Annotated in this window: 51 protein-coding genes and 2 pseudogenes (1 of these 53 cut by a window edge); 24 read left to right on the top strand and 29 right to left on the bottom strand. The window is 72.3% G+C overall.

The genetic code is table 11. The features are described 5' to 3' along the window. A protein-coding gene (locus AQJ64_RS15500; RefSeq protein WP_055632709.1) for a CHAT domain-containing protein crosses the window boundary here: on the top strand, nt 1–168 show its 3' end. 3,078 nt of this gene lie to the left of the window's left edge; only the last 168 of its 3,246 coding nucleotides appear in the window; its start codon lies off the left edge, out of view; it ends in the stop codon at nt 166–168. A gap of 27 nt (nt 169–195) precedes the next feature. Here the strand turns inward: AQJ64_RS15500 and AQJ64_RS15495 are convergent, their stop codons facing one another. Further along, complete coding sequence (locus tag AQJ64_RS15495; protein WP_055632708.1) at nt 196–789, bottom strand: GNAT family N-acetyltransferase; 594 nt, start codon at nt 787–789, stop codon at nt 196–198. 103 nt (nt 790–892) lie between these two features. Further along, complete coding sequence (locus tag AQJ64_RS15490; protein ID WP_055632707.1) at nt 893–1,330, bottom strand: glutaredoxin domain-containing protein; 438 nt, start codon at nt 1,328–1,330, stop codon at nt 893–895. A 170-nt stretch (nt 1,331–1,500) separates the two neighbouring features. On the opposite strand from AQJ64_RS15490, the gene AQJ64_RS15485 reads away from it, so the two are divergent. Further along, nucleotides 1,501–4,143 (top strand): LuxR C-terminal-related transcriptional regulator, encoded by a 2,643-nt coding sequence (locus AQJ64_RS15485; RefSeq protein WP_240512529.1) that lies wholly within the window; start codon nt 1,501–1,503, stop codon nt 4,141–4,143. Between the two features lie 98 nt (nt 4,144–4,241). After that, nucleotides 4,242–4,811: an RICIN domain-containing protein gene (locus tag AQJ64_RS15480; protein WP_055632705.1), complete on the top strand. Its 570-nt coding sequence runs from the start codon at nt 4,242–4,244 to the stop codon at nt 4,809–4,811. Nucleotides 4,812–4,865: 54 nt separating this feature from the next. On the opposite strand, the gene AQJ64_RS15475 is transcribed toward AQJ64_RS15480, so the two are convergent. From AQJ64_RS15475 to AQJ64_RS15465, 3 genes and pseudogenes are all read right to left on the bottom strand, one after another. Next, on the bottom strand, nt 4,866–6,011 hold the full coding sequence (locus tag AQJ64_RS15475) for a hypothetical protein (protein ID WP_055632704.1): 1,146 nt from the start codon (nt 6,009–6,011) through the stop codon (nt 4,866–4,868). Nucleotides 6,012–6,034: 23 nt separating this feature from the next. Beyond that, nucleotides 6,035–6,501: pseudogene (locus tag AQJ64_RS15470) on the bottom strand (IclR family transcriptional regulator). Between the two features lie 143 nt (nt 6,502–6,644). Further along, nucleotides 6,645–10,325, bottom strand: coding sequence for a family 78 glycoside hydrolase catalytic domain (locus AQJ64_RS15465; RefSeq protein WP_240512528.1), 3,681 nt, complete (start codon nt 10,323–10,325; stop codon nt 6,645–6,647). Between the two features lie 236 nt (nt 10,326–10,561). Here AQJ64_RS15465 and AQJ64_RS15460 point away from each other — a divergent pair, with 236 nt between their 5' ends. Beyond that, the gene (locus AQJ64_RS15460; protein ID WP_055632703.1) at nt 10,562–11,164 is read left to right on the top strand and encodes a TetR/AcrR family transcriptional regulator; all 603 of its coding nucleotides are present in this window, start codon (nt 10,562–10,564) and stop codon (nt 11,162–11,164) included. 129 nt (nt 11,165–11,293) lie between these two features. Here AQJ64_RS15460 and AQJ64_RS15455 read toward each other — a convergent pair whose 3' ends face one another. From AQJ64_RS15455 to AQJ64_RS15435, 5 genes are all read right to left on the bottom strand, one after another. After that, nucleotides 11,294–11,965, bottom strand: coding sequence for a formylglycine-generating enzyme family protein (locus tag AQJ64_RS15455; protein WP_055632723.1), 672 nt, complete (start codon nt 11,963–11,965; stop codon nt 11,294–11,296). Nucleotides 11,966–12,064: 99 nt separating this feature from the next. Further along, nucleotides 12,065–12,379, bottom strand: coding sequence for a PadR family transcriptional regulator (locus AQJ64_RS15450; protein ID WP_055632702.1), 315 nt, complete (start codon nt 12,377–12,379; stop codon nt 12,065–12,067). Between the two features lie 271 nt (nt 12,380–12,650). Continuing rightward, nucleotides 12,651–13,484 (bottom strand): acetate and sugar kinases/Hsc70/actin family protein, encoded by an 834-nt coding sequence (locus AQJ64_RS15445; RefSeq protein ID WP_055632701.1) that lies wholly within the window; start codon nt 13,482–13,484, stop codon nt 12,651–12,653. Beyond that, on the bottom strand, nt 13,481–13,849 hold the full coding sequence (locus AQJ64_RS15440) for a TraR/DksA family transcriptional regulator (protein WP_055632700.1): 369 nt from the start codon (nt 13,847–13,849) through the stop codon (nt 13,481–13,483). Before AQJ64_RS15440 ends, AQJ64_RS15445 begins: the two co-directional genes overlap by 4 nt. Nucleotides 13,850–13,917: 68 nt before the next feature. Further along, nucleotides 13,918–14,247 (bottom strand): TraR/DksA family transcriptional regulator, encoded by a 330-nt coding sequence (locus tag AQJ64_RS15435; RefSeq protein WP_055638524.1) that lies wholly within the window; start codon nt 14,245–14,247, stop codon nt 13,918–13,920. A 398-nt stretch (nt 14,248–14,645) separates the two neighbouring features. Here AQJ64_RS15435 and AQJ64_RS15430 point away from each other — a divergent pair, with 398 nt between their 5' ends. The 4 genes from AQJ64_RS15430 (at nt 14,646) to secD (ending at nt 19,228) form a co-directional block, all read left to right on the top strand. Beyond that, nucleotides 14,646–15,722 (top strand): HAMP domain-containing sensor histidine kinase, encoded by a 1,077-nt coding sequence (locus AQJ64_RS15430; RefSeq protein ID WP_055638523.1) that lies wholly within the window; start codon nt 14,646–14,648, stop codon nt 15,720–15,722. 2 nt (nt 15,723–15,724) lie between these two features. After that, nucleotides 15,725–16,420, top strand: a complete 696-nt coding sequence (locus AQJ64_RS15425; protein WP_055638522.1) for a response regulator — start codon at nt 15,725–15,727, stop codon at nt 16,418–16,420. Nucleotides 16,421–16,465: 45 nt separating this feature from the next. After that, the gene (locus AQJ64_RS49045; RefSeq protein WP_059202715.1) at nt 16,466–16,888 is read left to right on the top strand and encodes a hypothetical protein; all 423 of its coding nucleotides are present in this window, start codon (nt 16,466–16,468) and stop codon (nt 16,886–16,888) included. Between the two features lie 69 nt (nt 16,889–16,957). Then, nucleotides 16,958–19,228: a protein translocase subunit SecD gene (gene secD / locus AQJ64_RS15415; protein ID WP_059202714.1), complete on the top strand. Its 2,271-nt coding sequence runs from the start codon at nt 16,958–16,960 to the stop codon at nt 19,226–19,228. A 268-nt stretch (nt 19,229–19,496) separates the two neighbouring features. Here secD and AQJ64_RS15410 read toward each other — a convergent pair whose 3' ends face one another. The 11 genes from AQJ64_RS15410 to AQJ64_RS50750 form a co-directional block, all read right to left on the bottom strand. Then, nucleotides 19,497–19,910, bottom strand: coding sequence for a pyridoxamine 5'-phosphate oxidase family protein (locus AQJ64_RS15410; RefSeq protein WP_055637186.1), 414 nt, complete (start codon nt 19,908–19,910; stop codon nt 19,497–19,499). 299 nt (nt 19,911–20,209) lie between these two features. Further along, the gene (locus AQJ64_RS15405; protein ID WP_055637185.1) at nt 20,210–21,214 is read right to left on the bottom strand and encodes a helix-turn-helix domain-containing protein; all 1,005 of its coding nucleotides are present in this window, start codon (nt 21,212–21,214) and stop codon (nt 20,210–20,212) included. A 165-nt stretch (nt 21,215–21,379) separates the two neighbouring features. Further along, nucleotides 21,380–22,153 (bottom strand): DUF5995 family protein, encoded by a 774-nt coding sequence (locus AQJ64_RS15400; protein ID WP_055637184.1) that lies wholly within the window; start codon nt 22,151–22,153, stop codon nt 21,380–21,382. 58 nt (nt 22,154–22,211) lie between these two features. After that, nucleotides 22,212–23,453, bottom strand: coding sequence for a cytochrome P450 (locus AQJ64_RS15395; protein WP_055637189.1), 1,242 nt, complete (start codon nt 23,451–23,453; stop codon nt 22,212–22,214). Nucleotides 23,454–23,472: 19 nt separating this feature from the next. Beyond that, entirely contained in the window at nt 23,473–24,552 is a 1,080-nt protein-coding gene (locus AQJ64_RS15390) for a fatty acid desaturase (protein WP_055637183.1), read from the bottom strand. A 25-nt stretch (nt 24,553–24,577) separates the two neighbouring features. Further along, nucleotides 24,578–24,874, bottom strand: a complete 297-nt coding sequence (locus tag AQJ64_RS15385; protein ID WP_055637182.1) for an acyl carrier protein — start codon at nt 24,872–24,874, stop codon at nt 24,578–24,580. Further along, nucleotides 24,861–25,805 (bottom strand): acyl-CoA desaturase, encoded by a 945-nt coding sequence (locus AQJ64_RS15380; RefSeq protein ID WP_055637181.1) that lies wholly within the window; start codon nt 25,803–25,805, stop codon nt 24,861–24,863. Before AQJ64_RS15380 ends, AQJ64_RS15385 begins: the two co-directional genes overlap by 14 nt. 17 nt (nt 25,806–25,822) lie before the next feature. Continuing rightward, nucleotides 25,823–26,719: an acyl-CoA desaturase gene (locus tag AQJ64_RS15375; RefSeq protein WP_055637180.1), complete on the bottom strand. Its 897-nt coding sequence runs from the start codon at nt 26,717–26,719 to the stop codon at nt 25,823–25,825. Further along, on the bottom strand, nt 26,709–28,514 hold the full coding sequence (locus AQJ64_RS15370) for a fatty acyl-AMP ligase (protein WP_240512860.1): 1,806 nt from the start codon (nt 28,512–28,514) through the stop codon (nt 26,709–26,711). Before AQJ64_RS15370 ends, AQJ64_RS15375 begins: the two co-directional genes overlap by 11 nt. Before the next feature lie 161 nt (nt 28,515–28,675). Next, nucleotides 28,676–28,837, bottom strand: a complete 162-nt coding sequence (locus tag AQJ64_RS50755; protein ID WP_240512859.1) for a hypothetical protein — start codon at nt 28,835–28,837, stop codon at nt 28,676–28,678. 50 nt (nt 28,838–28,887) lie between these two features. Further along, nucleotides 28,888–29,562, bottom strand: a complete 675-nt coding sequence (locus AQJ64_RS50750) for a bactofilin family protein (protein ID WP_055637179.1) — start codon at nt 29,560–29,562, stop codon at nt 28,888–28,890. Between the two features lie 1,169 nt (nt 29,563–30,731). Between AQJ64_RS50750 and AQJ64_RS15355 the strand changes: the two genes are divergently transcribed. Then, the gene (locus tag AQJ64_RS15355; RefSeq protein WP_338060009.1) at nt 30,732–31,094 is read left to right on the top strand and encodes an SRPBCC family protein; all 363 of its coding nucleotides are present in this window, start codon (nt 30,732–30,734) and stop codon (nt 31,092–31,094) included. A 37-nt stretch (nt 31,095–31,131) separates the two neighbouring features. Here the strand turns inward: AQJ64_RS15355 and AQJ64_RS15350 are convergent, their stop codons facing one another. Next, nucleotides 31,132–31,413 (bottom strand): hypothetical protein, encoded by a 282-nt coding sequence (locus AQJ64_RS15350; RefSeq protein WP_240512858.1) that lies wholly within the window; start codon nt 31,411–31,413, stop codon nt 31,132–31,134. 74 nt (nt 31,414–31,487) lie between these two features. Beyond that, the gene (locus AQJ64_RS15345; protein WP_055637176.1) at nt 31,488–32,771 is read right to left on the bottom strand and encodes an MFS transporter; all 1,284 of its coding nucleotides are present in this window, start codon (nt 32,769–32,771) and stop codon (nt 31,488–31,490) included. A 582-nt stretch (nt 32,772–33,353) separates the two neighbouring features. Here AQJ64_RS15345 and AQJ64_RS15340 point away from each other — a divergent pair. The 6 genes from AQJ64_RS15340 to AQJ64_RS15315 all read left to right on the top strand — a co-directional run bounded on the left by AQJ64_RS15340 (nt 33,354) and on the right by AQJ64_RS15315 (nt 38,051). Continuing rightward, nucleotides 33,354–34,148 (top strand): SDR family oxidoreductase, encoded by a 795-nt coding sequence (locus AQJ64_RS15340; RefSeq protein ID WP_055637175.1) that lies wholly within the window; start codon nt 33,354–33,356, stop codon nt 34,146–34,148. Between the two features lie 111 nt (nt 34,149–34,259). Further along, nucleotides 34,260–35,624, top strand: coding sequence for an MFS transporter (locus AQJ64_RS15335; protein WP_055637174.1), 1,365 nt, complete (start codon nt 34,260–34,262; stop codon nt 35,622–35,624). A gap of 24 nt (nt 35,625–35,648) precedes the next feature. After that, nucleotides 35,649–36,155, top strand: a complete 507-nt coding sequence (locus AQJ64_RS15330) for an HAD domain-containing protein (protein WP_055637173.1) — start codon at nt 35,649–35,651, stop codon at nt 36,153–36,155. A gap of 67 nt (nt 36,156–36,222) precedes the next feature. Next, nucleotides 36,223–36,642, top strand: coding sequence for a VOC family protein (locus AQJ64_RS15325; protein ID WP_063788831.1), 420 nt, complete (start codon nt 36,223–36,225; stop codon nt 36,640–36,642). Nucleotides 36,643–36,655: 13 nt separating this feature from the next. Further along, nucleotides 36,656–37,489: an SDR family oxidoreductase gene (locus AQJ64_RS15320; protein ID WP_055637171.1), complete on the top strand. Its 834-nt coding sequence runs from the start codon at nt 36,656–36,658 to the stop codon at nt 37,487–37,489. 136 nt (nt 37,490–37,625) lie between these two features. Next, a complete protein-coding gene (locus AQJ64_RS15315; protein WP_240512857.1) occupies nt 37,626–38,051 on the top strand; it encodes a hypothetical protein in 426 nt (141 codons plus the stop codon). Here the strand turns inward: AQJ64_RS15315 and AQJ64_RS45710 are convergent. Continuing rightward, nucleotides 38,052–39,050: pseudogene (locus AQJ64_RS45710) on the bottom strand (IS5 family transposase). 296 nt (nt 39,051–39,346) lie between these two features. Between AQJ64_RS45710 and AQJ64_RS15305 the strand changes: the two are divergent. Then, nucleotides 39,347–40,711, top strand: coding sequence for a phosphoinositide-specific phospholipase C-related protein (locus tag AQJ64_RS15305; protein ID WP_478078906.1), 1,365 nt, complete (start codon nt 39,347–39,349; stop codon nt 40,709–40,711). A gap of 30 nt (nt 40,712–40,741) precedes the next feature. Here the strand turns inward: AQJ64_RS15305 and AQJ64_RS52260 are convergent, their stop codons facing one another. Continuing rightward, nucleotides 40,742–40,939: a YceI family protein gene (locus AQJ64_RS52260; protein ID WP_420876570.1), complete on the bottom strand. Its 198-nt coding sequence runs from the start codon at nt 40,937–40,939 to the stop codon at nt 40,742–40,744. Between AQJ64_RS52260 and AQJ64_RS52255 the strand changes: the two genes are divergently transcribed. From AQJ64_RS52255 to AQJ64_RS15265, 8 genes are all read left to right on the top strand, one after another. Further along, complete coding sequence (locus AQJ64_RS52255; protein ID WP_397806273.1) at nt 40,934–41,104, top strand: hypothetical protein; 171 nt, start codon at nt 40,934–40,936, stop codon at nt 41,102–41,104. The two genes, AQJ64_RS52260 and AQJ64_RS52255, sit on opposite strands and share 6 nt — an antisense overlap. A 103-nt stretch (nt 41,105–41,207) precedes the next feature. After that, nucleotides 41,208–41,465: a hypothetical protein gene (locus AQJ64_RS15295; RefSeq protein ID WP_055637168.1), complete on the top strand. Its 258-nt coding sequence runs from the start codon at nt 41,208–41,210 to the stop codon at nt 41,463–41,465. A gap of 517 nt (nt 41,466–41,982) precedes the next feature. Continuing rightward, nucleotides 41,983–43,125 carry a LacI family DNA-binding transcriptional regulator gene (locus tag AQJ64_RS15290; RefSeq protein WP_079061678.1) on the top strand — a complete coding sequence of 381 codons (1,143 nt, stop codon included), beginning with the start codon at nt 41,983–41,985 and terminating at the stop codon, nt 43,123–43,125. A gap of 283 nt (nt 43,126–43,408) precedes the next feature. Beyond that, nucleotides 43,409–44,806 carry an ABC transporter substrate-binding protein gene (locus AQJ64_RS15285; protein ID WP_055633988.1) on the top strand — a complete coding sequence of 466 codons (1,398 nt, stop codon included), beginning with the start codon at nt 43,409–43,411 and terminating at the stop codon, nt 44,804–44,806. Between the two features lies 1 nt (nt 44,807). Next, entirely contained in the window at nt 44,808–45,686 is an 879-nt protein-coding gene (locus AQJ64_RS15280; protein WP_055633989.1) for a carbohydrate ABC transporter permease, read from the top strand. Next, nucleotides 45,683–46,612, top strand: coding sequence for a carbohydrate ABC transporter permease (locus AQJ64_RS15275; RefSeq protein WP_055633990.1), 930 nt, complete (start codon nt 45,683–45,685; stop codon nt 46,610–46,612). The genes AQJ64_RS15280 and AQJ64_RS15275 overlap by 4 nt, the downstream gene beginning before the upstream one ends. A gap of 45 nt (nt 46,613–46,657) precedes the next feature. After that, entirely contained in the window at nt 46,658–48,814 is a 2,157-nt protein-coding gene (locus AQJ64_RS15270; RefSeq protein WP_055633991.1) for a beta-galactosidase, read from the top strand. Between the two features lie 22 nt (nt 48,815–48,836). Next, nucleotides 48,837–50,642: an RICIN domain-containing protein gene (locus AQJ64_RS15265; RefSeq protein ID WP_055633992.1), complete on the top strand. Its 1,806-nt coding sequence runs from the start codon at nt 48,837–48,839 to the stop codon at nt 50,640–50,642. 21 nt (nt 50,643–50,663) lie between these two features. Here the strand turns inward: AQJ64_RS15265 and AQJ64_RS15260 are convergent, their stop codons facing one another. The 4 genes from AQJ64_RS15260 to AQJ64_RS15245 form a co-directional block, all read right to left on the bottom strand. Next, complete coding sequence (locus AQJ64_RS15260; protein ID WP_055633993.1) at nt 50,664–52,274, bottom strand: serine/threonine-protein kinase; 1,611 nt, start codon at nt 52,272–52,274, stop codon at nt 50,664–50,666. Nucleotides 52,275–52,360: 86 nt separating this feature from the next. Continuing rightward, complete coding sequence (locus AQJ64_RS15255; protein WP_055633994.1) at nt 52,361–52,957, bottom strand: sarcosine oxidase subunit gamma; 597 nt, start codon at nt 52,955–52,957, stop codon at nt 52,361–52,363. Then, complete coding sequence (locus AQJ64_RS15250; protein ID WP_055633995.1) at nt 52,950–56,153, bottom strand: sarcosine oxidase subunit delta family protein; 3,204 nt, start codon at nt 56,151–56,153, stop codon at nt 52,950–52,952. The genes AQJ64_RS15255 and AQJ64_RS15250 overlap by 8 nt, the downstream gene beginning before the upstream one ends. 30 nt (nt 56,154–56,183) lie before the next feature. Then, the gene (locus AQJ64_RS15245; RefSeq protein ID WP_055633996.1) at nt 56,184–57,416 is read right to left on the bottom strand and encodes a sarcosine oxidase subunit beta family protein; all 1,233 of its coding nucleotides are present in this window, start codon (nt 57,414–57,416) and stop codon (nt 56,184–56,186) included. Nucleotides 57,417–57,526 lie beyond the last annotated feature (110 nt).

Genomic DNA, 57,526 nt, shown 5'->3' with positions numbered 1-57,526 from the left:
CGCCGGGCCCCCGACCTCGCCGACGCCTTCTACCGACGGGTCACCGATGCCGACGGCCCACACGCCGACCGATCCGCGCGCGCCCTCCACCACGTGGTGACCGCACTCCGCCGCACCCGCCCGGACGCCGCGGCCCTGTGGGCCCCCTACGTGCATGTGGGCCCCTGACGCCCGCGCCCGTGACGCTTCACACGGTCACCTGAGCCGCAAGCCCCCGTGCCGGTGAAGCGGCAGGAGGTCGACATCGCTCGGCGAGACCGTGGGCCGCACGCCGAACCACTGCTCGGCGCCGTACTCCTCGAACCGCTCGACCTCGATGAACCCCAGCTTCGCCGCGAGGCGCATCGCGCGGTCGTTGGCGGTCTGGGTGCAGAGCACCACCGGCTCGCCGGGGAGGGCGTCGGCGCACCAGTCGAGCGCCCCTGCGCACGCCTCGGCGGCGTACCCGCGTCCCCACACCTCCGGCAGGAACAGGTAACCGAGCTCGGCCTCCCCGCCCTCCGGACGGACGTGCCCGGGGCGTTCCGCATCGCGCCGATCGAGCGTGACCATCCCGACCATCGCTCCCTCGAGATCGATCACGAAGCAGCCAGGGCGCCGCCCGGGCACCTCAGGCACCGCGCGCTCGAGTTCATCACGTGGTCGGGGGCCGCCGATGTAGGTGCCCACCTCCGGCGAGGCGAACAGCTCGATGAACGCCGCACGGTCCCGGGCCCCGGACGCACGGAGCACGAGCCGTTCGGTCCTCACCGGGGCAGGTGGCCAGGCGACGGCTCCGAGTCCGGTCATGGCGGGCAACCTACCGCACGCCCGATCGCTCGCCCGCCTGCCCGGCCCTGCCTGCCGGACGGGTCCGCTCCCGAGGACCGAGCCGGTGACGAGCCGCCGCTGATCACCCGGAAGGGGGGAGCTGTGCGCGTACCCACGCGGGATCGGGGTTGGTGTGGGGCCGGCCGGCGACGACGACGGTCGGCACGGTCTCGTTCCCCTCGTTGGCCGCCCTCACCTCCGCCGCTCCGGCCGGGTCGCGCCAGATGTCGACCCAGTGCAACCGGCGGGCGCTGCGCCCCAGTCGGAGGCGCAGTCGCAGGCAGTACGTGCAGCCCGGCCGCCAGTAGACGACGGGCCGGTGGTCGACCGCGCTGCGGTCTCGCGCCTCCGCCGCGCCGATCGATCTCGGGAAGACCAGGGGCGAGTTCAGGCCGGCGAGGAGCGCGAACACCAGCAGGAAGACCGTGGCTGCGCCGGGGTTTCCCCCGAAGAGCAGTCCGGTCGCACCGGCTGAGCCGCAGACCACCAGCAGAATCGGCAGGATCCGAGCGCGCGTCATGACGACGCAGGCTATCGGTGGGTCGGCCGGGACTGCGTGGGCAGGTCGCCCGGAGCGCCGGTTGGGCGTGCGGGCGGTGGCTTCCTACGCTGGCCGGACGGGGTGTTCGCGCGTGTCATGTCGTTCCGGGGGGAGCCGTGGTGCGGTATCGGGTCGGACGGTGGCCGTTGGTGGGACGCGAGGGGGAACTGGAGGAGTTCACCGCGGCGTCGCAGGACCGCACGTGCCGGGGCTTCCTCGTGTACGGGGCGGCGGGGGTCGGCAAGTCGCGGCTGGCCGAGGAGTGTCTGGAGCGGGCCGCGGCCGACGGGTCCCGGGTGGGCCGGGCCACCGCGACCGCCGCGGCCGGTGCCGTGCCGCTGGGGGCGATCGCGCATCTGCTGCCCGCCGGGGTGGACCTGGGCGACCCGGTCGCGGGGTTCGCCGCGGTCGCCGCACAGCTCGCCACGGGCCGGGGGGAGCCTCAGCGGGTGCTGCTCGTCGACGACCTGCATCTGCTGGACCCGGCCTCGGCGGTGCTGCTGCGGCAGCTGATGGACGCCGGCGCGGTACGGCTGATCGGCACGGTCCGCACCGGCGAGCCGTACGGCGAGGCCGTCGCGGCCCTCACCGGCGGGGACGCGGTGCGCCGCGTCGACCTGGCCGTGCTGGACCCCGGGCGGACCGGAGAGCTGCTCGCGGCCGCGCTCGGCAGGCCCGTCGCCCGGCACACGGTGCACGAGCTGTCGGCCGCCAGCGGCGGCAATGTGCTGTATCTGCGCGAGCTGGTCCTCGGCGCGCTGGCCGCCGGGGACCTCACCGAGGACGGGGAGATCTGGCAGCTGCGCGAGGGCCGGCTGCCCGGCACCGCGCGGCTGGCCGAGGTGGTCGGCGCGCGGCTGGCGGGCGCCGACCCCGCCGGACGGCCCGTCCTGGAGCTGCTGGCGCTGTGCGAGCCGCTGCCGCTCGCCGACGCCGAGAGCGTCGCCGCGCCGCACGCGGTGGCGGCCCTGGAGCGGGCCGGGCTGATCCGCGTCGCTCAGGAGCGCAGACGCACCACCGTGTCCCTGGCCCACCCGCTGTACGGCGAGGTCCTGCGCGCGGGACTGCCGGTGCTGCGCCGTCGCGCCCTGCTGCTGGAGCAGGTGGCCCGCACCGAGGCCCGGGGCGCCCGCCGCCGTGGTGACCCGCTGCGGATCGCCACCTGGCGGCTGGCCGCCACCGGCACCGCCGACCCCGCCCTGCTCACCCAGGCCGCGGTGCTCGCCCGGCACGCCCACGACTACGCCCGGGCCGTGGCGCTCCTTCAGGCCGTGCCCGAGGACCGCCACACCACCGCCACCCGCTCGCTGCTCGGCGACGCGTTCTTCGAGATGGGCCGCTGGGCGGAGGCCGAGACCGTGCTCGCCCGCGCGGACCGGCTCGCCGACGGCGAGCGCGAGACGCTGGCGGTCGCCCTGGTCCGTACGACGAACCTGCTGTGGAGCAACGCCCCCGTCGCCGAGGCGCTCGCGGCCAACGACGCCGCCCTGGCGAGGATCACGCGTCCCGTGGACCGCCGCAAACTCAAGATCAACGAGGGCTTCATCCGGATCGCCGCCGGTCTGCCCGCGCAGGGGCTGGCCCTGCTGGAGGACCTGGAGACGGACGTGGGCGACGCCTCCGACGTGGACGCCTGGCTGCGCGGCGCCTGGATGAAGCCCGCCGGGCTGGCCCTGGTGGGCCGCACCCATGAGGCCGTGGTCTGGGCGGAGCGCGCCCATGCCGGGCACCGCCGGGTCGACGAGCGGGCCCTGGCCTCCCATCCCGCCTTCCAGCGCATCCCGCTCGTCCTCGCGCTCACCGAGGCGGGCCGCCCGGCCGAGGCGCGCCGGGCGGGCGAATCGGCGTACGCCGAACTCGTCGCCGCCGACTCGGTGGTGCGGGTGTGGCTGGCGGTCCTGCTCGGCCGTACGGAGTGGCTGGCGGGCCGGCCGGCGACCGCGCGCCGCTGGTGGGCCGAGGCGGCGGCGCTGGCCCGCACCTTCGACCACGCCATGGCCCTGCGTCTGGTCCTGGCCGGTCTCGCCGCCTGCGCGGCCGTACAGGGCGAGCCCGAGGCGGCCGAGACGGCGCTGGCGGAGCACCGGGAGCTGGCCACGCCCGAGCCGGGCCTGCTGTCGGCCGGCGAGGAGCGCCTCGGGGAGGCATGGCTGCTGGCGGCCGCGGGACGGCTGGGCGAGGCCCGTTCGGTGCTCCTCGCCGCCGCCCGCACCGCCCGGGCCACCGGGCATGTCACCGGGGAGGCACTGCTGCTGACGGATGTGGCCCGGCTCGGCGGGGCCCGCCAGGTCGCGGACCGGCTCACCGGGCTGGCACGCGTCTGCGACGGGGAGCTCGTCCCCGCCCGTGCACAACTGGCTCACGCACTTGCCGCGGACCGTCCCGAGCGGCTGCTGCGGGCCGCCGACGCGTGCGAGGCCGTCGGCGCGGACCTGCTCGCCGCCGAGGCGGCCACCGCCGCCGCTGCCGCCTGGCACCGGGCCCGTGAACCCCGCCGGGCCGCGGCGGCCGCGCGCCGGGCCGCCACGGCGGTGGCGCGCTGCGAAGGCGCGCGCACCCCCCTGCTGACGACCGCCGGCGCCGCCGCGCCGCTGACCGCCCGCGAGCGCGAGGTCGCCCTGCTCGCGGCCGTCGGCAACGCCAGCGTCGACATCGCCCGCGCCCTCACCCTGTCGGTGCGCACGGTCGACAACCACCTCCACCGCGCCTACGCCAAGCTCGGCGTCACGACCCGCCGCGAACTGGCCCGGACGCTGGGGGCGGAACCGCTCACCGCCCGTCCGCAGGGCTGAGTAGCGGTTACTCAAGCCGTGCGCCGACGCGACCGGCACGCTCGTTCGTGACCACGACGACCACGACTTCGGGAGACACGGGGATGGAAGAGTCAAGGATGGAAGAGACGGGGACGAAGGGGCCGGGACGGGGGGACCGCGGGCGCGGACTCCTGCGGGGTGCCGCCCTGACGTCGGCGCTGGCCGCCACCGCGCTGCTGGCTCCGGCCGGCCTCGCCCAGGCCGCGCCCGCCGCCGCGCCGACGATCGTGTCCCAGCGCGTCGTCACCATCACCCAGGCGGACACGAACCGGTTCCTGGACGCGCACGAGATCGAGAGCCTCGACTTCCGGGTCGTCACCCGGCCGTTCCAGAACAACAGCACCCAGCACTGGATACTGACCGACCTGAGCAACGGCCTCTCGACGATCCAGCAGCAGAGCAACGGCCGCTATCTCGACGCCTACCAGGGGTCCGGCGACGACTTCCGGGTCGTCACCCGCACCGCCGAGAACGACGCGACCCAGGCCTGGATCATCCTGCCGTCCACCAACGGCACCTACACGATCCAGGAGGCCAGCAACAGCCGGTTCCTCGACGCCTACGAGCTGCCTTCCCAGGACTACCAGGTCGTCACCCGGCAGTGGAAGAACGCGGACGAGGAGCGGTGGCGGATCGTCGACGTCTGACACCTGACGTGGGCCCGGGGGCGGGCGTGATGAGCCCGCCCCCGTGGTGCGCGTCTACCGCTTCAGCGCCACCGGGATGCGGTCCAGCACCGGGTACGGGACCAGCCCGTAGTGGTAGAAGTCCACCGCGTCGGCCCGGCCGGGGCCGGTGGCCGCCGCGGTCCGTTCTCTCAGGTGCTCCGCGGTGACGGTGTCGGGCGCGCCCGGGCGCAGCACCGCGCGCAGGGTGCACGGCTGCGGCAGTACGGCCCGGTAGGCGGCGGCGTCGGCGGCGACCCGCTCGGCGTCCCGGGCGTGGGCGAGGAGCGCGTAGCCGGGGACCACCGCGCCGACGGCCGCCGGGTCGACTCCGATGCGCCAGGCCTCGTCGGCGGCGAGCGGTCCCGTCGGCAGACCGTCCGCGTAGCCCTTCACCGCGCCGGTCAGATCGAGGAACACGAGGTGCGAGCCCTCGTCGGCCACCGCGGCGGCGACCTCTGCGGCCAACGAGGTGGCGGATCCGGCCCGGGTACGGACGTAGGCGGCGACGGCGTCCGGCAGCTCCCCGGCACCTGCACCGGCACCGGGGGGCGCGCCGTCCAGCACCCGGCCGACCAGTTGCCCGGCCCGGGCGCGGGCCGCGCCGGCGTCCGCGCCGGCGTCCGCGGCGCGCCGCACGCAGTGCTCGCAGAAGCACAGCCCCAGCAGGAACTCCTCCAGCGGGCCCAGCTGCACGAAGCTGCGCTCGTGGTGGTAGCCGTGGCCGAAGGTGCCGTAGTGCAGGGACTCGGCGACCACCGCGTCCACCCCCGGCCGGGCCACCGAGCGGGCCAGGGCCACGGCGTACGCCCGTACGTCGGGGTGGGCGAGACCCAGGGTGGTGTTGTGCAGGAAGACCGTCCAGCCGTGCAGCGCGGCGCCGCGCTCGGCCGTCAGCCGCCGGGCCTCGCGCAGCGGCTCGTGCTCGGCGCCCGTCTGCACGGGCGGGGTCAGCCGCAGCCCGTCGAACAGGTCGGCGGGCGGGACGAAGTGGACGCCGTCACGGCGCAGGGTGACCCGGGCCGGACCGTGCGGGGTGACGTCGCGGGCGCGGTGGTAGGCGGCGGCGACGGTGAGGGTGTCGCAGCCGTAGGTGCCGAGGACCCGGTCGAGGACGGCGGCGGTGCCTTCCGCACGCAGGTCCTCCACAAAGGCGTACGTCGACGCCGTGGACGTTTCCATGCTCGCGCTCCTGGATGTCGGTGTCAGTGGCCGTTGGCGTCCCGCACCCGGGGCGAGCCGAGGACGTGGGAGATCTCCAGGCCGGTCCGTACGACCATCGGGCCGACCTCGCGGACCCGCGCCGGAGTCATCCGGGTGGTGAGGCCGGAGACGCTGACGGCGCCGACCGCCGCGTCGGTGTGGTCGAAGACGGGCGCGGCGACGCACCGCGCCTCCGGCTCGTTCTCGCGGTCGTCGATGGCGTAGCCTGCCGCCGGACCCGGTCCAGTTCGGCGCGCAGCCGCTGCGGGTCGGTGGTGGTGTGCTGGGTGACCGGCGGCATCCCGGCGGCGACCACGGCCTGGACCTCCTCCTCGCCCAGCCAGGCGAGGATGGCCTTGCCGACGGCGGTGCGGTAGGCGGGGACCCGGCTGCCGACCCGGGAGGCCATCCGGACGTTGGTCTCGTTCTCCACCTTGTCGATGTAGACGACGTCCGGCGTGTCGTACACCACGAGGTGGCAGGTCTCCCCGACCGCGTGCTGGAGCAGCCGGCGGCGCGCCCCGGGGTATCGCGGACCAGCGCCGGAACAGCCCGCCGCCCCGTGCCGGCGGTGGGTCGTCGGCACGGGGCGGCGGGCTGTGGTCGGGCGGGTCAGCCGGCGTTGAAGCGGTACGAGCCCGCGTGAGCCCGGTAGACCTTGTAGGCGGCACCGCCCGAGGTGTCGTCGCGGAGGTGGGTGACCCCCCGGGGTGCGGTGACGGGCTGGTTCCGGGTGGGGACCCAGATCTCGGCCTCGGTGTTGCCGGGGACGGTGACCGTGAGGTCGATCCTGCCGTCCGCGCGGCGCCGCCACCGCGACGACACCTCGCCGCGCACGGTGTCGATCGAGGCGCTGACCTGGTCGAGGGTCGCGGGTGAGAGGTCGAGGTCCGACGTGTCCTTCGGGACGCGGCTGTTGACCGCGACCGTGGGGATGTACGGGCGGATCCGCAGCGTCGCGTAGGCCGTCGAGGTCGGCATGATGCCGGCCAGGCTCTGGTAGAACCAGGTGGCCACGTTGGAGCGGTAGTGGTGGTCGACCGAGAGCCGGTCGGTCCACTGCTCCCACAGTGAGGTCGCGCCCTTGGCGATCTGGTACACGTACCCGGGCGTGCCGGTCTGGGTGACCGCCTGCAACGCGAGGTCCGTGTAGCCGTACCGGCTGAGGATGTTGAACTCGTAGCGCGAGCCGTACATGTCGTTCTGGAGGTGCCGGTCGGCGGCCGTGATGCGGTCCGCGAGCAGCTTCGCGAGGGCCTTCTCGTTCTCGGCGAGCGGCTTGGTGCCGGGCAGGTGGCGGGGGTCGTCGGGGGCCAGATCCGAGCCGGGCACCAGGTCGAAGGCGAGGGCCAGGGTGTTCTCGCTGGAGATGCTGCCCTGGGTGAAGTGGCCCTGGGAGGCGTCCCAGTAGTTGGCGATGAACGCCTTGCGCAGGGTGCGTGCCAACCGGGCGTAGTGGGCGGCCCGTCCGGTGCGGCCCAGGAGGCGGCCCACCTCGTCCATGTAGTCGCAGAAGTGGATGTAGAAGGCGAGGCTGATGACGGCGTTGCTGCCGGGGGCCTCGGCGCCGGAGTAGGCGCCGAGCGAGGCCTCGAACTTGTAGTCGTTCGCGGCGGTGAACAGCGTCTCGTAGGACCTGAGCAGCGTGTCCTGGTGGTCGTACAGCTCCTCGAACAGGCTGCTGTTGCCGTAGTAGGCGTACAGCTCCCTCGGGATGACGAAGTAGGCCGAGTCCCAGGCCGGTACGGCCTTCCACGCGGCGTTCCAGCCGGGGGTGTGGTCGTAGCCGTAGCCGCCCTTGGCGATGGGGACGAACATGGGCAGCTGGCCGGTGGAGATCTGGGTGTCGGGGAAGTGGCGCAGGTAGGTGGTGAGCAGCGCGTTGACGTCCCAGGTGAGGGACTCCGACTCGGAGCTGGCCATGGCGTCCCCGGTCCAGCCGTTCTTCTCGCGGGAGGGGGTGTCGGTGGGCTTCTGGACGAGGTTGTTCTGCTCGGCCCACTCCAGGTTGCGCTGAAGGCGGTTGAGCAGGGCGTTGTCGGTGGTGAAGGTGCCGGTGCGGGCGAAGCCGGAGCGGGCGACGCCGACGGTCAGGACGGACGCGTCCCGCTCCAGGTCGGGGGCCCGTCCGAGGACGGCCTCGAGGTTCATGACCTCCAGGTAGCGGAAGCCGAAGTGGCTGAACTGCTGTTCCCAGGTCTGCGTCGGCCGTCTGCCCAGGGTGTAGTAGTGCGTCTGGAGGTTGGCGTCGTGCTGGAAGTTCTCCTCCTCGACGGAGAGCGGGGAGGCGCTGGTGCCGTCACCGCCGGTGACGCGGTTGCCGCCACGGATGCGCAGGGTGAGCCCCTCCCTGTCGGGGCGTACGCCGGTGAGGGAGAGGTGGACGAGGCCGGTCACGATCTGGCCGTAGTCCAGGACCCAGATGCCGGATCCGGGCGCCGTCTCGGTGAGGGCCACCGGGCGGAGAACCTGGTTGACCAGCACCGGCTCGGCCTCGTGCGCGCGTACGGCGGCGGGCTTGAACCCGTCGGGAATCGTCGTGGCGGGGAGCGCTCCGTGGTACTTCGGGGAGGGGCCGGAGCAACTGCCCGGCGGGATCAGCACGGTGGCCGGACGCCAGTCGCGGCCGGTGCGGTGGTCGGCCGAGCGCCACTCCCCCAGTTCCTCGGCCCGGCGGGCGTCGTACTTCTCACCGGAGTACACCGAGTCGAAGGTCGTCGGTCCGTCCGCGGTGAGCCAGTCCTTGTCGGTGACGAGGGTGGTGGCGGAGCCGTCGGTGTACGTCACGACGAGCTTCGCGCGCAGACGGGGTGCGCCGTTGTAGGGGGCCAGCTGCCAGTACCACTCCTGTGGGGTCGTCACTCCGTACCAGCCCCGGCCGAGTTCGGCGGCGACGACGTTCTCGCGGCCGGCCCGCAGCAGTGCGGTGACGTCGAAGGTGTCGTAGAGGACCGTACGGTCGTAGGTGCTCTGGTCGGTCAGGAGGCGGGGCACGTTGGTGCGGTCACGGGCCGCCGGCCCGCCGTCGACGGTGAGCGGGTCGCCGTTGACGGTGAAGGTCACGTTTCCGGCGGCGCTCAGGTACAGCCGGGCCCCGGCGATGCGGCGGCCCCGGGGCAGGGTGAAGGCGCGACGGAGCACGGGGGCGGGGTTGGCGATGGGGAGGATCGCGTTCTTGGACGGGATGTAGGGGTTCTTGGGCGGGAAGGTCAGGCCGGAGAGGGTGCCGATGCCGGCCTCGAAGGGGTTGGCGCCGCTGGTGAGGTCGGCGGAGAAGTCGGGGGCGCCGGTGCCGGTCACCCTGACGGTGCGGATGGTGGCGTCGGTGCCGCCGGCGAAGCCGAAGCTGCCGTGGCGGCGGATCTGGTCGCCGGTGAGGGTGCGGCTGTCGACCTCGACCCCGTTGACGGTGGTGGTGACGGTCAGCCCCTGGGCCTTGACCTGGACCGTGTGGTCGCGGGTGGCCCAGGTGTCCTTGGTCAGACCGGCCGAGGCGGGGAGCGCGACCGTGGCGACGGGGACGCTGCGGGTGCCCGCGGTGGTGGGGTTGGTCTCGCTCTGGGGGTCGTAGTGGTTCACGCCCCAGTCGGGCTCGGAGGTGCCGTCGTCGACCCAGGTGTTGCCGGCGTAGTGGCTGGTGCTCATGACCAGGTGCAGGTCGTCGCCGGTCTGCCGGATGGCCCAGTTCAGGCCCTCGCCCCAGGTCTTGCCGATGGGTTCGGCGCGCAGCAGCAGGCACAGACCTCTCGTGGGGTCCGCGCCGCCCCGGAAGACGACGGTCGCGGTCAGGTCCTTCCAGTCGTGGTCCTGCGGCTGTCGGCCACCGATCCACCGCGCGCCCGACCAGTCCTTCTCGCCCTTCAGCAGACCGGTCTCCCAGGTGGCGGACTCGCTCCAGGGGCCGCGGACGCCCTTCTCGTCCCAGGTCCGTACCCGCCAGTGGTACGCCCGCTCCGATCGCAGCGCCCCGCCCCCGTACGGGACTTCGGTGCTGCGGGAGCCTGCCACCCGGCCGCTGCGCCAGACGTCCGCCCGGCCGGGGCCGGTGCCGACCTGGATCTCGTAGGCGGACTGCCTGGCGACCGGAGGCACCCAGGTGAAGGCCGGTGCGGTCTCGGTGCCCAGCGGTGCGGTACGGAGGTTGACCCGCAGCCGCGCCGGTGCGGCGGAGCGTGCGCCCGACGCCCAGGCGTCCGTCGCGGCGGTGAGCGGGAGGGCGGCTCCCGCTGCCGCCGCCGTCATGATGCCGAGCAGGTGCCGACGGCTCGGCCCGCTTCTGTTGTCCTCGTCCACGGGATCGTTCCTTTCGTGAGCGGAAGGAGAAGCTGAAACGCGCTGAAACGCATTGAAACGTTTCAATCCCTTCCAAGTGGTCAGCTTACGAATGAGCCGGGCGGAGCACAATGGTTCGGTTCGTTCCAGCCGGGCCCGCCGTCGACGAACGGGGGCACCGGGTGGGCGGTGGAGGCATCGGAATCCACCCGTCGGGTAGATTTCCAAGCCACCGAGTCGAGGAGGGTGAGCGCACCGTGGGCCAGGGCAGAACGCGGGGACCGTACGCCAGGACACCGGCCCGCAGGGCGGAGATCGTACGGGCGGCGCGCGACAGCTTCGCCGAGCACGGTTACGCCAAGGCCTCGCTGCGCGACATCGCGGAACGCGCCGGCATCACCCACGCGGGGCTCCTGCACCACTTCCGCAACAAGGACGAACTCCTCGCCGAAGTACTGGCCGACCGGGACTCCGAGGAGTGGCGGCAGGGCCTGGAGGAGGTCGGGGATCCCGAACAGCTCGGGCCCTATCTCGGCAAGCTCATCCGCCACCACCAGCGGGCCCCCGAGCTGATACGCCTGTGGATCGAGCTCGCGGCCGCGGCCTCACGGCCGGACCATCCGGCGCACACCTACTTCGTGGAGCGCTACGAGCGCAGCCGCGCCCAGTTCACCGACGGCTTTCCCGACGAGGAGTCCCGCGGCAGACTCCGTGAGGGTGTCAGTCCGCAGAGCGCGGCGCTCCTGTTCCACGCCGTGCTCAGCGGACTCCAACTGCAGTGGATCCTCGACCAGGACCTGGACATCGTGGAGCCGCTCGGCGATTTCACGCGGCTGCTGTTCGAGGGGCGGGAGGCCTGAGCGCCGGGTGAGCGGGGGGCCGGTACCGACGGTGCCGCGTGCCGGACCCCGCGTCTGCGGCGTGATCCAAACGACAGCCCCAGGTCAACTCCCGTCCCGGGAGGGCCGGCGGCGCGCGGGAACCGGTCGTCACACGAGGGAGCGTGCGATGCGGAACCCCACGTCGTCGACCTGGAAGCTCGGGTGGCTGCGGCGCCGCGCAGAGGCCCGGCAACTCCAGTGCTCATCGAACCAGCCACCGCCGCGGAGTACCCGGTAGGTGCCGTAGACCTCGGCATCGTAGACGTCCCAGCACCAGTCCCAGACGTTGCCGAGCATGTCGTGAAGACCCCAGGGGTTGGGGCGTTTGCCGCCCACGGCGTGGATGCGCTCGTGCGCATTGCCGCGGTACCAGGCGATCTCGTCGAGCGGCGCGTAGTGCGGCCCGGTCGTACCGGCACGGCAGGCGTGCTCCCACTCGGCTTCGGTCGGCAGTCGGTACCCGTCGGCGGACTCGTCCCACTCGACACCTTCGCCGTCGGCACGGAAGTGGTACGCGGGCGTGAACCCGTCGCACCGGGACAGGGTGTTGCAGAACCGCGCCGCGTCCCACCAGGAGACGCACTCGACGGGCAGCCTGTCCCCCTGGGCGGCACTCGGCCGCCGGCCGGTGATCTGTGCGTACAACGCCTGGGTGACCGGGAATGCCGCGAGCCGGTAGGGCGCGAGCTCGACCGACCAACTGCGCCGCGTCCGCCGGTCCGACAGCGTCACCCGCCCCGGCGGGATGGAGATCATCTCGTTGCCCGCAGTCACGTCCATGATCATGACATCCTGGCGAGACCCGTGGGTCTGCCTTCGTTCGCGCGGTGGAATGCGATCCGGGGCGCGAGGGGTGCCGCGTCACGCTCGGGCAGCAGGTCACCGACCGGGGCGAGCGGCCCACCCGGGCAGGGGCTGTCTGCGGGACCGGTAGGCGCGGGCGACGGCCTCCCGGGCCTGCTCGGCACCGTCTTCGGTGATCCGGTAGAAGCGGCGGCGCGGACGGCCGGCCCCCTCGTGAACGGCGGGGTCCTCCCAGGCGCCGTCCACCCAGCCGACTTGTTCCAGGCGGGCGAGGATCGGATAGACCGTGCCCGACGGCAGCCCCGCCAGCTCGCACAGCTCGAGGCCGTAGCGCTCTGTGGCGGGGTCCTCCAGGAATGCCCGCAGCACCAGTTGGGTCTGCAGGGTCATGCGCGGACCGTCCCTACCCATACTCGTAGTCTACATAGGTCGTGGAGAGGTCGCCGAGAGATCGCGGAGAGATCGCGGAGAGATCGTCGAGAGGTCGTGGAGAGACTGTCCCATGAGCGGTGGTGCCGGTCGGCGGCGTCGCCGGCGGTGAACGGGACGGCCAGGCCCAGCGGCGGTACGACGAGAAGACGCAGGGCGAGGGTGGTTCTGGGTTCTGGGTTCTGGGTTCTGGGTTCTGGGTTCTGGGTTCGGGGATTGGCTGGTTCGGGGTTCAGCGGGGTCGGAGGGCGGGACCGGGTGGTGGCGTGCCTCGGGTCGACGGGTGGGTGTGTGCGGCTCGGAGGATCTTGGCGGCGCCGCGGAGCGCGGCGGTGTGCGGGGCGGGGACGGTCCGCAGGGGTGCGTGCAGGCCGGCGCCGAGGCGGCCGACGAGGTCGGGGCGCAGGGCACCGCCGCCTGCCAGGAGGGGCCCCCGGCCGAGGGCCTCGGCCGTGCGGGCGGTGCGGTCCTGGCGGAGCATCGAGGTGATCATGGAGGTGACGGCCTCGCCGATGTCCGCCGGAGCGCCGGCACAGGTGAGGTCGGTGGTGCCCAACGCGGCGCGACGGGCGTCGAAGACCGCGCCGTCGACGAGGAGGACCACTTCGGTGAGGTGGGCGCCGATGTCCACGACGAGCAGCGGGCGGGTGAGGTCGGCGTCCGCGGCCAGGGCGACGGCGCGGGCGGTGGACACGGAAAGCACCGCGCGCGGCCACAACACCTGTACGGCCCTACGGGCCCGGTCCCGGTAGGCGGGGCCGTCCAGTACCGGCGTGGTGACCACCACCAGCGGGCGCGGGTGCCGGGGCAGGCGGTGGCCGAGCAGCCGGTCGAGCGTACGGGCCGTTCCGGGGACGTCGATGACGGCGCCGCGCTGGATCGGGTGCGCCGCCCCGGCACCCGGGAAGGTGACCGCGGGTATGTCGAGGATCGTGGGGCGGCCGGCGATCCAGACCCGGGTCCGGTCGCTGCCCAGGTCGAGAGCGAGACCGCAGCACTGCCGGCACGGGGGCCAGGGGCGGTGCCCGGCGCGGGAGCCGGTGCGGAGGCGACGGACGGCGGTCATCCTCCGGCCTCCCGCACCTGCTGGCAGCGTGCGCAGTAGCGGGCCTGCGGCACGATCATCAGGCGTTCACGGCCGACGGGCCGCCGGCACAGATGGCAGGTGCCGTAACGGCCCTCGGCGATGCGCCGCAGCGCCGCCTCGACGTCGTTGAGGACCATGCGCGCGGAGGCGGCGAGTTTGACCTGTATCTCGGTCTGTGCGGCGGAACGGTGCCGGGGCGGGCTCCCGGTACGGGGCGCTGCCGCGATCTGCCGCAGCTGTTCCCGGCGGAACAGGCGCTGTTCGTGCAGGTTCTCCTGCAACGCGGCGAGGTCCTCGGGCGACAGGTGTGCGGCACGGTCGCCGACGGTCTGGTGGTTCACCACTTCACCCCTTGTATGCAGGACGGGAGACGTGTGGACAGGGCGGGGGGGGTCGGGGGCAGAGGGGCGGTTCAGGCGGTGGCGCGGCGCTGGCAGGCGACGCAGTACCGGGTGTACGGGAGGATCTCCAGGCGTTCGGCGGGGACGGGCCTGCTGCATCCTTGGCAGGTGCCGTAGGAGCTGTCGTCGATACGGGCGAACGCCGCGTCGATCTCCTTGAGGACCTGCTGGATCGCCTCCGCCTGGGCGGACATCACGTGGTCCTTCGCGATCCGGCCGGCCTCGTCGAGGGCCCGCAGCTGGGCCATCCGGCTGCTGCGGGCGTGTTCGAGGCGCCGACGGGCGTCGAGTGCGGCGGGCGGTAGCGGGCGGGGATCGGTCTGGGAGGTGTCGAGCGGCACGACGGGTCCTCTCTCCGGGCGCGGCGGGCGCGGCTGTGGCCGACCGGTTGGCCGGGCCCCGCCGTACGGACGGCGTGGAGCACCGGCCGTACCGAACGGCTCGGGTCGGCTCGGGTCGGGTTCGACTCTGCTCGGTGCCGCGGGGGAATCCCATCGGGCGCGGACCCCATTCGCCCCGGTACGGCGGTAACCACACGGTGACCGCGCGGGGCGGTGGATGGGGGGTGCGCGACGCGGGAAATGGGTGTCGGGCCCCATCGACCGCGTCCCCCGGGGCGGAGGAGGCTGGGGAAGGGTCGGTCACGTCCGTGTCCGGCGGTTCGCGCCCGGATGAGAGGTGCGCGAAGAGGTGCGCGAAGGGCCGATCGAGGTCGGGTCCCTGAAGGAGGAGCTTTCCCGTGTCGCTGTTCTGGCGGATCTTCGGGCTCAACGCCCTGGTGCTGGGCGCCGCCACGGCGCTGCTGCTGTGGGCGCCGGTGACCGTCTCGGTGCCGGTGCTGCTCACCGAGGCGGTCATCCTCGTCGGCGGTCTGGCCGTCATGCTGGTCGCCACCGGCACCCTGCTGCGCTGGGGCCTGGCCCCGCTGGGCCGGCTGACCCGGCTGATGACCACCGTCGACCTGCTGCGGCCGGGGCAGCGGCTGCCCGTTCCCGGCGCCGGCGGTGGCGGTGGCGGTGGCGGCGAGGTGTCCGAACTGATCCGGACCTTCAACGCCATGCTCGACCGGCTGGAGCACGAACGCGCCACCTCCAGCGCCCGGGCGCTGCTGGCCCAGGAGGCGGAGCGGCGTCGTATCGCCCAGGAACTGCACGACGAGGTCGGGCAGAGCATGACCGCGATCCTGCTGGTGCTCAAGCGGGCCGCGGACGACGCGCCGGGGCCGCTGCGCGAGGACCTTCGGCAGGCCCAGGAGATCACCCGGGAGAGCCTGGACGAGGTCCGGCGCCTGGTACGCCGTCTCCGGCCGGGCGTCCTGGAGGACCTGGGCCTGGTGAGCGCCCTGACCTCGCTCACGCAGGACTTCGCGACCCACACCGGACTGCATGTCGTACGCCGCTTCGACGCCGATCTGCCCGCGCTGGGCGAGGAGAGCGAGCTCGTGCTGTACCGGGTGGCTCAGGAGAGTCTGACCAACGCGGCCCGCCACGCGGACGCGCGCCGGGTGGAGGTGAGCCTGCGTCGGGCCGACGAGGCGGTGGTGCTGGAGATCGCCGACGACGGGCGGGGCATCGAGGCCGCCTGCGAGGGCGCCGGGATCCGCGGCATGCGGGAGCGGGCCCTGCTCGCCGGGGCCACCCTGGACATCGCCTCGACACCCGCCAGCCCCACCGCCGACGCCCCTGGCATCGGCATCGGCGTCGGCATCGGCATCGGCATCGGCATCGGCACAGCCACCGTCACCGCCACAACCACCGGCACAGCCACCGGCACCCGGATCCGTCTGATCACCCCCGTCCCCAGGAAGCGGCTCTGACCATGTCCGACGACATCCCTCCCGAACGCACTGCGGCTTCGGCAGCGTCGAAGCCGATCCGGATCCTGCTCGCCGACGACCACGCCCTCGTACGCCGCGGTGTACGCCTGATCCTCGACCGCGAGCCCGACCTGCGGGTCGTCGCGGAGGCCGGGGACGGTGCCGAGGCCGTCGAACAGGCCCGGAAGGGGGACGTCGACCTGGCCGTCCTCGACATCGCGATGCCGCGGCTGACCGGCCTGCAGGCCACCCGCGAACTGGTGGCGCTCAAGCCGGGCCTGCGGATCCTGATGCTGACCATGCACGACAACGAGCAGTACCTGTTCCAGGCGCTCAAGGCAGGAGCCTGCGGCTACGTACTGAAGTCGGTGGCCGACCGAGACCTGGTCGCCGCCTGCCGGGCGGCGATGCGCAACGAGCCGTTCCTCCACCCCGGCGCGGTCACCGCCCTGATCCGCACCTATCTGGACCGCGTCCGGCACGGCGAGGAGAACCCCGATCACCTGCTCACGCCACGCGAGGAGGAGGTCCTCAAGCTCGTCGCCGAGGGGCATTCCTCCAAGCAGATCGCCGAACTCCTGTTCATCAGCGTCAAGACCGTGCACCGCCACCGGGCCAACCTGCTGCACAAACTCGGCCTGCACGACCGGCTGGAGCTGACCCGCTACGCCATCCGCGCCGGTCTCATCGAGGCCTGACGCCCACCCGCCATCATCTCCGCATCATCGAGAAAGGGACGGTGCATGCGCCCGGCATCCCGCACCGTCCCGACCGCCGCCGGTCCCCGGCTCACCACCACGCTCACCACGCTCACCACGCTCCTCGCGTTCCTCGCCGTCCTGCTGGCGACGGTTCCGGCCGCCACCACACCCGCACCCGCACCCCGTCCGACCTCCGTAGCCGCGGGCATCGGGTGGCAGCCGGGCACCGGTCCCCGCGTGGACGACCCGTGCGCCGGCCCGTACGCGGCTCACGTCAGGTCCCCGTACGACCATCTCGGCGAGCGCCCGCACCCACCGGACCACCGCGCCACCCACCCCCGCCGTATCACCGCCGCCCCGGCTGCCGGGGCGGGCACGTCCCCGCCGCCCGCGTGCACTCCCGTCCTCCACGACCGGTCCGCGTACGACCGCGGCCGGGCCCCTCCCCCACCTCCTGGCACCTGAGACAGCCCATCCCCCTTCTCCTGTCGCGGCCGCCTGTGCCCGCCGCCGCGGCATGCCTGCCGGAGGCTCGTGTTGAAACGCCGGAAGAACTCCTCGCGCACCCGTGCGCTGCTCGCCCTCGCCGTGATCGTCGGATCGCTGGCCATCGCCCTCACCATGCCGGTCCGCCTCGGGCTCGATCTGCGCGGCGGCACCCAGATCCTGCTGGAGACCCGTTCCACCGACACCGCCGACGCCGGCCCGGACGCCACCGACCGCACCGTCGAGGTACTGCGGGGCCGCATCGACGCGCTGGGCGTCACCGAACCGACCCTGGTCCGCTCCGGCGACCACCGCATCCTCGTCGAACTGCCCGGCCTCCAGGATCCGGAAAAGGCCGCCGCCGTCCTGGGCCGCACCGCGCAGCTCACCGTCCACACCGTCCTCGGCACCGCCGACATCCCGACACCGCCGGCAGACGATGCCGATCCGGCCGATCCGGCCGATCCGGCCGATCCGGCCGAGGAGCGCGTCCTGCCGGACGGAGCCGGACAACTCCTGAGGCTGGAGGCCGCCGCCCTGACGGGGCGGCACGTCGAAGGCGCGGACGCCCGCTTCGACCAGCAGAGCGGGACCGGATGGCACGTCACCGTCGACTTCACCGACACCGGCCGCACCCGGTGGACGCAGGTCACGGCGGAGGCCGCCTGCCACCCGCCCGGCGACCCGCAGCGCCGGGTGGCCATCGTCCTCGACGACAAGATCGTCTCCTCGCCGCAGGTCGACCCGTCCGTGGCCTGCGGTGGGGGCATCCCGGGCGGCACCACGCAGATCACCGGCTCCTTCGACGACGCCGGGGCCCGCGAGCTGGCCCTGCTCATCTCCGGCGGCGCCCTGCCCGTGCCGGTCGAGACGGTGGAGCAGCGCACCGTCGGTGCCACCCTCGGCGACGCGGCCATCGCGGCGGCGGCCCGGGCCGCGATGGCCGGCACCGTGCTGACCGCCCTGTTCATCATCGCCGTCTACCGGCTCATGGGCCTGCTCGCGACCGTGGCCCTGGCCTGCTACGGCCTCATCTCGTACGCCGCCCTGGCCGCCGTCGGCGCCACCCTGACCCTGCCCGGCCTCGCCGGGTTCGTCCTGGCCATCGGTATGGCCGTGGACGCCAACGTCCTCGTCTTCGAACGGGCCCGCGAGGAGCACGCCGCCCGGACCCGGCCCAGCCCCCGCTCGGCGCTGACGGCCGGGTTCCGCGGCGCGCTGGGCGCGATCGCCGACTCCAACATCACCACGCTGATCGCCGCCGGGCTCCTGTTCGTCCTCGCCTCCGGACCGGTCCGCGGCTTCGGCATCACCCTCGGCATCGGCGTCCTCGCCTCCATGATCAGCGCCCTGGTCGTCACCCGGGTGCTCGCCGAGTACGCACTCGACCGCCCCGCGGCCCTCCGCCGACCGCACCTCACCGGCATCACCGACACCGGACGCGTCCGGGACGGGCTGCTGCGCCGCGACCCGTTCCTGATGCGCCGTCCGCGCCGCTGGCTGGTCGCCTCCGCCGTGCTCCTCGCCCTCGCCGCCTCGGGCATCCTGGCGCGCGGTCTCGACTTCGGCATCGATTTCACCGGAGGCCGGCTCATCGAGTACTCCACGACCGCTCCCGTCGACCCCGACCGGGCACGTGAGGCCCTCGGCCGGGCCGGCTTCCCGCACGCCATCGTCCAGTCCTCCGGCGACAACTCCCTCACGGTGCGCGCGGAGGAGCTGACCGATGCCCAGGAAGCCACGGTGACCGGCACGGTGAGCGGTCTCGGCGGCGGGACGGAGAAGGTCCGGGACGAGCTGATCGGTCCGAGCCTGGGCGAGGAGCTGCGCCGCAACGCCCTCGTCGCGCTCGGTCTCGCCCTGGGCGCCCAGTTGCTCTATCTGGCGGTGCGCTTCCGGTGGAGGTTCGCCACCGCGGCGGTCGGTGCGCTCGTCCACGACGTGGTGATCCTCGTCGGTGTCTTCGCCTGGCTGGGCAAGCCGATCGACGGCCTCTTCCTGGCGGCTCTGCTGACCGTCATCGGCTACTCGGTCAACGACTCCGTCGTCCTGTTCGACCGCATCCGCGAACTCCTCGCCCGCGACCGCACGGTGCCGCTGCCGCGGCTGACGAACCAGGCGATCCTGCAGACCCTCCCCCGCACCGTCAGCACCGGCACGGGCGCGGCCCTCATCCTCACCGCCCTGGCCGTCCTGGCGGACGGTACCCTCACCGACTTCGCCCTCGCCCTGCTCATCGGCCTGGCGGTCGGCACCTACTCCTCCGTCTTCACCGCGGCCCCTCTCACCCTCGGCTGCCCCGCGAAGAGGACACCGTGACCGTCACCCACCCCCCGGCCCCGTCGCGCGACACGCCCCGCCAGTCCGAGTGCGGCCGGCGCGTCGCCCCGTTGGTCAGGAGACTCGCGCGACCTGGGCGTCGTCCGGCAGACCAGCGACGATCTCGTCGTCATGCGCCACGGCCGGACCGTCGGGTCCGGCCCCGCCGCACAGGTCTTCCTCGACGACCCCCGGCACTACCGCACCCGCCGTCTGCTTCAGGCCGTCCCTCGCGGGAGTTCCGTCGTCCGGCCGGGGGCCGCGCCCGTCACCAGCCGGGCGGCCGCACGGTGCCCATCACCCGGGTCACGGTGATCTCGATGACCACACGCTCGGGGTTGGGGCGGGGCTGCCGGTAGCGCTCGGCGTAACGCCGTTCGGCCTCGGCGACGGATTCCGGGTCGTCCTTGACCAGCGCGGTGCCTTCGAGGGTGCACCAGCGGCGCCCCTCGACCTGGCTGACCGCGACCGTCGTGCCGGGGCCGGCCGCCCGGACGTTGCGGACCTTCCTGCTGCCGGCGCTGCTGATGACGCGTGCGACGCCGGCCTCCGGATCGAAGGTGACACCCACGGGGACGAGATGCGGACTGCCGTCCGGCCGGTGGGTGGTCAGGAAACAGATCCGTCGTTCCTGCCAGAAACGGTCATCCTCCGCCTCGGGCGGAGATACGTCGCTTGTCATGATGGTCCTTCGTAGAGCCGATGGCGCGCCCATTTTCACCCAGCCGGCGATGAGTCCGCCGCAAGGCACCCGGGGGGACGGTGGTGTGGCGGCCGAAGAACCCACCGGCCGGTTCGTCGGTGTGGGCGAGCAGCCGCCGAGCCTCCGGGGCGGGCGCGGCGCGTGGAGGCAGGGGAGCGTTCCAGCTCGGTGCGGCAACGGGCGTACACCTCGGCGCCGGCGGCCTGCGGATCGTCGCCTCCGTCCGCGTGGGGCAGCCGGTCGCCCTTGCGGGCTGCTCCCCCCGGAAGCAGCCCGCTCTACTGTCCACTCATCAGCGCCTGGTGCCGGTACTCCTTGGGCGAGAGCCCGTACGCGGCGCGGAAGGCGCGGGTGAAGTCGGAAGCGCGGGAGATGCCCCAGCGGGCGGCGACGGCGTGGATCGGCATGGTGCGCGCCAAGGGGTTCGCCAAGTCGCGGGCGGCGCCCTCCAGTCTCCGCTCGCGGATCCAGGCCGCGACGGTCTCGCCCTGTGTCTGCTGGGGGAAGATCCGGTGCAAGTAGCTGAGGGAGATGTGGTGGGCGGCGGCGATCACCGGTGGCGTGAGGTCCGGATCGTGCAGGTTCTGCCGGATGAACACCTGGATGTGTCGCGCCAGGACCTGCTGGCGGGACTCCGGCGCCAAGTCGGCCTCGGTGTCGAGTACTTGGGCACACCACGCCGACACCAGGTCCATGACGACCCCGCCCAGGCGGGGCGCGTCCGACGGCGGGAGGGTGTCGGCCTGCCGCTCCAGGCTGATGAGGAAATCCGCCAGCAGGGCGCCGAAGCCCTCCCGCCCCGGCAGTGCTCGGCCCAGCAACTCCCGTACCCGGTGCGGCGGCAGAGGAAGCCGCGCCTTGGGAAAGTCGACCCCCACCCCCTTCACGACACCCGGCTCGGGGCCGTCCGCCGACCCGATGCCGTACGGGCGGAGGTCGTAGGGCAGCGAGCTGTCGGTCAGGTGCAGATCACGTGGGCCGAACGAGTCGGTCCGCCCCGCGTGTTCGAGGGCCAGGCCGCCGTCGATCAGCAGCGTGAGGTGGTACAGCTCGGGGTCGGACTGGCGCACCAGTTTCGGGCTCCGCCAGTAGCGCGTCGGCAGGAACGACGTCGGCCACACGGTCACGGACCCCAGTTCCATCACCCGGCTGCGCGCCCAGAAGTCGGCGGCGTGCGTACTGGTGATGTGACTGGGCGACCGCATCCGGCCGACCATGTCCCGCCAATGGTCGAATCTGTCTTCGGTAGGTACGTCCTCACTCCGGAACACCGTCCCGATCATCCCGCCCCAACTCCGCTTTCCCGCCCGGCGCCCCCTTCTACATCCTTGCACGCGGAGATCGTCGACATCATCAGCGACCTCGGGGAACGGGCCGCTCGGCCGTCGGACCCCGGGGGCGAGGAGGGTGACCTCGTGCCGTCTCGCAATCCCTGCCCGCCCCGTCCCCTACCGGGCGGAGGGCCGCTGCATGGCGTGGTCGAGATGCCTGATGACGGCCGGCACGTCATCATTCTCCGTCCGCCGGATCAGCTCCAGGGCCGGGCGGACGACGCCGCCCGGGCGCGCTATCAACCGTGCGAGCACGGCCGCCCTGACGTCGAGCCGCTCGATGGTGGCCGCCTGCTCCGCTTCGTTCAGGCCGGCCAGCACAACGGCGTTGTGCCACGCCTCCTCGCGGGACTGGCGGACACTGAAGTCGAGGATCCGCTCGTCGGTGCGGGCCCCGACCTGGTCCAGCAGCGACAGGAACGGTGACAGGTCGCCGACCGAGTCCTGCACCGCGAGCACCACCCGCCCCAGGATGTCGTTGATCAGCAGAAAGTCGTGCCGCAGCGCGTGGATGTCCTCGCCCGGGGCGGTCCGCGCGGCCGCGAGGGCGAGGTCGAGGTTGATGTGCGCGTTCACGCCGAGCAGCAGGTGCTGGACGATGACGGTGTCGGCGTCGGCGAGCAGACCGAACGTCTGGCGCCAGCACCGCGGCCCGCTGCGGTCGCGGCGCCAGGCGTCGTACGCGTCGAAGTAGCGGTTGCCGAAGAGCGTGTCGAAGCGGTCCATCCGGGCGCCGTCCTCGAACAACCCGGCGTGAATGCCCGTACGGACCTCGACGGTCACCTGCCGGTACAGCGCCGCGAAGTACCCGATGCGGTCACCCGCGCGACGGGCCTCCCGCACGATCCCGGCCAGCCCGTCCACGACCTCGTCGATGTTCTCCGCTGTCACAGCCAACTCCCCCTCGTGGTCGATTCGTTCGGTTCCTGCTCCGGTGATCCGCCAGGCCCTAGGAGCCGAGGTCCACCTCCATGCGGGCGAAGCCGCGTGTCACGAGCTGGTCCCGGTAGGTGGGCGGGGCCGCGAGGGTCATACGGGGGAAACGGCGCAGGAGGACGGGTACGGCGGCCTCGACCTGCATCCTGGCGAACGCGGCGCCCAGGCAGTAGTGCGGGCCCAGACCGAAGGAGAGCGGCCGGTTGTCCCTCCGGGCGAGGTCGAAGGTCGCCGGGTCGGTGAACTGGCGGGGGTCGCGGTTGGCGGCGGCGAGGACCAGCAGTGCCCTGGTGCCGGCGGCGACGCGGTGGCCGTGGAAGTCGATGTCCGTCGCGGCGGCGCGGGTCAGGACGTGGTTCGGCGGGTCGATCCGCAGGGTCTCGGTGATGAAGGCCGCGGCGTGGTCGTGATCGGTGGTCATCCTCCGGCCCTCGGCGGGGCGGTTCAGTGCGAGGCGTACCGTGTTGCCGATCAGGTCGCTGGGGCTCTGCACGCCGGCGATGAGGAACATCACCAGGCTGGCGACGAGTTCCTCCTCGCTCAACGCTCCGCCGGCATCCCGGTCTCGTACCATCGCGCTGATCAGATCGTCCCCCGGGCGGCGCCGGCGTTCCCGCACCAGGTCGGCGAGACAGTCGACCAGTACGTCCATCCCCGCGTCGGCGGGCAGCAGTTCGTCACGGTCGAAGACGGGCTCGAAGGCCGTCGTGGTCGCGGTGATGGCGGTGCGCAGCGGCATACGGTCGGCCTCGGGGATGCCGAGCAGTTCTCCGGTGACGGTGATCGGGACACGGGTGGCGAACGCCTCGACCAGATCGACCGGGCCGCCGCCGTCGAGGGTGGCGAGGTGGGACGTCCAGCGCTCCGCCGCCTCGACCGCCGACCGGCGGCGCTCGGCGACCTGGCGCGGCGCGTAGGCCCAGCCCGCGAAGCGTCGCATGCGTTCGTGGTCGGGTGAGTTGCTGAACATCATGATCTTTGTGAGGCACTGCCACGAGGAGTGGTCGTTCATGCCGGTCGCCTCGTGCACGGCGGCGTCGGTGACCAGGAAACGGGAGTCGCGCAGGGCGGTGCAGATCTCGTCGTAGCCGAGTACGAGCGTGCCGGCCGGGCCCAGGGGGATCACCGGGCCGAGTTCCCACAGGGCGTCGTACAGGGGGTAGGGGTGGTGCTTTCCGGCCGGGGTGAACAGCTCGGAGAGGGCCTCGGCCGGGCCCATGACCGGCCCGGTCAGCTGGTGATCGGTCGCTGGCATGACCATGCCTCCATTGAAGTCACTGCGTCCTTCCCGGTGCTTCCTTCGCCGCCTCGAAGCCGGTGTAGAAGCCCGCTTCCGTGTCGTACAGGTGCAGGCTGCGCAGGATGCGCCACAGCCGGCCGAGCCTCAGCCGCTCCTCGCGGACCATTCCCGGGTGGGCGCTCTTCAGGGCGAGCTGTGCCTTCGGGAGGTTGTAGAACGGGATCGCCGGGGCCACGTGGTGCGCGGTGTGGACGGAGATGTTGTGGGTCAGGAACGACAGCACCCTCGGGTACGCGTAGTCCGTGGTGAGGAGCAGCCGCGCGGCGTTGCGGGTCCAGTGCTGCGAGGTCAGGAAGGGGACGTCGGCGGCGCTGTGGTGCATGAGGGTCGTGGCGCTGAACCACAGATGGGTCATCAGCCAGGGCAGCACGAAGTAGTACAGGAGGCCTCGTACGCCGGTGAACACCACGAGCGAGGACAGGCCGACGACGGCGACGGGCGCGGTGAAGGCGATGGACCGCCACACCTCGCGGCGCATCGACCGCTTGGGGAAGTAGCCGGGCCGGAAGCCCGACACGAACCAGTACCGGACCGTCCCGCCCCAGAAGGCCCAGGTGCGGGTGCCCGCGTAGACCGCTTTGGCGAAGGGGGAAAGGCGCCGGTAGGCGGCCGGGGGCAACGGCCGCCAGTCGGTGTCGAGTTCGAGGTTGTTGGTGTACGAGTGATGCAGATTGTGCACATGACGCCAGGAGTGGTACGGGTAGAGCAGCGGGAGCAGCGCGACGCTTCCCACGGCGGTGTTGAGGCGTCGTGACCGGGAGAAGGAGCCGTGGCCGCAGTCGTGCGCGATGCAGTGCATGCCCCAGCCGCCGAGGCCGGCCACGAACCACAGCGGGATGTCGAGCAGCCAGGAGGGGGAGAACACGACTCCGGTCATCGCCCCCGCGTAGAGGGCGAGGCTCACGGCGAGGCCGAGCAGTCCGCGGGCCGTGCGCGGGGTGAATAACTCGCGCGGGATCGACTCCGTCAGGTGCCGTCCTTCCAACGCCCGTGACTTGTCCAGGAACTCCTCGAACCGCCGGTCCGGGCTGGTCGGAATGCCGCTCAACGCCATGACGTCCTCGCTCTCGCTGTCGCCCTCAGTGGCTGTGCTCCTCGACGAGCCGCCGGCCGAGGTGGGCGGCGACGGCGTCGATGGAGGAGTGCTCGTACAACAGGGCGGGCGACAGCCGGAGTTCGACGAACTTCTCCAGCTTTCCGCACATCTGGATTCCGGCGCGGGAGTCGAGTCCGTAGTCCTCGAAGGCCCGGCTCGTGTCGACGGTGGAGGGCTCCACGGACAGCTTGTCCACCAGGTAGTCGACCATCCACGCGCGGATGGCCTCCTCGGTGACCGGGCCGTCGGAGGTGCGTGCGTTCTTGTCACGGCGAAACACGGTGGGGCTCCTGTCGTTTCTGGGCTATCCGTGCGGCTGAGGGCTCGTGCAGATTCCATACGATGTGCAGCCGGCCGAGGGCGGTCAGCACCCAGCCGCTGAGGTCGGGCTCCCACCACCGGGTGGCGTGGCGGTAGGACCCGGGAAAGGCGTGGTGGTTGTTCTGGAGGCCCTCGCCGAAGGTGAGGACGGCGACCCACCAGTTGTTGGTGCTCTTGTCCCCGTTGTCGAACGGCCTGCTGCCGAAGGCGTGGCAGAGCGACCCGACGCACCACGCGGCCTGGTTGGCGACGAAGATCCGGGCGAGGCCGCCGAAGACGAGCCCGGAGAAGGCGGACAGGGCCGTGTGCCCGACGGCGAGGCCGATCGCGGCCGGGAGGACGAGCCCCGCCGTCACCCAGGTCGGATAGAGCCGGTGGTGCAGGACCAGACGTCGCTCACGCAGGACGTCCGGCGCGTAGACGGACCACTTCGACGACTCGTCGCTGAGCATCCACGGCATGTGCGCGTACCACAGGCCGCGCAGCCGGGCCTTGAGGCCGGTGCCGTGCAGGTTGGGCGAGTGCGGGTCGCCCTCGCGGTCGGCGTACTTGTGGTGCCGCCGGTGGGTCGCCACCCAGAACAGCAGCGGGCCCTGCGCGGCCATGGATCCGGCGGCCATCAGGACGTCCTGGAACCAGGGCGAGGTCCTGAACGCCTTGTGGGCGAGGTACCGGTGCAGCCCGATGGTGACTCCGCCGAGGTGCACGCAGTAGAACACGCCGAACAGGACCAGATCGGTCACCGTGAACTGCCCGGTGACCAGCAGGTATCCGGCGGCGACGGTACCGAGGAGCGGAAGGACCATGGTGGTCAGCGCGGAGAATCTCTTGATCCGCAGGCTTCTCGGGTCGAGCCGGACGATGCCCGCCGGGGCGCTGACAGCCGACATGGTTCCCTCTCCCTCTTCTACCGGGCTTCCCGGGCCGCGCTCGTGCGCGCGGGGTAGCGGACGTCCGACACCAGTCCCGCTCGGTCCAGGAGGCTGATGACCCCGCCGGTGATGTCGAGCTGCCAGAAGCGGTGCCGGTTATGTGCCAGCGACGGCTGGGAGTGGTGGTTGTTGTGCCAGGACCCGCCCACCGAGACAGGCGCGAGGACGGCGAGGTTCTGGCTGGAGTCCCGGGTGTCGTACGGGCGGCGGCCCCGGGTGTGTCCCAGTGAGTTGACGGTCCACGTCACATGGTCGAGGACGAACATGCGGGCGAATCCGCCCCACAGGAGTCCGCCGAGCGCGTCCACGGGGCGGCCGGTCGCCGCCCAGCCCACTCCGGCCGGCAGGGCCAGCCCCAGGGCGATCCACCCGGCGTAGTAGCGGTCGACCGTGTGGACATGGCGATTGCGCAGCAGGTCGGGGACGAACTTGGCCCAGCCCTCCCGCCTAACGGTGAACAGCCATCCGACATGGCCGTGCCACAGGCCGCGCAGCACCGCCAGCCGTCCCTCCCCCCGCGGGCGCGGCGAGTGCGGATCGCCGTCCCGGTCGGCGAAGGCGTGGTGCTTGCGGTGCACCGACACCCAGAACAGGATCGGCCCCTGAGCCGCCATGCTGCCGGCGATGCCCCACAGGAAGGTCAGCACCGGGCCGGCGGAGAACGAGCGGTGCGAGAAGAACCGGTGCAGCCCGCCCTCGACCCCCAGCGAGGTGACGAGGTACATGCCGGTGAACAGCCCGAAGTGCAGCCACGACCAGCCGTGGTGGACGGTGAAGAGGATCGCGGCCACGAAACCGGCCGTGGATCCGCCGACCGTGGCGCAGGCGAGGGCGAGCGCGCGGTGATCCCTCGGCGGGGCTTCAGTGTCCATGGCGCGGCTCCCCGTCTGCGCAGGTGTCGGACGGTACGAGGACGCTGCCCAGGGTGCGCTCCGGATACGCCGACCGTGCCGCTCCCCGGCGGATCTTCCCGCTCGTGGTCAGGGGGATGGTGCCGATCCGCACGAGGTGCACCCCGGCCGGCCGAACGCCGTGCTCCGCGGCCACCGCCGCCAGCAACCTGCCGTGCAGGGAGTCGAGTTCGGCCCGGGTCCGGCGGCTGTCGCGTACCTCGGCGACCACGACGACGTGTTCCTCGGACGTGCCGCGCACCGCGAAGACGACCGAACGGTGGACGGACGGGTCGGCGCGGTCGACCGTGCGCTCGATGTCCTGGGGGTAGAGGTTGCGGCCGGCCACCACGAGCAGTCCGCTGATCCGGCCGGTGACGAAGAGTTCGCCGTCGCGCAGATAGCCGAGGTCACCGGTCCGCAGATACGTCTTGTCCGGACCGCTGTGCCGGCCCGCGCGGTCGGCGGGTGTCGCGCCGAACACCGTGGCGGTCGGCCCGGGTCTGCCGTGGTAGCCGACGGCGACATGGGGCCCGTGGACCCAGATCTCCCCGACCGTGCCGTCGGCCAGCACCCGGCCGGATTCGGGATCGACGACCAGGAGGTCGTGGCCCTCCGCCGGGACTCCGCAACCGACGATGGGCACCGCGTCGCCGCTCGGGTTCCCCTCCCGCTCGCGCGGGAGCTCGTCCCGGGTGACCGCCCGGCCACGTGACAGCGCCTCGCGGTCCACCCACTCGACGCCGAGGGCCGTCCCGGGCGCCTTGGCCGTCACGAGGAGCGTGGCCTCGGCGAGCCCGTAGCACGGGATCAGCGTCTCCTCCTGGTAGCCCAGGGGCGCGAACCGCTTCCGGAAGGCGTCGAGCGTGTCGAGGGCGACCGGCTCGGAGCCGCAGAAGACCTGCCGGAGCGACGACAGGTCCACACCGGCCAGGTCCTCGTCGTCCACGGTGTCCGCGCAGAGCTGGAAGGCGAAGTTCGGCGCCACGGTGATGGTCACCCGGTGGTCGGTGATCGCCCGGAGCCAGCGGGCCGGCTGCTGGACGAAGTGCTCCGGCGTCATCATCAGCAGCGGCCAGCCGCCGTGAAGCGCCAGCATGATCGTTCCGATGAGCCCCATGTCGTGGTACGGCGGCAACCAGGTCAACCCGACGCGATCGTCCTCCGCGCCGATGTGCCGGCCGATGGAGTGGCAGTTGCTCATCAGGTTGGCGTGTGTCAGCTCGACGCCCTTCGGGTCGCCGGTCGAGCCGGAGGAGTACTGGATGAGCGCCGTGTCCGTCGGCCGCACCGGATCGTGGGGCGCCGTCGGGCCGGGCGGGTCGGCCCCCTGCGAAGAAGGCGCGTCGTCCAGCGGGATCAAGGGGGGCAGCGCTTCCCCGGCGTCCGTCACCCCGGCGAATCGCCGCTCGTGCCGGGAGTCGGCCAGAATCGCGCCCGGCACACAGTCGGCCAGGATCGAACGGAGCCGGGTCACGGCCCGCCGGTTGGTCGGTGGAAAGGCCGGGACGGCCGTCGCACCGGCCTGGAGTACGCCCAACAGCCCCGCCACGAAGGGCAGTCCGGGCCGACCGGCCAGCACCACCCGGCCGCCGCGGTGCCCTCCGGCCCGCAGCCGCGCGGTCACGGCGTCGGCGTGCCGCTTCAGCTCCGCGTAGGTCCACGTCTCGACCCGGTCACTGGTCCCGTCGGCCAGAAAGCGGAACGCCGGGCGGTGGGGCGTTAATCGGGCCCGGACACCGAGGACGCCGGTGAGTGTCGCATCCGGCCGGGACAAGTACGGCGAGATCCGTGAGCGCGTTCGCTCCCGCTGCCGGGGCGCGGTCCCCTGTTCCACCGAACCCCTTCCCAGAGCCGCCGGGTTGAGGCGCTCCCACTTCAGAAGACAGCGGTCGATCAAGTGAGGCCGACACTGTAACTTCTTCAACTTCCGCTTGACTACACGTAGTCCCTCCACTGAGGAGGGGTCAGAACGGCCGGTTCCGTGCCGTACGCGACGGCCAGTCGCCCGTCCGGTGTCACCTCGACCGCGTTCACCTTGGCGGGGAACACCAGACTCTCCCCGATCCGCTCCCCCGTCACCGCGTCCCACGCCCGCACCGTTGCGTCCCAGCTCCCGGCGACGGCGTCCGGGCGTCCGGGCGTCGTGCCTAGACCGGGGCGGCACCCGCCGACGTCGCGCGCACACCGGGGCGCAGCACGGGGCGTCCCGCGCGCAGTGCCTCGCCGATCTTGTGTTCGTCCGCTCGGTCGTCGCGGTCGAGCAGTTCGGGCAGCACGATGTCATCCAGTTCGTCAGGGGTGAGGTCGACCGGGCAGGTGGTCCGGTACGTGTCGGCTATGAGCAGGGCGTCCGGCCGCCGGGCGAAGTCCAGGTTGAAGTACAGGGTGCTGATCACGACCTGGGCCCGGACCAGGCCCTTGACCGTCAGAAATCCACCGTCGTCGCCGTGGTGTCCCTGGACGCCTCCGGTGACGGTGAGGTCGCCCCGGACCACCACGTCCGGGCATCCCGACAGCAGCACATTGCGCGCCCGTACGTTCCCCGTGACCAGCAGGAAGGTGCCGCCGGCGGAGTCCCACCACTCCAGATCCCCGTCGACGGTCAGATCACCGTCCACGATCACATTGCACGGTGACCAGTCGCCGTCGCCCTCCCGCTCCAGGTTCCCCACCACGTGCAGCGGACCCTCGTACAGCCGGATCTCCTGCTCATCGGCGAAATCCTCGTAGGGATAGACGAGGTCGGCACCGGCGTCGAAGCGCGCCTCGGCCTCATCGGCGGTGATGACGCGGTAGCCCGAGGGGGAAGTTGCCCTGTTCATGGGACGGGACGCTACAACCCGCCACTGACACCCACCCCTGCTGCCCACGGGCATCGCCCGTCGACGGCGCGGCTCACGGCGTCGCGCGGCACGCCGGCCGATCGTCTCCCGTGCCCCCCCGGCCACCCCGTGGACACATGTCGTGACCGGGCCTCCCGTCCGTCGCCCAGCGGCCGGTCACTCGATGCGGAACCCTCCTGAGGTGCGCGGGAAGGCGGCGAAGTCCGTGACGTTCTGGGTGTCGAACGCATACTGCTCGCGTGGTTCGACGGTCCCGGGACTTGTCGAGTCCGCAGTGGACGCCGAGTCTGTCGGTGCGGTACCCGCGCCCCTCGCACAGGTCGCAGTCCGGCTGCGGCAGCGCGGAAGGCGTTCCTCGCGCTGAGCCTCGGACCTCGCGAGCGGACGCCGCTCGTGATGATCACCGACGACGACTGCGGTGTCACGGAGGAGTGGACGCGGACCTGGAACGAGGCCGAGCCTTCCGCACCCCCATCCTCGAGATCACCGCCATCCGCACCGAACCCGGCGCCGCCCCGACCACGATGGCGGTCACCGCCGCGCCGAAACTCAGCCCGAACCGGACCGCACTGAAACCGAGCAGGACGATCGGGTCCGCGCGGCGTCACCGGACGCGGTGATCCACCAGCTCACCGACCTCTCCGACCTCTCCGCCCCGGACGGGACCGCCAACGGCCGGCTGCGCCGTGAGGGCACCCGGAACCTGGGGAGACGGCGGTCGTACTGCGCTACGGCCTGCTACGCACGGGGCGGCGCGCTCGCGGCGGCACTGGCCGGGCGGACCGGTCAACGTCGTGGACGACGAGCCCGCCCCCCGCGCACGCGTGGCTTCCGGTCCTGGCCCGAGCGCTCGCCGTGCCCGCGCCCGAGCCGCTGGCGGGCCGACAGGAACGGGAACGCGGCGCGCTCAACGCGCTTGCGCGCGGCCGGGGTTGGCTGCCCGAGCGGCCGGCCTGGCGGACCGGCTTCGCCGATCGGCTCGGCCGGCGGTGATCCGGCGCCGCAGCGGGAGACCGGGCTCCCGGGTGGAGCGTACCGTGTGGCGCGTGAAGTCTGTCACCGTGTCGATCGACGTACCGCAGACGCCCGAGCAGGCCTACGACTTCCTCGATGTCATGTCGCACCACGAGCGATTCACCGACCACTAGCTGACCGGCTGGCGCTACGACGGCCCGGGCCGCGGCGTCGGGTCGCGCGCCACCGTCACCGTCGCGCTGGGCGGTGTGCGGTCCGACGTCGACATCGAGGTCGTCGAGGCCGACCCGCCGCGGCGCCTCGTCGAACGCAACGTCAGCGCGGCCGGCCGGCGTCTGGCCCACGGCACGTACACGATCGAAGCACTGCCCGGCGGCGGCAGCCGTGTCGCGTTCACGTACGCCTGGGTGCGCGCCCCGCTGGCCGACCGGCTGCTGGCCCCGGTCGTACGGTCCACGATGCGGCGCGCCAACCGCACCGTGATGCGGCGCCTGGCCACCGAGCTGGCGCGTCACGGGTCCACCGGTGGCGCCTGACGGCGGTGTCCGTGTGCGGTGACCGAGGCGCTCCGGGTCAGGCCTCCTCGGCGGGCTCCTCGGTCTTCGCGGTCTCCTCCTGAGCCATGCGCAGGAAGCGCCGGATCGCCTCGGGCGCCATGTCGAGTCCCTCGGACGCGGACTTCTCGTCGCCGAACACCTGCACCGCCTCGGCGACCGCCACGGCCAGTTCGGACTCCGCCTTGCGGACCTTGGCCTCGGCCTTGTCCACCGTGTCGACCACCGAGAGCTGGCGGCGCTGCTTCTCCTGGAGCCTCTGCTTGCGGGAGAGCGTCTTGTCAGAATTCTGCACAGTCACGACCAAGATCATAAACGGGTGGGGCGCACCCGGGGAAATCAGCAACTCGCCTGTCGTGAAGGGGTGTTGCTGGGTCAGTCGAGGCCGCCCTCGGCCGACGCGTGGCGGGGTGTCAAGTCCACTGCCGATGTGCCGAGTTCATCGGCGGCCCGGGCCCGGCGGGTGGGAGAGACGGCCAACACGAGTGCCTGGGCGACCGCTCCGGACAGTCCGACCGCCAGGGCGAAGCGATGGCCGACCTGGTCGGCGAGGATGCCGCCGAGGGGTGCGCCGACCGCGACCATGCCCCAGTTCATCGAGCGGATCGTCGCGTTCATCCGCCCGCGCAGCCGGTCGGGCGTCACCGACTGCCGGTAGCTCATCTCCACCGGGCTCTCGACACCGATCGCCAGGGAGACGACGAAGTGGGCGAGCGCGACGGAGACGAGGGCCCACGGTCCGCGCTGGGCCAGGACCAGGGGCAGCCAGCCGACCGCGGCGAGCACCCGGAAGACGATCAGCGTGGCGCCGACCTCCAGCCTCCGCACGACCCGGCCGGAGAGCGCGCCGCCCAGTACCGCGCCGACGCCGGCGCAGGCGTAGGTGACCCCCAGACCGAAGCTCCCGACCTTCAGCTCGTGCAGGGCGAAGACCACGAAGACCGTGCTCACCATGCTGTTGAACAGGAGCATCGCGTGCGAGGTCAGGGCGATGGACGCCAGCGTGCGATGCCGGTAGACCCAGGCGAGTCCCTCCCGCAGCTCGCTGCCCACACTGCGGCGCGCGCCCCGGTCGGGAACCGGATCGGGTGCCTTCACCGAGGCGAGGAACAGCCCGGACATCAGATAGGTGAGGGCGTCCACCAGCACGGCGAGCGGCGCCCCCATGATCTTGATCAGTACCCCGGCGACGAGGGGACCGGTCGAACCCGCCACCGCGCCGGCCTGCTCCACCCGGGCGTAGGCGGCGTTGAGCAGGTCCTTGGGGACCAGCCGTGGCACGTACGACTGGTTGGCCGCCTCGAACAGCAGGGACAGCACTCCGACGGCGAAGACGCACGCGCACACCGCCGGGACGCTCAGCCGGTCCAGCGCGTACAGCACGGGTATCGCACCGAGCAGGACCGCCCGTCCGAGATCCGTGCCGACCATCAACGGCTTGCGCCGGCAGCGGTCCACCAGCACCCCGGCCACCAGTCCGAAGAGCAGGTACGGCAGCCAGCGGGCGGCGTTGACCATGCCCACCTCCGTGGCGGACGCGCCCAGCGCCACGGCGGTGAGGATCTGCAGGGCCAGGCCCGTGATCTGGGAGCCGAAGGCGGATACGGCCGAGGCGGTCCAGAAGCGTACGTACCCGGGGACTTCCACGAGGCGCGGCATGATCGGACCGTATCAGTGCGGCTGTTCCAGGACGGCTGTCGCCAACCCCCTTGGCTCTGGGGCGAGTTCAGTTGGCGCGGATCGCCTCCGCCGGTGCGGTGCGCAGGGCTCGGCGGGTCGGGAGCTCGAGGGTGCGGAAGGCCGTGGCCAGAACCGTGGCCGCGAGGACCGGGAGGAGCCAGGCGGGGCCGGTCGGCCAGGGCTGCGGGCCCGTGGTGAGGGCGGCGGTGGCGATCTCGGTCCGGCGCCGGGCGGTCGCGGCGACCAGCTTGTTGGCGGGGTGTCCTGACCGGTGCCGGAGTCGTCGGCCGTCCGCTCCAGGGTCAGGCCCCGGGTGGGCGGCGGTCGGGGCGGCCGGGCGGTCCCTCGTCGCCTCGGTGCCGTCCGTGCGGATCAGGAGGCCCGGGGCGAGGGGGGACGGCCGAAGCCGACTCCCTTGTCATGGACGGCCACGACGCGTGCCTCGGTCCTCGTGCGGGACGTTCCGTACGGCCCTCGCGGTGTCCGTCGGGAGGCCGCCGAGGGCAGGTGCCCGGGAAAAGCGATTGACCTTGCGGTGCCGGTCATGGACGATCCCGGTCCGTGACGACGAACAGCGATCGGGACCGGCCCTCCCACGGGGCCGACCGCCCGCTCGCCCTGGTCACCGGGGTGGGACGGACCGTCGGGATCGGTGCGGGCATCGCGCGCAGGCTGGCCGCGTCGGGCTGGGACATCGCCTTCACCTACTGGGCCCCCTACGACGATCGTATGAGCTGGGGCAGGGAAACCGGTGCGGCCGAGACCATCGGCCGGACGCTGGCCGAAGCCGGTGCACACACCGCGGCGATCGAGGCGGATCTCGCCGATCCGAAGGCTCCGGCACGGGTCTTCGACGCGGTCGAGGAACGACTAGGCCGTCCTGTCACCGCGCTGGTGATGTGTCACTGCGAGTCGGTCGACTCCGGACTGCTCGACACCACCGTCGAGAGTTTCGACCGGCACTTCGCGGTCAACGCGCGTGCCACCTGGCTGCTGATCCGCGAGTTCGGACACCGCTTCGCCGCGGCCCCGGGGACCGGGCGGATCATCAGCCTCACCAGTGATCACACCGTCGGCAACCTTCCCTACGGAGCGAGCAAGGGCGCCCTGGACCGGATCACCCTGGCCGCCGCCCGCGAACTCGCGCACCTCGGTGTGACCGCCAACGCGATCAACCCCGGGCCGGTCGACACCGGCTGGATGTCGGAGGAGATGCGGGAGCACTGCGTCCGCGGCACACCGCTCGGCCGTCTCGGGACCCCGCGGGACACCGCGCACCTCGTGGACTTCCTGTGCTCGGGCGAGGGCGGGTGGATCAACGGCCAGCTCCTGATGAGCAACGGCGGCTTCGCGTAGGCCGCCGAAACCGCTGGGCACCCTGCGCTCGGCTGCCGTGACGCGGGAGATGTCTCCCGTAATGTGACCACTTGGTTGATGCTGCGCGGACGGGATGGAGCTGAGGCCGTGATGTGCGCGGAGTCCGCCGGACGGCGGTCGTGGGCACCGCTGCTGGCGGTGTGCGCCGGGTACTTCATGGTCATCCTGGACGTGACCGTCATCAACGTGGCGGTCCCGGTGATCGGCCGCGAACTGTCGGCCTCGCTCACCGGCATCCAGTGGACCACCGACGGATACACCCTGGTCTTCGCCGGGTTCCTGCTGACGGGTGGCGCGCTGGGCGACCGGCTGGGGAACCGGCTGGTCTTCTGCCTGGGCGTAGGGGTGTTCACCGCCTCCTCGGCCGCCTGCGCCCTCGCTCCGAACGCTCCCTTCCTCGTCGTCGCACGGCTGGTCGAGGGGCTCGGCGCGGCGTTGATCGTGCCCGGTTCACTGGCCCTGCTCCAGCAGGCCTACCCGGCGCCCGCCGCCCGTGCGCGGGCCTTCGGGCTGTGGGGGTCGATGGCGGGCATCGCGGCGTCGGCCGGGCCGCTGCTCGGCGGGCTGCTCGTGTCCACGGTGGGCTGGCGCTGGGTGTTCCTCGTCAACCTGCCCGTCGGCGCGGCCTGTCTGGCGCTGACGCTGCGGCACGTGGCCCGCTCGCCCCGGCACCCCGCCCGGGTGATGGACTGGCCGGCGCAGTGCGCCGTCGTGGCGGCCGTGGCCCTGCTGACCGGCGCGCTCAACGAGGCCGGACGGCGCGGCTGGTCCGATCCGGCCGTGCTCGCCGGGATCGGCCTCGCGGTGCTCGCCGCGGCGGCCTTCGCGGTGCGCGAGCGGCTCGCCCGCATCCCCGTCCTGCCTCCGGACCTGCTGCGCTCCCGCGCGATCAGCGGCGGTGCCGTCATCGGCCTGCTGTTCAACTTCGCCTTCTACGGCATGGTGTTCACCGCCAGCCTCGGGTTCCAGCAGCAGCGCGGCTACAGCGCCCTCGCCACCGGGCTGGCCCTGTTCCCGGCGGTGGCGATGACCACGTTCGCCTCCGTCCTGTCCGGACGGCTCACCCGCCGTACCGGCGACCGCCCGCTGGTGGTCGCCGGCATGCTCACCGCCGCCCTCGGGCTGGCCGGCTGGGCGGCCGCCGGAGCCGACCCCGCCTACGCGCTCCTCGTCGCCCCCATGATGGCCGCCGGCTTCGGCACGTCCTTCGCCCTCACCGGGGCGACCACCACCGTCATGTCCGCCGCTCCCCCGGGCTACTCGGGAACCGCCTCCGCGCTGTTCAACACCACGCGTCAGCTCGGCAGCGCCACCGCGGTGGCCCTCGGCGGCAGCCTCCTGGCCACAGCGGCGGACCCCGGCACCGGGCTGCGCATCAGCATGGCCGTCGGCGCCCTCGCGTACCTCGTGGCCGCGGGCCTCGCGTGGCTGTGCGTACCTCCGAAACACGAGTGACACGGGGGCCGATACCTTGCGGGCATGCCTGGTCACGCGGAGCTTCCGCTGCTCTTTCTGGATGTCGACGGAACGGTCCTGCCGTACGGCGGCGCGCAGGTGCCCTCGACCCCTCAGGGGTGGGACGCCTGGGAGGATGTGTCGAATCCTCAGCTGGCGAGGATCGACCTGGGGCACGGTCCTCGGCTGCTGGCGCTTCCCTGCGTCCTGATGTGGGCCACCGCCTGGATGGCCAAGGCCAACGAGGTGATAGCGCCGCTGCTCGGCCTGCCCGCGCTGCCGGTGGCGGGGCTCCCGCAGGCGCCCATGGCGGACGAGGCGGGCGTGCTGCACTGGAAGACGCGCGCCCTGGTCCGGCTGGCGGCCGGGCGCCCGTTCGTCTGGGTCGACGACGAGATCACCGATCTCGACCACGCCTGGGTGTCGACGCACCATCAAGGGCGAGCCCTGCTCCACCGCGTCGACTCCGGGACCGGCCTCACGGCCGCCGACCTCGCCGCGCTGGAGGCGTGGTTGCGCGAGGACCGCTGACGGCAGCCGATTCTCGGATGCACCACCCTTGTCCGCCCCCGCACCCCGGTGTCAGAATCTCGTTCTCGTGAAGGAGAACAGTGTTTTCGGCGTGCGGGCGGCGGCACTGTGGGGATACACCTGGTGCGAGGAACTCGCCGGCCGGTCGCACGTGGTCCTGCCGGAAGGCGGGACGGAACTCGACCTCCGGTCCGTGTACTCGGCGACGACGCCCCGCGTCGAGCTGGTCCCGAGCATCCCCGGCACCCTGTGGCAGCCCGCCGACTCGGGTGTCCACCACCTCGGTTACTGGTCCGACGACGTGGCCGCCGACTCCGCGGCCCTCGTACGGCGCGGCCATCCGTGCGAGGCCCTGGGGGTACGCCCCGACGGCACCGCGCACTGGGCGTTCCACCGCGGTCCGCAGGGGCCGCGCATCGAACTGGTCACCCGCGCGCTTCAGCCGGTCCTGGAGCGCGTCTGGGCCGCGGGCGGACAACCGTCGTGAAGGAGGAGGACCGATGACGACCGTGGGCGTGGTGACCGGTGGCGGCCGGGGCATGGGGCTGGAGTGCGCGCGCCGGCTGACCGGCCGTGTCGACCGGCTGCTGGTGGTCGACCGTGACGGGGCGGGCGCGACCGCCGCCGCGGAGGAACTGTCGGGACACGGGGCGGTCGTGGAACCGGTCGAGCTCGACATCACCGACGGCGCGGGGCTCACCGGACTGGCCCGGCGCGCCTCCCGACTCGGCAGGCTCCGGGCCGTGGCCCATGCCGCGGGGATCTCACCGACCATGGGCGACTGGCGCCGCATCCTCATCGTCGACCTCGTCGGCACGGCCCTGCTGCACGAGGCGCTCCGCCCGCTGGTCACCCGGGGGACGGCGATGGTGTGCTTCGCCTCGATGTCGGCGGACCTCGTGCTGGCCGAGCCCCCCGAGGCGGCGGAGGACGCGCTGGGCGAGCCGCTGGATCCACGGTTCCTCGACCGCCTGCGCGCCGCGCTGGGGCCGTCCGTGGAGGAGCCCGGCACGGCGTACACGTGGGCCAAGCACGGCGTACGGCGTCTCGTGCGGCGCGAGGCGGTCCGGATCGGGGCTCTCGGCGGCCGGGTGTGCTCGGTGTCCCCCGGCATCATCGGCACACCGCAGGGACGGCAGGAGGCCGCCCACCACCCGTCCATGAAGGCCATGGTCGAGCGCACCCCGCTGGGCCGCGAGGGCCGTCCGGAGGAGGTCGCCGCCGTGGTCGCGTTCCTCCTCTCCGACGAGGCCTCCTTCCTGACGGGCGTGGACGTCCGGGTCGACGGCGGGGTGATCTCCGCGCTGGGCGGGGGTGCGGTACCCGGCCCGTGAACCGCCGTACGGCCGCCGACGCCATCGCCGCACAGGACGGACTCGCCGCCCGCGCCGCCCCGACGGCTCCCCCGTCCACGCCATCGATATCCTCCGCGTCATCAACTCCTCTCCAGGGGGCGGGATGGACCAACCGGTGGCACAGTCCGTCAAGTACTGCGACATCTGCCCGGACTGCGGCGCGGAGCTGGCGTGCCGGGGTACGCAGGCGCTGACCGGTGGGCAGCTGCGGTGGGACGTCGAGTCGTCGTGCTCCGGCTGCGTCTTCGCGGTGGCGGTGTGCGGGGGCCGGATTCCGGATGAGCGGCGGGATCAGATCCTCGCCGAACACGGACCCGCACGGTTGCGGGTGGGGTGCGGGTCGGTGACGACGATCGCCGTCCTGCGCGTGGCGCGGGCCGAGTTCGGGGTTGACCTGGCGGACGCCAAGGTCGTGGCGGAGCGTGTGTTGAGCGGCGTACATGCGGGGACTCTGCCCGAGGTGGAGAGCCTCGCCCGCAAGTTGAGGGCCTCCGGCGTCGCCGCCGCGGCCGTCCGGGACTGGGAGCGTATTGAGTCGTGATCAAGGAGTGGTTCGAGTGAGGTCCTTGATCCAGATCATTGAGGCTCGAAGGTGGAGGTCGGCGAGGTAGCTGGCAGCGGTCTTGTCGTCGCGAGTGGCGATGCCTCGCCATGCTTTCAGCTTGTTGATCAGTCGCTCGACGGTGTTCCGCTCCTTGTAGAGGTCTGCGTCGTGGCCGACGGGCCGGCCGCCTCTGGAGCCCTTCTTCTTCCGGTTGGCGGCCTGGTCCTCCTTCTCCGGGATGACTGCCTTGATGCGGCGTTTCCGCAGGTGGGACCGGTTACCGCGGGACGAGTAGGCCTTGTCCCCGGCGACCGCGTCCGGCCGGGTGCGGGGGCGGCCGACAGGCCCGCGGACCCGTATCTTCTTGAGTACGGGGATGAACTGCGGGCTGTCTGCGGCCTGTCCCGGGGTCAGGACAAACGCCAGCGGGCCGTGCGGTCCGCGGCCAGGTGGACCTTGCCGGTCTGCCCGCCCCTCGACCGGCCGAGCAGGGCGGCCTTCAGCCGGAGTTTCCGCCGACGCCGGATGCGTCGCCGCTCTTCCCGCTTGGGATCGGTCGCGGTGCCCTGTCCGTCTTGTTCTTCGAGGCTGCCCCTTTTGACCTGGCCTTTTCCGCTTCGGCGGCAGCCTTCTCCAGGCCGGTGAGGACGTCCTCGCCCAGGTGCACCCCGGCTGCGTCGTGGTGAGCGCGCGCGGTGGTGGAGTCGATGCCGACCAGGGACAGGTCCACCTCACCCCGCCTCGCGGCTTCCGCGATCAGGCCCTCCATCAAGGCCTCGAAGACGCCGGCGTCACGCCACTGCCGAAAGCGGTTGTGGACGGTCGACCAGGCACCGACCTCCTTCGGCATCTCCCGCCACCGCCCACCCGTCTTGAATCGCCAGATCACACCCTCGAACTGCTGCCACAGCCGCTCGGGGTACGGGCCGTACTCGCCGACCGGCAGGTACGGCCGATGAACTCCCACTCCTCATCCGTCAGTTGCACTCGCGTCACACAAGACGGTCTACCGGTCCAGACCGGGTCAACTCGGCTTCGAGAGCCGAGCGAGGCCTTCCCGTCGGCGCCGGGGATCGCCCGCGGGTCGTAGCCGACGACAAGCACCGAAGTCATGGGGCGAATCTGTCGGTAGCCGGGCCGAGTGGGACGCATGGGGGCAAGCAAGCGGTGACTATGCGTCAGATATCCAATCCTTACTGTGAGTTCAGGTGAGAAGCCTGGCGCGGGACGGCGGTGGCGGTATGTCATGCCTCTGCCATCACATGGAGTGCTGGAGTGGAAAGGAAACTCCTGTGCGTCTGCGCCCCCTGCGCTTTCTCTGCGGCTCCGCCGCGCTCGCCCTGGCCCTGCCGGTCCTGTCCCCCGCCGGGCAGGCCGCGGCGGCCGTCCCCGTCTCCTCGGTCTATCTGCAGAACTACGCCACCGGCCTGAACGTCGCCGACAGCGGTGGCACGGTCGCCGCGCACAACCCCAAGGGGAACGAGGACCATCAGCAGTGGACCCCGGTCGCGGTCGACGGCGGCTACCAGTTGCGGAACTCCGACGAGTCCGGGACCTGTCTCAGCCGCAGCGGCACCTCCGCGGTGACCGCCTCGTGCGGGGCGGCGGGCACCGTGTGGACGATCACCGCCGGCGCGGACAGCACGTACACCGTGAGCGCCCCCGGCACCTCGCAGTACCTCACCGGATCGTCCTCCGACTCCAGTGCCGTAGCGCTCGGCCCGGCCGGTGATCCGGCCCGCTGGTACCTCACCCCGGTGTCGTACGCGACCGCCTCGATGCCCTCCGCCGACACCCGCACCCTGGACCAGGTCACCTTCCTGACCTCGCACAACGCCTTCGCCAACGGTGTCGACGGCAACTTCGCCTCGTTCCCGGTGAATCTGTTCCCCAACCAGAACTACGGCATCAGCCGCCAGCTCGCCGACGGCGTGCGCGGCTTCATGCTGGACGACTACACCGTCTCCGGGCAGGCCGTGCTCTGCCACAACAGCTGTGACGGTGTGAGCAGTCCCGTCCCGCTCGCCACCGACCTGAAGCGCATGGTCGACTTCCTCAAGGCCAACCCGGGTCAGTTCGTCACCGTGTTCCTGGAGGACTACGCCTCCTCCGATGTGCTGAAGGCCTCGCTGGCCTCCGTGAGCGGGCTGTCCGACGTGCTGTACCGGCCCGACCAGGAGGGTGTGGCGACCAAGGGCTGGCCGACCATGGCGGACCTCTCGGCGCGCGGCAAGCAGCTGCTGATCTTCAGCGACCGGACCCGGGCGAGCGACACCGCGAACGGCTGGGCCACCCGTGACACCTTCGGTGTGATGTACCAGCGGGAGTGGACCGTCGAGAACTACTGGTCCATGGGCGGCGGGCTCGGCGACTCCGACTGGTCCTGCTACAGCCGCTGGGGCACCGGCCGCCCGCTGACCGTGGACTCGGCCGCCTTCCACCCGCTGTTCGTGATGAACCACTTCCGGGACTACACGATCAGCGGCACCGCCTCGACGGACAACGGCAAGCTCCTCAACCGCGCGCAGAACTTCTGCACTCCCGCCGCGCGCAAGAAGCCCACCTACCTCGCCGTGGACCGCTACGACCTGGGCTCCCCCACCCCGCTCAGCACGGTCGGCACCCTCAACACGTACATCCTCGCTCCGGGGCAGTGAGCGACGCCCGCCGGGCCCCGGCCGTCGCGGTCAGGGCCTGCGGATCGCCGCGACGTCGAAGTACCGGGTCACCCTCTCGCCGACGAGGCCGTCGGCCCCGTTCACGGTCCAGTCCTTGCGGTTGGTGGTCGCCCTCCCCGTGAAGTCGACCCGGAGGGCGCCCCGCGGGTCGTTCGCCGTGCCGGTCCGTTCGAAGTCCACGGTGACCGGCCTGGTCACACCGTGCAGACCGAGGTCAGCGGCGACCTGGAAGGTGGCGCCGCCGGTCTGCCGCAGGACTTCGACGGGGTGTCGCCGTCCAAGTGCGCGCTGCCCTCGAACGCGTGGAACCGCCCGCGCACCTCGGCGACCAGCGCGGCCCGCGCGGCGAAGCCGATCCGGCAACACCCCTGACCAGGAGGCGTTCACCACCATCGGGGACCTGCTCGGCGAGAGCCATCCCCCGGCGGCGCTCTACTCGGCACTCTTCAAGGCCGCCGCGAAGATCCCCGGTGTCGTGGTGGTCGAGGACGCGCTGGACGCCGTGGGCCGGCGCGGGGTGGCGGTGGCCCGGCTCGACGAGACCAGCGGACAGCGCGAGGAGTGGATCTTCGACAGGAGGACCCATGTCTTCCTCGGCGAGCGCACCGTCCAGGTGAAGAAGGGCGAGGGGGACGACGGACTGCTCACGCCCGGCACGCTGATCTACACCAGCGCCATCCTGAAGCGGGCCGTCGTCGACGCCATGAAGCAGCCGCCGTCGCAGGCCGGCTGACCGGCGGCGCCGTCCGGCCGGAGCGGCTCGTGCGTGGCGGGGGCTGACGCCGTTGGCGTCGGGGCCGGGACCCCAGCGGGTGTGCGGGGAGGGGCACCCCCGGTCGCCCCCGGCAGCGCCCGGCCCCGCCGGGCCGGGCCGCTTTCATGCCGGAGCCGTCACCCCGTCCCGGCCGTCGCCGCGACGCGGAAGCCGACCGTCGGGTAGCGGCCGGACGGGTCGCGGCCCTCGCCCCGGTAGAGGCGGTGCAGCGTGGCGCAATCTGTCGACACTTGGACCGTAAAAGCCCCTTAGGCGTGCGACGCGAGGCCGGGTGTGTCGATAGTACGGCCGGAAGGGTGTATTCAGGCAGGCAACCCGTCCCCCACTCCGTTACGGTCCGACCCCTTGACGCCCCGCTTATGACTGCGTAGACATGACAGCGCAGACATGACTACGCAGTCAGGCACGCTTCGCCGCGTGACGTCTGACATCATCAGTGCACGCGTACGACCGTTCGGCCACACCGGGAGACACCATGACGCGAGCGACAGGGCGGGGCACGAGTTCCGCGGCACCGCGCAGCGTGGACGTCGCCCGGCTGGCCGGGGTCTCGCAGAAGACGGTGTCGCGGGTCTTCAACGACGAGCCGTACGTCTCGGCGGACGTCCGCCGACGGGTCCTGGAAGCGGTCGAGCAGCTCGGCTACCGGCGCAACAACGCCGCCCGGGCGCTGGCCTCCGGCCGGAGCCGCTCCATCGGCGTGGTGACCCTCGGCACGGCCCTGTACGGCCCCGCCTCGCTCCTGATGGGCGTCGAGCGGGTCGTCCGGGACACGGGCTACGCGCTCCGGGTCGTCAACACCATGGAGGGCGATCCCTCCGGGGTGGCCGGGGCCGTGGACTCACTGCTCGACCAGGGCGTGGACGGCATCGTCATCTCCGAGCCGATCGACGAGACCGGGCCCGAAGGAGAGACGGCCCTGCGGGTCGACGTGCCGGTCCTGGTCCTCGGCGCACCCCCCGGACTCACCGCGCCCACGGTGCTGACGGCCGGCGACGGCGCCGACGTCATGGCCCGTACGGCGACCGAGCACCTGCTGAACCTGGGGCACCCGACGGTCCATCACCTCGCCGGTCCGCAGCGGTGGTACGCCGCCCGGGACCGGCTGGAGGGATGGCGGGCCACGCTGACCGCGCACGGCAGAGAGCTGCCGCCGGTCGTCGAGGGCGACTGGTCGGCCGCCTCCGGTTACCGGGCGGGGCTCGAACTCGCCGCGGACGGCGCTCCCACCGCCGTGTTCGCCGCCAACGACGACATGGCGATCGGGCTGATCCGCGCGCTGACGGAGGCCGGCCTGCGGGTGCCGCAGGACGTGAGCGTCGTCGGCTTCGACGACATCCCGGTCGCCGCCTACATCACTCCCCCGCTGACCACGGTGCGCCAGCCCTTCGACACCGTGGCCCAGGAGGGGCTCAAGCGTCTCGTGCACGCCATCGAGAACCCCGACGCCGACCCCCTGCCGCCGAGCGACCCACCGGTCGACCTCGTCGTACGCGCCTCGACCGCGCCCCCCGCCGACCGGACGACCCCGGCCCGCGCGCGGCGCACCGCCTCCCGTCCCGACGGAGGCACCCCGGCACCCCGCCCGAGGAACGGAGGTCCGTCCAGTCGTCCCTGACCGGCCCACCGGCCCCTGAGCCCACGGCACCGCGCGTGACCGACGGTCGAGCCGCCGTACCCGTCACCCCGTGCCCTCCCCCTTCACCTCGTCGCCCGCGCGCCCCATGGGCCGCCCCTGAACGCAGCGGGCCCGCGCCCCACCCTCCACCCCGTCGGCGTCCCCGACCCTGTCGGCGTACCCGCCCGGTCGGCGCGTCGCTCTCTCCTTCCTGACTCTTCTCCCTCACCCCCGCACGCCCTTGCCCCGCGTGCCCCCTTCTTCGCCTCGGCGGGAGTCCACCATGCCCAGAAACACCCCCCTGCCCTTCTCCGGCTCCGCCCCGATGAGCCGCCGACTCTTCCTCGCCACCACCGGAGCCCTGTCGCTCGGCGCCGCCCTGACCGCCTGCGGCGGCAGCGGCTCCGGTGGTTCCTCCGCCTCCTCGAAGCCGGTCAGCCAGGCCGACATCGACAAGGCGATGAAGACGCCGACCGAGCTGACGTTCTGGACGTGGGTCCCGAACATCGCCAAGGAGGTCGCCCTCTTCGAGAAGAAGTACCCGGCGATCAAGGTCAAGGTCGTCAACGCCGGTCAGGGCACCCCGCAGTACACCAAGCTGCGCACGGCCCTGAAGGCCGGCAGCGGCGCCCCGGACATGGTGCAGATCGAGTTCCAGGCGATCCCCACCTTCACCATCACCGGCAGCCTGCTGGACCTGCGGCCGTACGGCGCCTCCGCCCTGAAGTCCACGTTCGTGGACTGGACCTGGAGCCAGGTCAGCGGCAGCGACGGCGAGGTGTGGGCGATCCCGCAGGACACCGGCCCGATGGGCATGCTGTACCGGCAGGACATCTTCGACAAGCACGGCATCGACGTACCGGGCACCTGGGACGAGTTCGCCGAGGCGGCCCGCAAGCTGCACAGGGCCGACCCGGACGTCTACCTCACCAACCTCGCGGCCAACCAGGTCGCCGCCTGGCACGGACTGCTCTGGCAGGCGGGTGCCAAGCCGTACGTCACCTCCGGCAAGAGCGACATCACCATCAGCGTCGACGACGCGGTGTCGAAGAAGCTCGGCGCGTACTGGGGCGGGCTGGCGAAGGAAGGCGTCATCGGGGTCGAGCCGGACTTCACCGACTCCTGGTACGCGGCCCTCAACAAGGGCAAGTACGCCACCTGGCTGACCGCGGCCTGGGGCCCGGTGTTCCTCTCCGGCTCCGCCAAGGCGACCGCCGGCAAGTGGCGGGCCGCCCCGCTGCCGCAGTGGGACGCCGCCAAGCCCAGCTCGGGCAACTGGGGCGGTTCGACCACCGCGGTCATCCGCTCCACCAAGAACCCCATCGCCGCGGCGATGTTCGCGCAGTTCCTCAACAGCGACCCGGCCAGCGCCCGGATGTTCGCCACCGAGCAGTTCTTCTTCCCCGCGACCAAGGCCCTGCTGACGGACGCCGAGTTCACCGGCGACGCGCCCGCCTTCTACGGCGGCCAGAAGGTCAACCAGGTCTTCGCCGACATCAGCTCCACCGTCAACGCCTCCTTCCAGTGGCCGCCGTTCCTCGACCAGGCGGCCACCGACTGGACGGAGACCGTCGGCAAGTCGCTCGCCGACAAGTCCGACACGGTCGCGGCCCTCGGCACCTGGGAGTCCCGGCTCACCACGTACGCCAAGGGCCAGGGCTTCACCGTCAAGGGGAGCTGACATGGCTGCCGCACGCCGTCACCGCTCGGCCGGCCCCCTGTTCGTCGCGCCGTTCCTGACGCTGTTCCTGCTGCTCTTCCTCGCCCCGCTCGGCTACGCCGCCTACCTCAGTCTGTTCCAGGAGCGGCTGATCGGCGGAACGGTGTTCGTCGGGCTCGACAACTACGTGCAGGCGCTGGGCGACCCCCAGCTCCTGCACGGCGTCGGCCGGGTCGCGCTGTTCTTCGTGATCCAGGTCCCGGTGATGCTGCTGCTGGCGCTGGTGTTCGCGCTCGCGCTGGACAGCGGTCTGCTGCGGCTCGCCCGGGTGATCCGGCTGGGAATCTTCGTGCCGTACGCGGTGCCGAGCGTGGTGGCCGCGCTCATGTGGGGCTATCTGTACGGGCCGGACTTCGGCCCGTTCGCCCAGCTCAGCCGGAAACTCGGTCTCCCCGCCCCGGACTTCCTCAGCAGCGGCTGGATGCTCGGCAGTCTGGCGAACATCGTGACCTGGGAGTTCGTCGGCTACAACATGATCATCCTGTACGCCGCCCTGCGGACCATCCCGCAGGAGCTGTACGAGGCGGCCGCGATGGACGGGGCGGGCGCCTGGCGCATCGCCTGGTCGGTCAAGCTGCCGGCCCTCAGGCCCGCCCTGCTGCTCACCCTGCTGTTCTCGGTCATCGGCAGCTTCCAGCTGTTCAACGAGCCCAACCTGCTGATGAAGATCGCCCCGGACGTGATCAGCAGCTCCTACACCGCCAATCTGTACGCCTACTCCCTCGCGTTCACCGGCCAGCAGGTCAACTACGCGGCGACGGTCTCCTTCCTCCTGGGCCTCGTCATCGTGGTCGCCTCCTACGGCGTCCTGCTCACCGCGAACCGCAGGAGGACCCCATGACGACCACCTCTCCCCCGGCGACGGTCGCGCCGAAGGCCGCGCGCCCGGCGCGCGCCACCCGTACGAGGGCGCGCCGCACTCACCGCAGCACCCCCCTGACGATCGCCATGCTGGCCGCCCTGGCCTACTTCCTCCTCCCGCTGTTCTGGCTGCTCATCGCCTCCACCAAGAGCACCCAGGACCTGTTCAACAGCTTCGGCCTGTGGTTCTCGCACGCCCCGCAGCTGCTGGCGAACATCCGGGCGACCTTCGCCCAGGACGACGGCGTGTTCCTGCACTGGCTGCTGAACACGGTGGTGTACGCCGTCGTCAGCGCGGTCGGGGCGGCGCTGCTGGCCGCCGCCGGCGGATACGGGTTCGCGAAGTTCCGCTTCCGCGGCGACCGGGTCGCCTTCAACCTCGTCCTCGGCGCGGTCATGGTCCCGACCACGGCCCTCGCGATCCCGACCTATCTGCTGTTCGCGAAGGCGGGCCTGGTCAACACGCCCTGGGCGGTCATCCTGCCGTCGCTGGTGAACCCGTTCGGGCTGTACCTGATGCGGATCTACGCCGAGGACGCGGTACCCGACAGTCTTCTGGAGGCCGCCCGGATCGACGGCGCGGGCGAGGTGCGGATCTTCCTCCGGATCGCGCTGCGGCTGCTGGGCCCCGGTCTGGTGACCGTGCTGCTGTTCACGCTGGTGGCGACCTGGAACAACTACTTCCTGCCGCTGATCATGCTCAACGACCCGGATCTGTATCCGGTCACCGTCGGTCTGTCGTCCTGGGCCGCGCAGGCGCAGAACGGCGGTGCCGGCTCCAGCAGTGACATGCTCGCGCTGGTCGTGACCGGCTCCCTGCTCTCGATCGTCCCCCTCGTCGTGGCCTTCCTGATGCTCCAGCGTTACTGGCAGAGCGGTCTGGCCGCGGGCGGCGTCAAGCAGTGAGCGGCGTCGAGCGATAACCCCCTTCTCTCCTCCGGAGGTCTGTTCATGGCGGAACTGCCCGCCCGCGTCCTGTTCGGTGCCGCCTACTACCACGAGTACCACCCCGGGTACGCCCCCGAGGTGCCCTCGGACGAGCAGCTCAAGACCGACCTCGATCTGATGGCCGAGGCACGTTTCACCGTCATCCGGGTCGGCGAGTCCGTCTGGTCGACCTGGGAGCCGGAGAACGGCCGCTTCGACCTGGACTGGCTCCAGCCCGTCCTCGACGGCGCCCACGAGCGCGGTATCTCCGTCGTCCTCGGCACCCCGACCTACGCCGTGCCGCCGTGGCTGGCCCGGCTGTACCCCGAGATCACCGGCGAGGACGCCACCGGCCGGCGCCTCGGCTGGGGCGCCCGCCAGGAGGTGGACATCACCCACCCGGCCTTCCGGTTCCACGCCGAGCGGGTGATCCGGAAGATCGTCGCCCGGTACGCCGGCCATCCGGCGGTCATCGGCTTCCAGGTCGACAACGAGCCCGGACTGCATCTGCTGCACAACCGGGGCGTCTTCCAGCGGTTCGTCGACCATCTGCGCGTCACGTACGGCGACGTGGAGACCCTGAACCGCGAATGGGGCCTGGTCTACTGGTCGCACCGGCTGTCCACCTGGGCCGACCTGTGGACGCCGGACGGCAACACGCAGCCCCAGTACGACCTGGCGTGGCGGGAGTTCCAGGCCCGGCAGGTCACCGAGTTCATCACCTGGCAGGCAGGCATCGTGCGCGAGTACGCCGGGCCGGAACACTTCGTCACCACCTGCATCTCGTACACCCGCCAGGGGGTGGAGGACGACGAGATGACGGACGCCCTCGACATCGCGGCGGGCAACCCGTACTACGACATGCAGGACGGCCTGCTGCTCCCGGACCCCACCCCCGAGGACCACGAGCAGCTCTGGAAGACCACCGGGGTGTGGTCGATGTACCAGACCGCGGACTGGATGTTCGCCTCCCGGCAGGCGCCGTTCCTGGTCACCGAGACCAACGCCAACTCCATCGGCATGGCCTGGGACAACCGCCCGGCCTTCGACGGCCAGTGGCGGCAGGCCGCCTGGGCCCAGGTGGCGCGCGGGGCCCGGATGATCGAGTACTGGCAGTGGCAGACCCTGCGCTTCGGGGCCGAGACGTACTGGGGCGGTGTCCTCCCGCACAGCGGCCGTCCGGGGCGGACGTACGCCGAGATCGCCCGGCTGGGCGCGGAGTTCGAGACGGCGGGCCCGCTGGTCGCCGGCCTGGAACCGGACGCCGACGTCACGATCGTGTACTCGCTGCCCAGCAAGTGGCTCATGCAGCAGCACCCGGCGCTGTCGAAGCCGGACGGCTCGCCGGACCCGGCCTCCTACCACCGCATCCTGGACCCCTTCTACCGGGGCGCCTTCGACGCCGGACGGCAGGTGCGGATGGTCCACGCCCGGCAGTTGCACGACCCGCGCGGCGAACGGCCCGGCCCCACCCCCGAGGAGGCGGTGGACCGCCACCCGGTCCTCGTCGTGCCGGCGCTGTACGTGGTCGACGACGCGACGGTCGACTGGCTCGCGGCGTACGCGGAGGCGGGCGGTCATCTGGTGCTGGGCCCGCGCACCGCGTACGCCGACCACGAGGCCCGGGCCCGTCACGAGCAGGCGCCGCCCCGGCTCGTCGAGGCGTCGGGGCTGCACTACGACGAGTTCAGCAACCTGGCCCGGCCGGTGCCGGTGCGTGCGGTGCCCGGGGGTCCGCTGCCGCTGCCGGAGTCCGCGACGGCGACCCGCTGGGCCGACGCGCTGACGGTCGTCGACGCCGACGCGCTCGTGGAGTACGTCCACCCGCACTTCGGCCGCTGGCCCGCGGTCACCACCCGCCCGCACGGCGCGGGCCGGGTCACCGTCGTGGGCACGGTCCCCGGTCGCGAGCTGGCCCGCGCGCTCGCCGAGTGGCTGGCGCCGCGGGCGCGGAGCGGCTGGCGGGACCTGCCGACATCCGTGACGGCGACGACCGGCACCTCCCCGGACGGACGCCGGGTCCACATCGTCCACAACTGGAGCTGGGAGCCCGCGAGCGCGACGGCTCCGGTGGACCTGACCGACGCCCTGGACGGCGGGTCCGTCCCGGCGGGCACCGCGCTGGACCTCGGCCCGTGGGACGTACGCGTCCTCGTGGCCGGCTCGCACGACCACTCCTGACTCCGTCCCCCGAGGAGGGGCTGTGCAGAGAAGAAGAATCGCCAGAGCGCTGGGGGGCCTCGGCGCGGTGTCGGCGCTGCTGGTGATCCCCCTGTCCAGTGCGCAGGCGTACGACCCGACGGGCGGGATCCTCTACCAGCTCGGCGGCGAACCGTGCCTGAAGGGGCGCGGGAACTGCGCGATCTACCCGAAGTCGGCGCAGCTGCCGAACGGCCGTCTGGTCGCCGCGTTCGAGAAGTCCACGGTGGTGCCCGCGTCGGGCAGCGCCGACGGACAGACGCTCCCCGTCTACAAGAGCGACGACCACGGCACGACCTGGCAGCCGCTGTCCGAGGTCAAGGCCCCGGCCCACCTCTCCGGCGACCCCAGGTACGCGAAGTACACGAGCAACTGGACCAACCCGTACCTGTACGTCCTTCCGCAGGACGTCGGCGACCTGAAACAGGGCACGCTGCTGCTGGCGAGCGTGGTCTCGGGCGACGACGCCTACTACCAGGAGCACAAGGCGGCCGACCCGAACTGGACACCGTCCAACGACGGCGACCGCAGGGACCTGGCGATCGCCCTGTACTCCAGCACCGACGACGGCGCGAGCTGGAAGATCGTCAACGTCGTCGCCACGGGCGGCTGGCAGGGCGGCAGCGCGGGCGCGGTCGGGCAGAACATCGCCGCCGCGAACACGAACAGGCAGGTCGATCCCCTGTGGGAGCCGTACCTGATGGTCTACAAGGGCAAGCTGGTCTGCTACTACTCCGACGAGAACGACTACACCGGCTTCGACGCCACCACCGGCGTGCCGACCCTGGACCCGGCGAACGACACCGCCACCGACTCGCACGGCCAGATCCTCGTCCACCGGACCTGGGACGGGCGCGCCGCGCAGTGGAGCGGCCCCGTCGTCGACATCGCCGGGCTGACCGACGGCCTGGGCGGCGGCAGGACGGAGATCGGCGGCGGCCGGCCCGGCATGGCGAACGTCGTCCGGACCTCGGACGGCAAGTGGCTCATGACGTACGAGTACTGGGGCGGCGGCGCCGACACCCGCTACCGGATCGCCGACAACCCGCTGGAGTTCTACCGCGGCTCCGCCACCGGCACGGGCGTCACCGCGCTGCCGGTCGACACCGGCTCGCACGCCCTGTCGACGGGCGGCAGCCCGGTCGTCATCCGGCTCCCCGGCGGCCGTCTCGTCTACAACGCCGCCGGCAGCGGCAACGTATGGGTCAACGAGAGCGGCCGCGGCGACGGCGTGTGGAAGGAGTACCAGACCACGCTCGGGGCGGGCTACAGCCGCGATCTCCAGTACGTGGAGGGCACGGGCCGCGTCTCGATCCTGCGCAACCAGGGGACCTCCACGCTCGCGTACGCCGAGGTCGACCTCGGTCGTTCGGACGGCGCCTACTACCAGTTGGTGAACCGCAGGACGGACCAGGTCATCGGCACCGGCGACAAGACCAACGACGCGAACCTCGGCAACGGGGACGTGCCCGACGTCCGGCTGGAGGAGCCCGGCTCGGCGGCGAACGCGGACACCCAGTACTGGCATGTGGTGACCGAGCCCAAGGGGGGCGTGACCCTGCTCAACAAGTCGGGCGGGCGGGCCGCGGCCGTCTGGACGGGCAACGCGACCGCCGGGCAGCGGATCGGGCAGTGGGTCGACGACAGCGCCACCGGCAGCTGGAACCTCGTCAGGACGACCGACGGCCTCTACAAGCTCCAGTCGGTCAAGAACCCGGGCCTGTATCTGACCGGCGCGTCCGACGGGGCGCCGCTGACGCTCCAGAACGCGCTGACGGACGGCTCCCAGGACTGGGAGCTCGTCCCGTAGACCGGCGAGGTGACAGGGGGGTCAGTTCGCCACGGCGAACTGGCTCCCCGTCTTCTGCCCGTTCTCCGTGCGGGCCGCGGCCACGCAGCGGAAGACCCGCAGGCCCTTGTCCCACTCCGAGGCCGTGGGCGGGATGATGTCGGTCTGCCACTCCTTCGCGACCGCGCGGCCCTCGGGGAGCATGGTCGCGGCCATCACCTTCTGCGAACAGAGCGCCTTGACGTCCGGATGCTTGATCAGGTCCCGGGCGTTGTTGGTCATGCCGTCCTCGGGCAGGGGGGCGATCGCGAAGGTCTCCCACACATGCTCGGCCGCGCAGTCCGCGCGGGTGACCGTGATGATGCCGGAGATGTCGACGATGCCGCTCCAGCACTCCGGGCTCGCGACACACCGGCCGCCCACGCCGTCGACGCCGGTCGCGGGGCAGTTCTCGGTCGTGGTGGGCACACCGAACCCGGACGTGCCCTTGTCCTGGGCGGTGGCACCGGAGGAGGGCGCCGCCGACCCGGAGGTGCCGCCGTCGTCGTCCGAGCCGAAGTACTGGTGGGTGACCACGGTGACCGACACGGTCACGGAGACGACGACGGCCGCCAGTGCGGCGATCAGCCGCGTGTTCCGCCCGCCCCTGCCGCCGCCCTCGCCGCCGCCCGGCGCGGTGGCCACGGTCGTACCGCCCCCTCCGCCGGGCCGCCCCGGGGCCACCGTCGAGGCGGGGATCGCGTCCCGGACGGGCGGCGCGTCGCGGTGGTACGGAACGGTGGTCATGGTCGGGGCCGGTCCGAAGCCGCCGGGCCCGCCCAGGGCGATCGTGTCGAGGTCGACGGCGGCGAGGGCGTCCCGGAAGACGCCCGCGTCGGACAGCCGCTCGGCCGGATCCGGGGCCAGGGCGTGCCGGAGCACCTCGTTGAGCGCGGTCGGCATGCCGTGCAGCGGGACGTACGGCCAGGTGTGACGCACGATCAGTTCGGCGAGGCTGAGCTGGGTCCCGTCGTCCGGGTGGTGCGGCGGGAAGCCGCGCAGCAGGGCGTAGAGCGTGGCGGCCAGGGAGTACACGTCACCGGCCGGGCCGGGCTCGGCCAGGTGGAAGGCCTCGGGCGGGGCGTAGGCGGGGGTCAGCGCCTCGCGGGTCACGGACAGTTCGCGCCCCGGGCGGGGCATGGCCGCGAGCCCGAAGTCGGTGAGGGCCACCCCGCCGTACCGGTTGACCATCACGTTGCCGGGTTTGATGTCGCGGTGCAGCACCCCGGCGGCGTGCGCGGCGGCCACGGCGTCCGCGAGCCCCACGCCGATGTCACGCGCCTCCTTCGGCGGGAAGGCGCCCTGCCGGTGCAGCCGCTCGCCCAGCGAGCCGCCCGGGCACAACTCCAGGACCATGTACGGGCGGTCGTCGGCCAGCACCCCGGCGTCGTACACGGGGACCACGTGCGGATGCCCGGACAGCTGCCCGGCCGCCGTGACCTCGCGCAGGAAGCGCTGCCGGTCGCGCGGGGTGGACAGCACCCTGCTGTCCACCTTCAGCGCGACCTCCCGGCCCACGGCCAGTTGCCTGGCCCGGTACACCGTGGCGAACCCGCCCTGGCCCAGGACCTCCTGGATCTCGTAGCCGGACAGTCCGATTCTTCCGGGCTCCATGTGCCGTACCCCCAGCGTGCCACCCCGGCCGGAACGTCCGACCGAGATCGAGGCGAGACTCTAGCCGAGCGGAGTGCCAGCGGTGTTCACAGGTACTCGGCGGCGGCGTCCAGGAGCCAGTCGGTGAGGTAGCCGGCGAACGAGGAGCGGACGAGGATCCAGAATCCGGCACCGGGTCGGTCACGGGCGACGAGGACGACCTGGGTGCGGCCGAGGGTGGTCTGGGCGCAGCGGCCCGGGCCGAAGCCGCGGGGGTGCAGGTCGAGGGAGCAGCCGTGGGCGAGGAGGTCGCGGGCGTGCGGGCCCGTGACGAGGAGGGTGGTGCGCTGGGCGGACACGTCCGTGACGGAGACCGGTTCGTCGCCGGCGGCCGCGCGGATGCGGTCCTCCAGCTCGCGTCGGGCTCCGGGCTCGCCCACGACGAGCCATTCGTCCGGGCCGAGCCAGAGCACGGTCAGGTCGCGGGCGCGGGTGACGGTGTCGGGTTCGAGGGGCAGTGGGACGCCGAGGGCGACACCGACCGCGCCGGCGGCCGGGCCCTTGGGGTCCAGGCGCAGGCCGATCTGGGTGAGGAAGGGGAGTTCGGCGAGGCGGACCCGGCCGTGGGAGGCGCGGGTGGCGTCGGCCAGCCGTTCCTTGGCGCTCAGCAGGGGGCTGCGGGGCGTGAGAGTCGGGTCAGCCATCGCGGCGGGCTCCCTCGGGGTCGAAGAGGACGGGGCCGGTGACGGTGACCGGGACGAGCCGGTCGCCGACGGGGGCGTAGAGGCGTTCGCCGATGCGGTCGCGGCCGCCCTTGATCAGGGCGAGGGCGAAGGTGCGGCCGAGGGCGGCGCTGCGGTAGCTGGAGGTGACGTGGCCGAGCATCGGGACCGGCGGGGGCGGCAGGACGCTGTCGGCGACCAGGTGGGTGCCTTCGGGGAGGAAGGTGGCGGGGTCGTCGGGGAGGAGGCCGACGAGGTGCTTGCGGTCGGCGCGGAGGGTGTCGGGGCGGGTGAAGGAGCGCTTGCCGAGGAAGTCGGGCTTCTTCTTCGACACCGCCCAGCCCATGCCGAGGTCCTGGGGGGTGATGGTGCCGTCGGTGTCCTGGCCGATGATGGGGTAGCCCTTCTCGGCGCGCAGGACGTGCATGGTCTCGGTGCCGTAGGGGGTGATGCCGTACGGGGTGCCGGCCTCGTGGACGGCTTCCCAGAGGTCGAGGGCGTGCCAGGGGGAGACGTTGATCTCGTAGGCGAGTTCACCGGAGAAGCTGATCCGGCAGACGCGGGCCTCGATGCCGGCGACGGTGGTGTCGCGCCAGGCCATGAAGGGGAAGTCGTCGTTGCCGACGGCCAGATCCGGTGCCAGCGAGCCCAGGACTTCGCGGGACTTCGGGCCGACGAGGGCGACGGTGGCCCACTGTTCGGTGACGGAGGTGCAGTGGACCCGGAGGTGGGGCCATTCGGTCTGGAGCCATTCCTCCATCCAGTCCAGGACGGTGGCGGCGTTGCCGGTGGTGGTGGTGACCAGGAAGCGGTCCGGGGTGAGTCGGATGACGGTGCCGTCGTCGAAGACCATGCCGTCCGGGCGGCACATGACGCCGTAGCGGATCATGCCGGGCTTCAGGGTGCTCATCATGTTGGTGTAGAGCAGGTCGAGGAAGACGCCCGCGTCCGGGCCCTGGACGTCGATCTTGCCGAGGGTGGAGGCGTCCATGAAGGCGACGCCCTCGCGGGCGGCGGCGCACTCGCGCAGTACGGCGGTCTCCATGTCCTCGCCGCTCTGCGGGTAGTACCAGGGGCGCTTCCACTGGCCCACGTTCTCGAACAGCGCACCCTGCATCACGTGCCAGTCGTGCAGGGCGGTGGTGCGGACGGGGTCGCTGAGCGCTCCCCGGTCACGTCCGGCGAGCGCCGCGAAGGAGACCGGGACGTAGGGCGGGCGGAAGGTGGTGGTGCCGAGCGCGGAGATGTCCACGCCGAGGAGTTCGGCGACGACGCCGCCGGCCAGGAGGCCGGAGGTCTTGCCCTGGTCGTTGGCGGTGCCGGCCGTGGTGTAGCGCTTGGTGTGCTCCACCGACCGCAGCCCCGCGCCGGTCGCACGGGTCAGGTCCTCGACCGTGACATCGCGCTGGAGGTCCACGAAACGCGGGGCGCCTTCCCGGCCCGGGACCGTGAACACCTGCATCGGCGCGGTGTACGGGGACGCGGTCACGTCCGGGAGGGCGGGGTTCTCGGGGGTGTAGCCCTCGGCCTCCAGGGCGCGGCCGGCAGCCGCAGCGCCCTGGGCGAGGACGGTGGGCAGGTCGAGTACGCCGCTCGCGGAGCCCGCGACCTCGACGGCCTGGCGGCCGGTGTCGGGGACGAAGGAGCCGAGGGTGTCGTCGTGGCGGAGCTTGCCGCCGGACTGGCTGAACAGGTGCGCGACGGGGTTCCAGCCACCCGAGACCAGCAGCAGATCGGCCGCGAACTCCCGGCCGCCCTCTCTCTCGCCGAACGGCGCGACGGTCACGGCGCTCAGCCGGGCCTCGCCCTCGGTGCCGATCACGGCGTGCCCGGTCAGCACCTCGATGCCGGCGGCTTCGGCGCGTCGGCCCCACTCCCCCGCGTCCGTGCGGGTGTCGACGATCACCGGGACCTCCACGCCGACCGCGGCGAGGTCCAGGGCCGCCGGGTACGCGCTGTCGTTGGTGGTGAAGACGACCGCGCGGCGGCCGGGCAGGACACCGTGCCGGTGCAGGTACGTGCGGGCCGAGGCGGCCAGCATCACACCGGGGCGGTCATTGTCCGCGAAGGCGAGGGAACGCTCGTGGGCGCCGGTGGCCAGGACCACCCGGCGCGCCCGGATCCGCCACACCCGCTCACGCGAGGCCTTCGCCGGGGCCGCCGCGCCCAGGTGGTTGGTGCGGCGCTCCACGGCGAGGAGGTGGTTGTCGTCGTAGTAGCCGAACACCGTGGTGCGCGGCAGTACGCGGACCTCCGGGGCGGTTTCGAGCAGAGCGCCGACCTCCCGCACCCAGTCGAGGTGCTCGCCGCTGCCGAGGAGGCTGCCGCCCGGCTCCGGCTGGTCGTCGGCCAGGATGACCCGGGCGCCGGAGCGGGCCGCCGCGGCCGCGGCCGCCAGGCCCGCCGGACCGGCGCCCACGATCAGCAGGTCGCAGTGGGCGTGCACGGCGTCGTAGCGGGCCGGATCCGGCTCGGTCGCCAGACGGCCCTGACCGGGCAGGCTGCTCGCCACCAGACCGTCGTAGAGCTCCACCGCCGTCGCGGGCAGCATCGGCTCCGGGAACGGGGCCTCGATCTGGATCACGGCGTTGGGTTCTTCGACACCGGCTGAGAAGATGCCCCTCGGCCGGCCGAGCTTGATGCTCGTCGCCGCCTGGATCACGCCGTTGGCGAGCAGGGCGGAGGCGAGGGTGTCGCCCCGGTAGCCCTGGTATTCGGTGCCGTCGAAGGTGAAGGTGAGCGGGGTGCCGCGGTCGATGCGGCCGAGTGTCGGGTGCCGGAAGCCTGCCGGAAGCTCCGCCCCCAGGTCCCCGATCGGCCCTGAAGGGGCCCCGGCCCCGGCCTCGGACACCGGACCGGCTGAGTGAGGGGGGCTCGGCTGGGAGGTGACCGGGCGGGGCTCGAACCTCTCCGGGCGTTCCTCCCCGGAGCGGTACACGGCCAGGATCTCGTTGGTGGAGGTGTCGCGGACCGCGTTGAACCAGCGGCGGCAGCCCGCCGAGTGGCTCCAGCGTTCCGCGAAGGGCCCCTTGGGGTTGTCACGGAAGAACAGGTAACGGGCCCACTCCTGGTCGGACAGCTCCGCCGGGTTCTCCGGGTAGGGCACATGAGCCTGGCCACCGTAGTGGAACTCGGCCTCGTCACGGGGCCCGCACCACGGGCAGGGGATGAGCAGCATGGATCGGCTCCCAAAGAGTCCGGTGGTGTCCTAGTGGGCCACGGCGGCGGCGCCGTGCTCGTCGACGAGCGCGCCGGTGGTGAAACGGTCGAGTGAGAACGGAGCGTTCAGCGCGTGCGGGCTGTCGTGGGCGATCGTGTGGGCGTAGACCCAGCCCAGGCCCGGGGTGGCCTTGAAACCCCCGGTACCCCACCCGCAGTTGAGGTAGAGGCCGTCCACCGGGCTCAGGCCCACGATCGGCGAGGCGTCCGGACTCACGTCCACGATCCCGCCCCAGGTCCGCAGCACATGAGCCCGCGCGAAGACCGGGAACAGCTCCAGCGCCGCCGACATCTGTTCCTCGATGATGTGGAACGCCCCGCGCTGCGTGTAGGAGTTGTAGGCGTCGATGCCCGCCCCCATCACCAGCTCACCCTTGTGCGCCTGGCTGACGTACACATGCACCGCGTTGGACATGACCACCGTCGGATGCACCGGCTCCAGCAGCTCGGAGACCAGGGCCTGGAGCGGGTGGCTCTGGACGGGAAGCTCGATCCCCGCCATCGCGGCCAGGACCGAGGTGTGGCCGGCCGAGCACAGGGCCACCTTGCCGGCCGCGATCGGCCCCAGCGTGGTCTGGACGCCGACCACCCGGCCGCCGACCACGTCCAGGCCCGTGACCTCGCAGTTCTGGATGATGTCCACACCCGCCGCATCCGCCGACCGGGCGAAACCCCACGCCACGTAGTCGTGCTTGGCGATACCCGCCCGCGGCTGATAGGTGGCGCCCAGGACCGGATAGCGCACGTCCGGCGAGATGTTCACGATCGGGCAGACTTCCTTGACCTGCTCGGCGTCCAGCCACTCCGCGTCCACCCCGTTGAGGCGGTTGGCCTCCACCCGGCGCACGCTGTCGCGCACATCCTGAAGACTGTGCGCCAGATTCAGCACACCCCGCTGGGAGAACAGGATCGGATAGTCCAGCTCCTCCTCCAGGCCCTCCCAGAGCTTCAGGGCGTGCTCGTAGATGCCCGCGCTCTCGTCCCACAGGTAGTTCGAGCGGATGATGGTGGTGTTGCGGGCCATGTTCCCGCCCGCCAGCCATCCCTTCTCCAGCACCGCCACATTCGTGATGCCATGGTTCTTCACCAGATAGTGCGCCGTGGCCAGACCATGACCACCACCACCCACGATCACGACGTCGTACGACCGCTTCGGCTCAGGTGTCCGCCACAGCCAGTCGGGGTGATCCGGAAGCTCAGCGCCGGGGGTACGAGGGCTCATCGGGCAACTCCGGGTTCGCTCAGCCGCGCAGGCGGGACATGGACGGGTCGAACAGGGGCTCCTCGGCGACGACCGCGTCGACGCGCCGGTCGAAGTAGCCGATGTGGAGG

The organism is Streptomyces griseoruber, from assembly GCF_001514205.1.
Taxonomy (GTDB): Bacteria; Actinomycetota; Actinomycetes; order Streptomycetales; family Streptomycetaceae; genus Streptomyces; species Streptomyces griseoruber.
The sequence above is the reverse complement of the archived record's forward strand: the minus strand, read 5'-3'. Positions and strand labels throughout refer to the sequence as shown.

Excerpts from the sequence above, each read along its gene's own strand:
- AQJ64_RS15495 (WP_055632708.1), bottom strand. The coding sequence starts at position 789 with ATGACCGGACTCGGAGCCGTCGCCTGGCCACCTGCCCCGGTGAGGACC.
- AQJ64_RS15490 (WP_055632707.1), bottom strand. The coding sequence starts at position 1,330 with ATGACGCGCGCTCGGATCCTGCCGATTCTGCTGGTGGTCTGCGGCTCA.
- AQJ64_RS15480 (WP_055632705.1), top strand. The coding sequence starts at position 4,242 with ATGGAAGAGACGGGGACGAAGGGGCCGGGACGGGGGGACCGCGGGCGC.
- AQJ64_RS15475 (WP_055632704.1), bottom strand. The coding sequence starts at position 6,011 with ATGGAAACGTCCACGGCGTCGACGTACGCCTTTGTGGAGGACCTGCGT.
- AQJ64_RS15455 (WP_055632723.1), bottom strand. The coding sequence starts at position 11,965 with ATGGACGTGACTGCGGGCAACGAGATGATCTCCATCCCGCCGGGGCGG.
- AQJ64_RS15450 (WP_055632702.1), bottom strand. The coding sequence starts at position 12,379 with ATGACCCTGCAGACCCAACTGGTGCTGCGGGCATTCCTGGAGGACCCC.
- AQJ64_RS15445 (WP_055632701.1), bottom strand. The coding sequence starts at position 13,484 with ATGACCGCCGTCCGTCGCCTCCGCACCGGCTCCCGCGCCGGGCACCGC.
- AQJ64_RS15425 (WP_055638522.1), top strand. The coding sequence starts at position 15,725 with ATGTCCGACGACATCCCTCCCGAACGCACTGCGGCTTCGGCAGCGTCG.
- AQJ64_RS49045 (WP_059202715.1), top strand. The coding sequence starts at position 16,466 with ATGCGCCCGGCATCCCGCACCGTCCCGACCGCCGCCGGTCCCCGGCTC.
- AQJ64_RS15410 (WP_055637186.1), bottom strand. The coding sequence starts at position 19,910 with ATGACAAGCGACGTATCTCCGCCCGAGGCGGAGGATGACCGTTTCTGG.
- AQJ64_RS15405 (WP_055637185.1), bottom strand. The coding sequence starts at position 21,214 with ATGATCGGGACGGTGTTCCGGAGTGAGGACGTACCTACCGAAGACAGA.
- AQJ64_RS15395 (WP_055637189.1), bottom strand. The coding sequence starts at position 23,453 with ATGCCAGCGACCGATCACCAGCTGACCGGGCCGGTCATGGGCCCGGCC.
- AQJ64_RS15390 (WP_055637183.1), bottom strand. The coding sequence starts at position 24,552 with ATGGCGTTGAGCGGCATTCCGACCAGCCCGGACCGGCGGTTCGAGGAG.
- AQJ64_RS15380 (WP_055637181.1), bottom strand. The coding sequence starts at position 25,805 with ATGTCGGCTGTCAGCGCCCCGGCGGGCATCGTCCGGCTCGACCCGAGA.
- AQJ64_RS15375 (WP_055637180.1), bottom strand. The coding sequence starts at position 26,719 with ATGGACACTGAAGCCCCGCCGAGGGATCACCGCGCGCTCGCCCTCGCC.
- AQJ64_RS50750 (WP_055637179.1), bottom strand. The coding sequence starts at position 29,562 with ATGAACAGGGCAACTTCCCCCTCGGGCTACCGCGTCATCACCGCCGAT.
- AQJ64_RS15345 (WP_055637176.1), bottom strand. The coding sequence starts at position 32,771 with ATGCCGCGCCTCGTGGAAGTCCCCGGGTACGTACGCTTCTGGACCGCC.
- AQJ64_RS15335 (WP_055637174.1), top strand. The coding sequence starts at position 34,260 with ATGTGCGCGGAGTCCGCCGGACGGCGGTCGTGGGCACCGCTGCTGGCG.
- AQJ64_RS15330 (WP_055637173.1), top strand. The coding sequence starts at position 35,649 with ATGCCTGGTCACGCGGAGCTTCCGCTGCTCTTTCTGGATGTCGACGGA.
- AQJ64_RS15320 (WP_055637171.1), top strand. The coding sequence starts at position 36,656 with ATGACGACCGTGGGCGTGGTGACCGGTGGCGGCCGGGGCATGGGGCTG.
- AQJ64_RS15290 (WP_079061678.1), top strand. The coding sequence starts at position 41,983 with ATGACGCGAGCGACAGGGCGGGGCACGAGTTCCGCGGCACCGCGCAGC.
- AQJ64_RS15285 (WP_055633988.1), top strand. The coding sequence starts at position 43,409 with ATGCCCAGAAACACCCCCCTGCCCTTCTCCGGCTCCGCCCCGATGAGC.
- AQJ64_RS15280 (WP_055633989.1), top strand. The coding sequence starts at position 44,808 with ATGGCTGCCGCACGCCGTCACCGCTCGGCCGGCCCCCTGTTCGTCGCG.
- AQJ64_RS15275 (WP_055633990.1), top strand. The coding sequence starts at position 45,683 with ATGACGACCACCTCTCCCCCGGCGACGGTCGCGCCGAAGGCCGCGCGC.
- AQJ64_RS15270 (WP_055633991.1), top strand. The coding sequence starts at position 46,658 with ATGGCGGAACTGCCCGCCCGCGTCCTGTTCGGTGCCGCCTACTACCAC.
- AQJ64_RS15260 (WP_055633993.1), bottom strand. The coding sequence starts at position 52,274 with ATGGAGCCCGGAAGAATCGGACTGTCCGGCTACGAGATCCAGGAGGTC.
- AQJ64_RS15255 (WP_055633994.1), bottom strand. The coding sequence starts at position 52,957 with ATGGCTGACCCGACTCTCACGCCCCGCAGCCCCCTGCTGAGCGCCAAG.
- AQJ64_RS15250 (WP_055633995.1), bottom strand. The coding sequence starts at position 56,153 with ATGCTGCTCATCCCCTGCCCGTGGTGCGGGCCCCGTGACGAGGCCGAG.
- AQJ64_RS15245 (WP_055633996.1), bottom strand. The coding sequence starts at position 57,416 with ATGAGCCCTCGTACCCCCGGCGCTGAGCTTCCGGATCACCCCGACTGG.